The 42,194-nt window shown below is 28.9% G+C and carries 39 protein-coding genes; 27 read left to right on the top strand and 12 right to left on the bottom strand.

Going from position 1 to position 42,194, the window contains the following annotated elements:
- The first annotated feature begins 155 nt into the window (after positions 1 to 155).
- A complete protein-coding gene (hisB, locus tag R4K56_RS07785) occupies positions 156 to 749 on the top strand; it encodes an imidazoleglycerol-phosphate dehydratase HisB (RefSeq protein ID WP_335786898.1) in 594 nt (197 codons plus the stop codon).
- Between the two features lie 319 nt (positions 750 to 1,068).
- Complete coding sequence (hisH, locus tag R4K56_RS07780) at positions 1,069 to 1,698, top strand: imidazole glycerol phosphate synthase subunit HisH (RefSeq protein WP_297297727.1); 630 nt, start codon at positions 1,069 to 1,071, stop codon at positions 1,696 to 1,698.
- 378 nt (positions 1,699 to 2,076) lie between these two features.
- Here hisH and R4K56_RS07775 read toward each other — a convergent pair whose 3' ends face one another.
- The 4 genes from R4K56_RS07775 to R4K56_RS07760 all read right to left on the bottom strand — a co-directional run bounded on the left by R4K56_RS07775 (position 2,077) and on the right by R4K56_RS07760 (position 6,536).
- Positions 2,077 to 3,633: an FAD-dependent oxidoreductase gene (locus R4K56_RS07775; RefSeq protein WP_335772310.1), complete on the bottom strand. Its 1,557-nt coding sequence runs from the start codon at positions 3,631 to 3,633 to the stop codon at positions 2,077 to 2,079.
- A 75-nt stretch (positions 3,634 to 3,708) separates the two neighbouring features.
- Positions 3,709 to 5,091 (bottom strand): 2Fe-2S iron-sulfur cluster-binding protein, encoded by a 1,383-nt coding sequence (locus tag R4K56_RS07770; RefSeq protein WP_335772309.1) that lies wholly within the window; start codon positions 5,089 to 5,091, stop codon positions 3,709 to 3,711.
- Between the two features lie 15 nt (positions 5,092 to 5,106).
- A complete protein-coding gene (locus R4K56_RS07765; RefSeq protein ID WP_335772308.1) occupies positions 5,107 to 6,270 on the bottom strand; it encodes an NADH-ubiquinone oxidoreductase-F iron-sulfur binding region domain-containing protein in 1,164 nt (387 codons plus the stop codon).
- Positions 6,267 to 6,536, bottom strand: coding sequence for an NAD(P)H-dependent oxidoreductase subunit E (locus R4K56_RS07760; RefSeq protein ID WP_335756354.1), 270 nt, complete (start codon positions 6,534 to 6,536; stop codon positions 6,267 to 6,269). The genes R4K56_RS07765 and R4K56_RS07760 overlap by 4 nt, the downstream gene beginning before the upstream one ends.
- Positions 6,537 to 6,839: 303 nt before the next feature.
- On the opposite strand from R4K56_RS07760, the gene R4K56_RS07755 reads away from it, so the two are divergent.
- Entirely contained in the window at positions 6,840 to 7,433 is a 594-nt protein-coding gene (locus tag R4K56_RS07755; protein ID WP_335772307.1) for a sugar O-acetyltransferase, read from the top strand.
- 95 nt (positions 7,434 to 7,528) lie between these two features.
- Here the strand turns inward: R4K56_RS07755 and R4K56_RS07750 are convergent, their stop codons facing one another.
- Positions 7,529 to 9,004: a leucyl aminopeptidase family protein gene (locus R4K56_RS07750; RefSeq protein ID WP_335772306.1), complete on the bottom strand. Its 1,476-nt coding sequence runs from the start codon at positions 9,002 to 9,004 to the stop codon at positions 7,529 to 7,531.
- A gap of 176 nt (positions 9,005 to 9,180) precedes the next feature.
- Between R4K56_RS07750 and R4K56_RS07745 the strand changes: the two genes are divergently transcribed.
- The 10 genes from R4K56_RS07745 (at position 9,181) to R4K56_RS07700 (ending at position 20,805) form a co-directional block, all read left to right on the top strand.
- Positions 9,181 to 9,669: a hypothetical protein gene (locus tag R4K56_RS07745; protein WP_335772305.1), complete on the top strand. Its 489-nt coding sequence runs from the start codon at positions 9,181 to 9,183 to the stop codon at positions 9,667 to 9,669.
- A 262-nt stretch (positions 9,670 to 9,931) separates the two neighbouring features.
- A complete protein-coding gene (locus R4K56_RS07740) occupies positions 9,932 to 10,426 on the top strand; it encodes a hypothetical protein (protein ID WP_297297743.1) in 495 nt (164 codons plus the stop codon).
- 293 nt (positions 10,427 to 10,719) lie between these two features.
- Positions 10,720 to 11,496, top strand: a complete 777-nt coding sequence (locus R4K56_RS07735) for an SDR family NAD(P)-dependent oxidoreductase (protein ID WP_335772304.1) — start codon at positions 10,720 to 10,722, stop codon at positions 11,494 to 11,496.
- Between the two features lie 30 nt (positions 11,497 to 11,526).
- Complete coding sequence (locus R4K56_RS07730) at positions 11,527 to 13,515, top strand: hypothetical protein (RefSeq protein WP_335772303.1); 1,989 nt, start codon at positions 11,527 to 11,529, stop codon at positions 13,513 to 13,515.
- Positions 13,516 to 13,517: 2 nt separating this feature from the next.
- Complete coding sequence (locus tag R4K56_RS07725) at positions 13,518 to 14,450, top strand: lysophospholipid acyltransferase family protein (protein WP_335772302.1); 933 nt, start codon at positions 13,518 to 13,520, stop codon at positions 14,448 to 14,450.
- A gap of 217 nt (positions 14,451 to 14,667) precedes the next feature.
- Positions 14,668 to 16,179, top strand: coding sequence for a DegQ family serine endoprotease (locus tag R4K56_RS07720; RefSeq protein WP_335768944.1), 1,512 nt, complete (start codon positions 14,668 to 14,670; stop codon positions 16,177 to 16,179).
- Positions 16,180 to 16,449: 270 nt separating this feature from the next.
- The gene (gene alaS / locus R4K56_RS07715; RefSeq protein ID WP_335772301.1) at positions 16,450 to 19,023 is read left to right on the top strand and encodes an alanine--tRNA ligase; all 2,574 of its coding nucleotides are present in this window, start codon (positions 16,450 to 16,452) and stop codon (positions 19,021 to 19,023) included.
- Positions 19,024 to 19,030: 7 nt separating this feature from the next.
- Positions 19,031 to 19,711 (top strand): HEAT repeat domain-containing protein, encoded by a 681-nt coding sequence (locus tag R4K56_RS07710; RefSeq protein WP_335772300.1) that lies wholly within the window; start codon positions 19,031 to 19,033, stop codon positions 19,709 to 19,711.
- A gap of 59 nt (positions 19,712 to 19,770) precedes the next feature.
- On the top strand, positions 19,771 to 20,514 hold the full coding sequence (locus R4K56_RS07705; RefSeq protein ID WP_335756371.1) for a hypothetical protein: 744 nt from the start codon (positions 19,771 to 19,773) through the stop codon (positions 20,512 to 20,514).
- Positions 20,515 to 20,805: a hypothetical protein gene (locus R4K56_RS07700; protein ID WP_297297758.1), complete on the top strand. Its 291-nt coding sequence runs from the start codon at positions 20,515 to 20,517 to the stop codon at positions 20,803 to 20,805.
- 68 nt (positions 20,806 to 20,873) lie between these two features.
- Here R4K56_RS07700 and R4K56_RS07695 read toward each other — a convergent pair whose 3' ends face one another.
- The 5 genes from R4K56_RS07695 to R4K56_RS07675 form a co-directional block, all read right to left on the bottom strand.
- The gene (locus R4K56_RS07695) at positions 20,874 to 21,293 is read right to left on the bottom strand and encodes a C-GCAxxG-C-C family (seleno)protein (RefSeq protein WP_297297760.1); all 420 of its coding nucleotides are present in this window, start codon (positions 21,291 to 21,293) and stop codon (positions 20,874 to 20,876) included.
- Between the two features lie 21 nt (positions 21,294 to 21,314).
- Complete coding sequence (locus R4K56_RS07690; RefSeq protein WP_335756363.1) at positions 21,315 to 22,289, bottom strand: beta-ketoacyl-ACP synthase III; 975 nt, start codon at positions 22,287 to 22,289, stop codon at positions 21,315 to 21,317.
- Between the two features lie 86 nt (positions 22,290 to 22,375).
- Positions 22,376 to 23,002, bottom strand: coding sequence for a queuosine precursor transporter (locus tag R4K56_RS07685; protein ID WP_335756364.1), 627 nt, complete (start codon positions 23,000 to 23,002; stop codon positions 22,376 to 22,378).
- 272 nt (positions 23,003 to 23,274) lie between these two features.
- The gene (locus R4K56_RS07680) at positions 23,275 to 23,607 is read right to left on the bottom strand and encodes a cell division protein ZapA (RefSeq protein WP_297297766.1); all 333 of its coding nucleotides are present in this window, start codon (positions 23,605 to 23,607) and stop codon (positions 23,275 to 23,277) included.
- A 19-nt stretch (positions 23,608 to 23,626) separates the two neighbouring features.
- Positions 23,627 to 24,682, bottom strand: coding sequence for a coiled-coil domain-containing protein (locus R4K56_RS07675; protein WP_335756365.1), 1,056 nt, complete (start codon positions 24,680 to 24,682; stop codon positions 23,627 to 23,629).
- Positions 24,683 to 24,797: 115 nt separating this feature from the next.
- On the opposite strand from R4K56_RS07675, the gene R4K56_RS07670 reads away from it, so the two are divergent.
- The 10 genes from R4K56_RS07670 (at position 24,798) to R4K56_RS07625 (ending at position 34,604) form a co-directional block, all read left to right on the top strand.
- Positions 24,798 to 25,955, top strand: coding sequence for a hypothetical protein (locus tag R4K56_RS07670; protein ID WP_335756366.1), 1,158 nt, complete (start codon positions 24,798 to 24,800; stop codon positions 25,953 to 25,955).
- 301 nt (positions 25,956 to 26,256) lie between these two features.
- Positions 26,257 to 27,066: an OXA-63 family oxacillin-hydrolyzing class D beta-lactamase OXA-1102 gene (locus R4K56_RS07665; RefSeq protein ID WP_242934115.1), complete on the top strand. Its 810-nt coding sequence runs from the start codon at positions 26,257 to 26,259 to the stop codon at positions 27,064 to 27,066.
- A 514-nt stretch (positions 27,067 to 27,580) separates the two neighbouring features.
- Positions 27,581 to 28,228 carry a tRNA (guanosine(46)-N7)-methyltransferase TrmB gene (trmB, locus tag R4K56_RS07660; protein WP_335759282.1) on the top strand — a complete coding sequence of 216 codons (648 nt, stop codon included), beginning with the start codon at positions 27,581 to 27,583 and terminating at the stop codon, positions 28,226 to 28,228.
- Positions 28,229 to 28,240: 12 nt separating this feature from the next.
- On the top strand, positions 28,241 to 29,245 hold the full coding sequence (locus tag R4K56_RS07655) for an ABC transporter substrate-binding protein (protein ID WP_335772299.1): 1,005 nt from the start codon (positions 28,241 to 28,243) through the stop codon (positions 29,243 to 29,245).
- Positions 29,246 to 29,383: 138 nt separating this feature from the next.
- The gene (rpmF, locus tag R4K56_RS07650; RefSeq protein ID WP_014489261.1) at positions 29,384 to 29,578 is read left to right on the top strand and encodes a 50S ribosomal protein L32; all 195 of its coding nucleotides are present in this window, start codon (positions 29,384 to 29,386) and stop codon (positions 29,576 to 29,578) included.
- 31 nt (positions 29,579 to 29,609) lie between these two features.
- Positions 29,610 to 30,629 (top strand): phosphate acyltransferase PlsX, encoded by a 1,020-nt coding sequence (plsX, locus tag R4K56_RS07645; RefSeq protein WP_335772298.1) that lies wholly within the window; start codon positions 29,610 to 29,612, stop codon positions 30,627 to 30,629.
- Between the two features lie 54 nt (positions 30,630 to 30,683).
- Positions 30,684 to 31,538: a 3-oxoacyl-ACP synthase III family protein gene (locus R4K56_RS07640; RefSeq protein ID WP_297297778.1), complete on the top strand. Its 855-nt coding sequence runs from the start codon at positions 30,684 to 30,686 to the stop codon at positions 31,536 to 31,538.
- Positions 31,539 to 31,602: 64 nt separating this feature from the next.
- On the top strand, positions 31,603 to 32,910 hold the full coding sequence (rsxC, locus tag R4K56_RS07635; RefSeq protein ID WP_335758240.1) for an electron transport complex subunit RsxC: 1,308 nt from the start codon (positions 31,603 to 31,605) through the stop codon (positions 32,908 to 32,910).
- 15 nt (positions 32,911 to 32,925) lie between these two features.
- A complete protein-coding gene (locus R4K56_RS07630) occupies positions 32,926 to 34,029 on the top strand; it encodes an RnfABCDGE type electron transport complex subunit D (protein WP_335772297.1) in 1,104 nt (367 codons plus the stop codon).
- Positions 34,029 to 34,604 (top strand): RnfABCDGE type electron transport complex subunit G, encoded by a 576-nt coding sequence (locus R4K56_RS07625; protein WP_335772296.1) that lies wholly within the window; start codon positions 34,029 to 34,031, stop codon positions 34,602 to 34,604. The genes R4K56_RS07630 and R4K56_RS07625 overlap by 1 nt, the downstream gene beginning before the upstream one ends.
- A gap of 497 nt (positions 34,605 to 35,101) precedes the next feature.
- Here R4K56_RS07625 and R4K56_RS07620 read toward each other — a convergent pair whose 3' ends face one another.
- Complete coding sequence (locus R4K56_RS07620; protein ID WP_335772295.1) at positions 35,102 to 37,522, bottom strand: tetratricopeptide repeat protein; 2,421 nt, start codon at positions 37,520 to 37,522, stop codon at positions 35,102 to 35,104.
- A 308-nt stretch (positions 37,523 to 37,830) separates the two neighbouring features.
- On the opposite strand from R4K56_RS07620, the gene R4K56_RS07615 reads away from it, so the two are divergent.
- The 4 genes from R4K56_RS07615 to R4K56_RS07600 are packed head-to-tail and all read left to right on the top strand — an operon-like array spanning position 37,831 to position 40,419.
- Entirely contained in the window at positions 37,831 to 38,064 is a 234-nt protein-coding gene (locus tag R4K56_RS07615) for a 4Fe-4S dicluster domain-containing protein (RefSeq protein WP_297297789.1), read from the top strand.
- Positions 38,064 to 39,119 (top strand): 3-methyl-2-oxobutanoate dehydrogenase subunit VorB, encoded by a 1,056-nt coding sequence (gene vorB, locus R4K56_RS07610; RefSeq protein ID WP_335772294.1) that lies wholly within the window; start codon positions 38,064 to 38,066, stop codon positions 39,117 to 39,119. Before R4K56_RS07615 ends, vorB begins: the two co-directional genes overlap by 1 nt.
- Complete coding sequence (locus R4K56_RS07605; protein ID WP_335758235.1) at positions 39,116 to 39,850, top strand: thiamine pyrophosphate-dependent enzyme; 735 nt, start codon at positions 39,116 to 39,118, stop codon at positions 39,848 to 39,850. The genes vorB and R4K56_RS07605 overlap by 4 nt, the downstream gene beginning before the upstream one ends.
- Before the next feature lie 14 nt (positions 39,851 to 39,864).
- The gene (locus tag R4K56_RS07600) at positions 39,865 to 40,419 is read left to right on the top strand and encodes a 2-oxoacid:acceptor oxidoreductase family protein (protein ID WP_335768933.1); all 555 of its coding nucleotides are present in this window, start codon (positions 39,865 to 39,867) and stop codon (positions 40,417 to 40,419) included.
- A 788-nt stretch (positions 40,420 to 41,207) separates the two neighbouring features.
- On the opposite strand, the gene R4K56_RS07595 is transcribed toward R4K56_RS07600, so the two are convergent.
- Positions 41,208 to 42,053 (bottom strand): Rpn family recombination-promoting nuclease/putative transposase, encoded by an 846-nt coding sequence (locus R4K56_RS07595; RefSeq protein WP_335769007.1) that lies wholly within the window; start codon positions 42,051 to 42,053, stop codon positions 41,208 to 41,210.
- Between the last annotated feature and the right edge of the window lie 141 nt (positions 42,054 to 42,194).

Raw genomic sequence — 42,194 nt, 5'->3', positions numbered from 1 at the left:
TAAAATATTCAAACCTTAAACACAAGTTGTATATGTAGCATAATATAATACTATTAACAATAAGATAAAAGTTGTAAAAAAACTATAAAACAGTTAAAATAAATTTTGACAAAATATAATTTTTCTAGTATTTATGAAATTAACTAGGAGTTTTTATGAGAATACATGAAATAGAAAGAAATACAGCAGAAACAAAAATAAAAATCAAGTTAAACATTGATGGAAGCGGTAAATACAGTAATAATACAGGCGTAGGATTTTTGAATCACATGCTAGATTTATTTGCCCGTCATGGAAGATTTGATTTAGATGTTATATGCAACGGCGATACAGATGTAGATTATCACCATTCGGTTGAAGATATAGGAATAGTACTTGGAAAATGTTTTAAGGAAGCCTTAGGCGATTTGAAAGGGATTAAAAGATATGGAAACTTTTATATGCCTATGTGCGAAACTTTAACATTGGTTGCTGTTGATATATGCGGAAGAAGTCATTTAGTTTTTGACAGTGATTTGCTTCATGAAAAAGTAGGTGATTTTGATACTGAGCTTGTAAAAGAGTTTTTTGTTGCTTTTACTAATTCAATGAATATAACTTTGCATATAAAAACTTTTTACGGAGAGAATACTCATCATATAATAGAATCTATTTTTAAAGGCGTTGCCAGAGCTTTATCACAAGCATGCGAAATAGATGAAAAATATAAAAATGAGGTATTATCAACAAAAGGTATGTTAGAAAAATAATATTTAAATTATGAGCGTCTGGTAAGTTTACTTGGCAGACTCTACCGGCGAATAATTTTTTATTTTTAAAAATTTATATATAAAAAATTATGAGCGTCTGACAAGTTTACTTGGCAGACTCTACCGGCGAATAATTTTTTATTTTTAAAAAATTTATATATAAAAAATTATGAGCGTCTGACAAGTTTACTTGGCAGACTCTATTAGCGAATAATTTTTTATTTTTAAAAATTTATATATAAAAAATTATGAGCGTCTGACAAGTTTACTTGGCAGACTCTATTAGCGAATAATTTTTTATTTAAAAAAGGAACGAATTATGATAGCTATAATCGATTATGGAGTTGGAAATTTATTTTCACTTATGTCATCACTTGATTATGTGGGTATAGAAAATAAATTGACAGATGATGAAAATATAATAAAAAATGCTGATGCAATTATACTTCCTGGAGTTGGTGCTTTCAGAGATGCCATTGATAAATTAGAAAAAAGAAATGAAGGCATATTGAAACATACTATAATTGAAGAAGCTAAAAAAGGTAAATTAATTTTAGGTATATGTTTAGGTATGCAGATGTTTTTTGATAAAAGCTATGAATACGGCGAATATAATGGTCTTGGACTTATAAAGGGAAGTATATGCCCTATAGAAAAAGATTTGAAAAATAAAGAATTAAAAATCCCTCACATGGGTTGGAATAATTTAAATATCAGAAAAGAAGATAAATTATTTAAATATATTAATAATATGGAATATGTATATTTTGTACATTCATATTATGGAAAGTACTGCGATGAAAGTATAATAGCTGACAGTGAATATGATGTTACTATACCAGCAGTTGTAAAATCGAATAATGTATATGGAATACAGTTTCACCCAGAAAAAAGCGGAAATACTGGTCTTAATATACTTAAAGGTTTTAAAGAATTAATATACAGCTAAAGAATATATACTGAAAATTTTTAAGTTTGTCAATGTTTTTGTTGTTCTTTTTCCCGCCGCATACGCTCTGCGGACTTTGTCAAAGAACCAAAAAGTGCAATTATAAAATTAGTACTAAATCATACTAAAATTGTTTTACATGTAATATAAATTATCAATTTAAGTTAAAATATAGCCCTTTTGCTTCTTTGTGGCAACAAAAGAAGTGGGGTGCTGCACGCTGTGTACTTCGTAAGGGCAAAGCCCTGCAGATATTTAAAATTTAAAAAAATTATTTTTGACAAAATATAGTTGTTTAGGTATATTATTATAATAATAATTACTTTATATATTATCAACTTTATTACTGCACAAAAAAGTTGATAATATATTTCATAATTAAAATAATGCTATTCTGGCACGTTTAATTTCTGTTCTGTATCTCTTTATTTCCCATTGTGTCTTTTCTTTATTCCAATTTAAAATATCAGCCATTGTTTCTGCTATATGTTCAGCAATTAAAGTACCGCAATCATTTTCTGTTAAAATAAATCTTAATCTTCTCATCATAATATCATCTAAATGACAAGCATGTTCCACTTCAATAAAGTATCTTATCAATCCCCTATTTATTCTATAATCAAGACCAACTTCAACTAAAAGAGAAGAATCATTCTGGCACATTTCATTTAATTTCATAATCATTTTTACAGATCCGAAATAGTCTATTAAAAACTTAACCATTTCTTTATTAAGCACTAATTGAACATTCTTCTCTATTTTATTATTTATAACCTTCTCATTACTGAACCATTTATAAGGCTTACCATACATTTTTACTAAAGTTTTTATAGCAACAGCTGAAGAAGTTGTAAAATCTCCGCCTTCTACTGTAAATAATCTATATTGAGGATGAGAATGTATTTTCACATTTAAAGGATTTAAAGGCATCATTCCTGCCTGAGTTGTAACAATATGATTCTTATTTACAATAGAACTAAAGTAAGTATTGTATATATCAAGCAAATATTCTGCCTCATCGCTTGTAGCATATACACAGTCAAAATCTGTATGATGCTTTTTTATTGTAGGGCCTATAATAGTAGAATTTTTCCAACGTGTTAAAAATACATTAGGTCTATTCTTTATTTTAGGAAGTACAACTGATTTATTTATATGTATCAAATCACTGTCTATAACTAAATGTGTTCCTTTTACATAAGATACACCATCTTCAAAACTTCCATTAGGAACTAAAGAACTTATACTCTGTCCCCAAGCTCCTGCAGCAATCAATATAGTTTTACCTGAAGCCACATAAACACGCCTATCAACATTATCAGTAAATACTACTGAATTTATTTCTTTTTGATTATATTCAAAGCCTTTTACTTCAGCATAATTCAATATATCAGCACCATATTCCTCTGCTTTTAAAAGAAGTTCTATAACATATCTTGAATCATCTACATAACCTTCATAATATTCTATTGCTGCTATTACATCATTATTAACTAAATCCGGCAAAATATCTAAGGCTGAATTTCGGCTATGAGATACATGCTTCTTAGTCTTTCCAAATATAGAAAATAAATCATATAAAAATGCCCTCATCTCCTCTCTGAAAAGACCTCTGCGACTATGTTCATATATAGGCTTCATGATACCAAAAGGAGAAGAAGAATTTTTATACATCAAATTGTTTCTTTCTTTTACCTGATTAATAACAGATATAAGATTCTTACTGTTCATATCATTGAATCTTCCAGTAAGCATTTTTGAAGTACGTGATGAAGCTCCGTAGGAGAAGTCATGTTTTTCTAATAGAAGTGTAGAAAATCCCACTCTTGAAGTCTTTAATGCTATAGTAGCACCTATAACACCGCCGCCTATAATTATGATATCATAATTTTTTTTACTTTTACTATGGAGTATCTCAGCTCTAGTTTTTGCCATAAATACCTCTCCTCTTATTTTATAAGAACATAATAAAACCAATATCTATATATTATATAGTATAGAACAAAATTATTATAAATACAAATATTTTAATAATTCAACTAAACTTAATCTGTTTTTATTTTTCTCAGTAAAGGATAACATCTCCTTAGTTTTTCCATGATTATCTATATAATGTCCCTCAAATTCTCCAAGATACTGAATAGGAAAAGATAAATAGGAATTATAAGCTAATACAGAAAAAGTCGGAGTAAATAATATATAATTTCCTTTATTTCTTTTAGCAAAATCTATAATTTCATCATTATCATCTAAAGCATCACCAAGTATAATATACTTACTGAATTTATTGCTGTTAATATCATTTTCAAATCTTGAAATTCTCAAATCCTTAACAGAATAATCATTAATATTTGTATAATTATCTCTTATATTATTAGAATTAGTTGCCATTCTATTTTTTTTGAAAGTTAAATGAGATATTCCCAAAGAATAAATAAAATCATCAAATGCCTTAATATCTTCTATAGGATACATACTTGAACTTATAGCCAAAGTACTGTCAATATCAATTTCACCTATAAATTTATGATAAAGTTCTTTAGCCTTCCTAAAATCAAATTGCATGCCATTATAAAAAGGAGTTTCTAATAAATTATTGGAATAGTAAGACATTTTTCTTCCATAATCGCATAATCCGTATTTTTTGCCTTTAGGAGAAGAAATATCCTTTATACTAATATCTATATAACTATAATCTACTTCGCATAAATGATTACAGCCTATACAAAAACTTCTGATTTTCTTTACAGTGCTTATATCCTCATATAATTTATTGTCTATGTCCCTTTCTACCTCAAATACATGAGTAGGACATAAATCTGTTATCATAGAATTATATCCGTCTACAACTTTATAATCTCTGCATATTCCGCAATTAATACATCTTTCATAATTAGTTTTTATATAATTAGGAAGATTCATTTCTTCAACAATTTTTTTTACTTCTTTTAAATTAATATCATCTTCATTTGAAGCATTATCAGAGGCTAATATTGAAATTTTATAAAAATCCAAATATTTTTTTAATTGACAAACATAATCAACTTTACAGCTTTCGCATATAGGCTTATGCATGTATAGTATAGACTGAAGCAATGATATTCTATATTTTATAATATCTTCATCTTCAGTTAAAACACTCATAGAATTTTCTACTATTTCATTGCATGCAAATTTATAAGAATAATTAATTTCATTCCTGCGTTTTACTTTAACCACACATAATCTGCAGCATGCTATTGTATTTTTAGGTTCAAAAGTATTCGTAGATGGGTTTATTTTGTAAGAGCATAAATGAGGTATATCAACATTAATGTATGATAGTGCTTGAAGTATAGTATATCCCTTTTGAGCAGATACCATTTTTCCATCAACATTAAATTTTACTATCATTAAAATAAAACCTCATTAATCTTTTATAAAACTATACAATGTAACCTTATTCTCTATCAAATATAAAAACTCATCTCTGAACATTTCTATTGTAGATGATATGCAATTAGCCAGATTCCTAATATATGAGCAGGAAGCCCCTAACTTTATCATATCAACAGCTTCTTTCAAACTTGCATAATCACTGTAAATAGAATTGGCCAAAAGCATTTTATTGATATAATATTCGCATAAATCAAAACCATAATGACAAGGCATACATCTGCCGCAGGATATACTCCTTCCAAACTGAACTATTTTTAATACTACCCTAACCATACATCTGTCTTCACGTATGAAACATATTCCCCCATTGCCAATTTTCATTTTAAGACTGTCAAAACATTCATAATCTAAAGTCATTTTCTGAAATGTTTCAAAATCTATAGGAGGATTCAAAAAACCATTAGTAAATACACATTTTGCAGTATACTCTTTATTAAGTCCTCCAGCTGATTTGCTAAGATTTTTTAAAGGGGTATCTATTTCAAACTCATATAAATTCGGATTAATTATATCTCCAGTAACGGAAAATATATATGTTCCTTTATTCTTACCGGTACCATAATTTTTGAAGCTATATTCCCCAATATGTGCTAAATATGTAAGCTGAGTTATAGTATCTAAATCGAATATATATTTTTTACTTTCTAAATATGAAGGAGTAATTCTTTGACTGCATTCTTGATAATATGTGTCCTCAGTATATATGTTCACTTTTACATCATATATAAATCTTGCATCTTCAGCTTCTGCTACAGCCTTTATAATAATATCTTTTTCTTCCAAATAATAATTTTTTAATACAATATCTATTCTTTTTACATTAAGAATTTTTGCAAGAAATGAGGAACCGTCTAATATAAGATGCGGATTATTTTTTATAAGAAATTTATCTTTAAAAACAAGATAATCAAAAGATGCTGCATTAACGATTAAAAAATCTTCTTTTATATTTTTATCAGTCAGAATACTATACAATGATCTTTGAAAAGCATCGCGTGAAAGTACAGAAAAACTCTGCAAATCTCTTATAAAGGTTTGCTCTAATGATTGTACTACTAAATAATCACCAAAATGATCTTTATAGGTTCCAATATTAGTTATATTACTTTCACTATGCAGTAAAAATTTCTTCATCTTTTTCTTACATGTATAGCTTCTATATACTTGATAATACTTTTAAAAGACGATTTTGTACATTCCATACCATTAATAAGGACAGGTACAGCATTACGGCAATTATGCATACACTCCATCTCTTTGAGGAGCATACCATCTGCTGATGGTACGCCTATTTGCAAGTCATAATGCGAACGAATAGATTCCAAAAGAGCATAAGCTCCTTTTGTAGAACAATGAAGTCCCACGCATACCTCTATGACAGTTCTCACATCGGTTGACATACTATTATTTCCCATTAATAAACTTTAACATTCAAGAGATGAAAAAAACATTAATATGTATAATGTTAGTTTATATTACTTTTTCTTATGCCTATTTTTGCGTAAACGTTTTTTGCGTTTATGCGTAGCCATCTTTTGACGAAGTCTTTTTCTTCCTGAAGGCATATACACTCCCATTTTTATCTAATTTGAATACTTATTATACCATGTTATGTAAATAATTTCAAGTTAAACCCAGAAAAACTATACTTTATTTTTTTTGTATTTTATTATAATATTTATATTTGATAAAAGGAGTCAATTATGAATGAATTAGAAAAAATGATTAATGGTCTTGAATATTGCAGCGGAGATAAAGATTTAGAAATGATGAGGGATAAAGCTAAAGACTTGTGCTTGGAATATAATTTATTAAAATCAAATCAGACAAAAGAAAAAGAAGATATAATAAAAAAACTATTCGGAAAAATAGGAAAAGATTTTGGAATTACTGCTCCGTTTTATTGTGATTATGGATTCAATATAGAAGCTGGAGATAATTTTTATGTTAATTATAATTGCATAATATTAGACTGTGCCAAAGTTAAATTCGGAGATAATGTATTTATAGCACCAAACTGCGGATTCTATACTGCAGGACACCCAATAGATATAGAAAGAAGAAACCAATATATAGAATATGCTTATCCTATAACAGTTGGAAATAATGTATGGTTTGGAGCAAATACTATAGTTGTGCCGGGAGTAACAATAGGAAATGGTGTTGTTATAGGTGCTGGAAGCGTTATTGTAAAAGATATACCTGACAATGTTGTTGCTTTTGGAAATCCTTGCAAAGTAATTAGAGAAATAACCGATGAAGATAAAAAGAAATGCTTAAATTGGAATAAAAAATAAATTTTAGTATATTATTTTTAATAAAAAATAATCATAGCATATATCAAATATATACTATGATTATTCTCACATATATTTAAATTAAAAACCCATTATTAAACTTTTTGAACATCGACAAGTTTTTCTACAGTTTTAGCAAGTAAATATACACCTACTCCAGTAGCACCTTTAGATAAATACTTATTATCAGATTCACTAATAGAAGTACATGCTATATCCAAATGTGCCCATTTAGCTCCTTCTGTAAAACATGATAGGAATTGAGCAGCTGTTATAGTACCTGCAAGTCTTCCGCCAGTATTTTTTATATCAGCTATATCGGATTTTATTTGTTCTTTATACTCATCAAACATAGGAAGTTCCCATACTCTTTCATAAGTATCATTTCCGGCATCTACTAAAGCTTTTGTTAATACTTCATCATTTGACATTAATCCAGTAGCATTTCTTCCTAAAGCTATAGAACAAGCACCAGTTAAAGTAGCAATATCTATAGCAAAATCCGGATTGAATTTTTTTATACCATAAGCCAAAGCATCAGCAAGTATCAATCTTCCTTCAGCATCTGTATTAACTACCTCTACTGTAACACCATTGCACATTTTTAATACATCGCCAGGGTTAATAGCAGCACTTCCAGTTTTATTATCAGTTAAAGGACATAATACTGTAACATTAGCATCTAAATTCATATCAGATATTAAAAATAATGCTCCGCAAACTGCAGCAGCTCCTGCCATATCATCTTTCATACCTAACATACTATCAGCAGGCTTCAAAGACATTCCGCCTGTATCAAATGTTATACCTTTACCTACTAATAATATATGTTTTTTAGCTCTTGCTTTTTTATATTGTGCTATGAATAATCTAGGAGGATTCTTACTTCCAGCATTAACTCCTAATAAACCATTCATATTTGCAGCTTTTAATTCTTTTTCTGTTAATACAGTAGTTGTTATTTTTCTGCTTTCAGCCTGTTTTTTAGCTCTATCAACAAATGTTAATGAGTTAATAACATTGCTTGGTTCATTAACCATATCTCTAGCCCAAAATATACAATTTGCTATTTGATTTGCTTTAGCTATAGCATTTTCAGTGTCTTTTTTATCACCTGAAACTAAAAGAATATTCTTTATAACTGTTTTTTCTTTTAATCTTTTATCGCCTAAATAATTATCAAAGCTATAAGAAGAAAGTATCATACCCAAACAGAATTGAATATAAGATTCTTCAGAAGCTATTTCAGCAAATAATTCAGCCATATCAACTTCTATATCATCAATATGTAAATCTTTCATTATTTTTATTAATGAAGCTCCGGCATTTTTCCAAGTTTCATACATATAATTTTTCATTTCTCTATATGTAATAAAAATAACTCTAGTATTGCTTGCAAATCCAAAAGCAAAAGGCGTAGAAGGTGTATAATATTTATCTTTCACTAAACTATTGAATAATTTTATATACTCTTCATTAAATGTACATACTTTAGGTTCTTCTTTTTCAACTTTTACAAAAATTGCTACTGTATGTTTTTTTATAAAATTGACTGTATGTTTAAGTTTCATTTTATATCCTTAAATTTATAAGTTAATATTAACTAACAATTATATATAATGTTTATTTTATGTCAATTAAAATAGAAAAAAAACTAAAAATAGCTATTGCAATATACTATAAAAAATATACAATCACATAATAGTACATATACAAATTTATTTTATACAATAGAGGAATAATATTTATGAAAAAATTGTATATTATTTTAATAGTAATTACCATTATAATATTATCATGCTCAAAAGGTGTAAGCAGAAATAACCCGGAAGGTTGGGTAAACGATAACACATTTAGAGTACTAGGTTTAGGCTCCCCTTCTGATGATACAAGAGATAAATTCAGAAGAGAAGTAGAGGCAAAACAAGCAGCAGAATTGGACGGTAAAAATAAAATAGTAGCAAAAATAGTAGGATCATATATAGAATCATTAAGCTCTACAGAAAAAGGCATGATAGATGAATATACTATACAAGAAAGAGTTGCTGGAAGGGTTAGAGGTCTTTCTGTTATAGAAAGTAAATGGGATTCAAGTCAAAACTGTACTGTTGTAATGGAATTGTATGGTAAAAATTTAAAGCAGAGAATCGATGAATTGGTAGTTCAATATCTTAATGAAGTTGGTTTGCAATACACAGCTCAGGATATTGCCGGAATGGTTAGAACTTATGAATAATTATTGATAAATTATTTGTTAAAAACAATATATTAATGATTGCATAATATCACAAATATATTGTATATTATTACAATAATAATCATTTTTTGTTTAAAACAAATAAAATTAATAATCGATAATTAATAAAAGATATTTTACTTAATATGTATTTTATTTATTATATTTAAAGTATTAATATAATATTATGTGAATATTTTTTACAGCTATTGCAATATATATTTTAAAAATATATAATATCCTAATAGGAGGAATAAAACATATGAAAAAAATTTTTATTATATTGATGATATCAGCAGCATTTGCTGTTTCATGCGGTACTGGCATCAGCAAAAGCAGACCAGAAGGCTGGATTAACGATGATACATTCAGAGTTATGGGTATGGGATTGCCTTCAGAGGATATAGATCCTACAGATAAATTTAGAAGAGAATTAGCTTCTAAACAAGCTGCTGAATTAGACGCTAAAAACAAAATCGTTGCTAAAGTAGTAGGTTCATATATAGAATCTTTAAGTTCTACAGAAAAAGGTATGATAGATGAATATGTTATACAAGAAAGAGTAGCTGGAAGATTAAGAGGTGCTTCTGTAGTAGAAACTAAATGGGATTCTAAACAAAACTGTACTGTAGTTATGGAGTTATATTCTAAAGGCTTAAAAAAACAAGTTGATGCTTTAATAACTAAATACCTTAATGAAGTTGGTATGCAGTATACAGCTCAAGATGTTGCCGGAATGGTTAGAACTTATGAGTAAATAATTTCTTATTTTGTAAAATATGGGGGGCTATTTTCATAATAGCCCCTTTTTTGTTACTAAAAGTATTATTTTCTACCAGCATAATTTCCATTATTGGTAAAAAATCGGACATTTTTTCGAGTTTAATTACATTTTGTTGTTTTATTTTTTTAATAAAATTAATTAAAAATATTTTTTATATACTATTGCAATATAGTATTCAAAATATATAATAAAAATATATTGTTGCATAAATACTAGAAATAGTATATTTTTATTTTTACATAATAAAATAGTATTAGGAGTTACTAATGTATACAGAAAATATTAGCGGAAGATTAGCATTTGTTTCCGGAGCTAGTGCAGGTATTGGAGAAGCTGTTGCTAAAATGCTTGCTTCTAATGGAGTTAATCTTATATTGGCTGCTAGAAGAATAGAAAAACTTGAAAGTTTAAAATCTCAATTAGAAAAAGAATATAATGTAAAAGTAGATGTTATAAAGTTAGATTTTTCTAAAACTGAAGATATAATAAAAGCAATTGATAATATTGAAAACAAGAATATAGATATTTTAATAAACAATGCTGGTTTAGCTTTAGGCAAAGATTTATACTATAATAATAGTATGGAAGATGCTTTACAAATGGTAAGAGTAAATTGTGAAGGTTTAATAGTATTAACAAGACTTTTGCTCCCTTATATCTTGAAAAGCAAGTATGGACATATAGTAAATTTATCTTCTACAGCTGCTGATGAAGCTTATAGCGGAGGTGCTATATATTGTGCTACTAAATCTTTTGTAGAAATGTTCGGAGACAGTCTTAGGGTTGAATTAATAGATAAACCAGTAAAAATAACAAATATTAAGCCTGGTGCTGTTAATACAGAGTTTTCTACAGTAAGATTTAAAGGGAATAAAGAAAAAGCAGATAATGTATATAAGGGATTTATTCCTTTATATGCTGAAGATATAGCCGATAATATAGAATATGCATTAACTAGAAAAAGCCATGTTCAAATATCAAGCATGACTATTATGGCAGAAAATCAAGGCAGTGCTACCATAATACATAGAGATAATAAATAAACAATTCATTTTTTAAGGGAGTTATTTTCTATGGGTGATATAGATAACACTAGAGATAGACTAAAATTAGATGAACTAAACAAAGATGCTAGAAAAGATTTATTCAATAAATTCGTAGATGCTGGCGGTGAGGTTGTAACAGATAAGAAGAAGGTTAATACTGGAGTTGTTGGCGGTTCATCAAGAAGAAATGCAAACACTTTAGTTGGAAACGATTCTAAAGGTTCAAAAGGTGCAAATACTTCAGGCGGAGCTAAACCAGATAGTAATTCTGCTAACAATAGCAATTCTACTGCTGTTGCTGTTAAGCAAAAAAATAGCGGATTATTATCTAATTTAAAACTCTGGTTTGATGCTGTAGGTGCTGGAGTTATTACATTTATGGGAGGAAATGTTAACCCTAAATTCTTGAACTTTATAGATAAAAATATCATATCAGCATTCTTAGAAATGGACACCTTAATATTTAATGCTTTAAATCCTACAGAAGCTACAGATATAGATGCTAAAACTAAACATCAAAAAATCATAGCTCAATTTTCAAAAGACCTTGATGATTTAGAGCTTTTGGAAAGAATTAAAGACCAATATGATGAAAAAATTTATAAAGATTTCTTAAGACCATTCAAAGAATTAAATACTAATGTTATGGCTGAAAGTTATACAAGAGAATTAAAATCTATGTTCAAGCCATTATATGTTCTTCATGCCTATTCTTCAAGAATAAAATTGGCTGGAGAAAAAGCTATGCTTGCCTATGCTATGGTTGATAATATTAGTAAAGGTATAGTAAACTCAAGAATATCAGCATTCAAAAGAGCTGTTGATCTTGTATACTCAAAATATTATCCTAAATTGTTAATATTAGTTCAATATGCTTGTAAAGAGAAATTAGAAACTATAAATGATTTTAACCGTTTCTTGAATATTTCAGATGAGGATATATTAGGATATTATACAAAATTAAGAAAAGAAAAAGAAAAATTACAAGAAACTAAAATAGAACAGGCAAAAGAAAATATAGGCAAGAAAAAAGATGCTGAAGAAGAAAAACTAAGCAAAGTTGAATCTATAGGCGTCAAACTAATAAATAAATGCGTATCATTCAAAAAAGAAGATAATAATATAGCTTATGAAGCAGATCCTTTCTTTGTTGTATCTACAAAAGATAAGATATACAGAATAAAGGTATTAATAGACTTCTTAGACAGAGAATATTCAGCTGTATTTGTATCTAATAAGGTAAGATATAATTTAGTTTATGACAATCAAGTTAGAACAGATTATAAAAATGATTTTAATAATATATTCTTATCATTATCAGATACTCATTCAAGATTAAATGAATACAGCGAGCTTTGCAGAAATATTCTTAAAGTAGAAGAAGATAAAACTATGCGTTTTGAACAAAGAGTTTCTATGTTATCTGATAAAAATGGTCAGCGTTCTTATTTGGCTAAAAACTTGAGAAACACTTTTGTATCAATAATTTCACCATTTAAGAAGAAGTTAGATAAATTATTATTAGATAAAGAAGAAAGAGAAAGAATCATAGAAAACCCTAATGATATATTAACTTTTTCTTCAGAACTAGGTAAAGGCAAAAAAAGAATACAAGGTTATAATGTAATGAAAGCTTTAACAGAAGCATATTACTTTATTTCTGGATTCAATTATTTAATCACACAAGGTGAATTATCTGGAGCTGGAATATTGATAGAAGGCGAAGATGAAGAAGAAACACTCACTACAGAACAAACTTCTTCTCAAGATGCAGTACTACAAGAAACAGCAGAAGAAGTTGCTAATACTGAAGGACAAACTGAGGAACAGTCTTCAATGATGGAAGGAAATGAAGATATATCAGAAGAAGGTTCTAGCAATGCAGAAAATCCTGATGCTGTAACAGTTAATGGCAATGAATTTGATGAATCTATAGAAGATAAAGATTTATTTGAAGAACCAATTGATAATAATAATGATAATGACAATAAAGAAGAAGAAACTAAAGAGGTATAATCTTGGCTTATAAATCCCCAAAAGTTATTATGCTTGAATATATTCCATTACGTATATTGATGGAGTTAATGGCAATTACACCATATATTATTGTTGTATTATTTGCCAAATTGGTTGGTACTTTAATGTACTATTTAGTACCTAGTGCCAGACGTGTAGCATTAATTAATTTGAAACAAGCCTTTCCTGAAAAAAGTTTTCATGAAAGGAAAAGAATAGCAAAGCGTTCTATGAAATCTATGATAATGACTTTTGCCGAGTTTATCAAATCATCAAGAATGTCAAATGAACAGATATTGAAAAGAATCAAAATAGAAGGTCAGGAGATGTTTGATGAAGCTATGCATAAAAAAAACAGAGGTATAGTAGCTGTTACTGGTCACTTAGGAAACTGGGAATATATAGCTTTTTATTTTGCTATAAAAGGATATCACCCTAGTGTTATAGTAAGACCTCTTGATAATCCGAAATTAGATGCTTATATGAAATCTTGGAGAGAAAAAAGAGGTATGAAATGTATATCAAGATGGGGAAATTTAAGAGAAATATTTTATGCCTTAAATGAAAATAGTCCTGTTGCCTTCTTATCAGATCAAAACTATTTAGATGGTATTTTCGTAGATTTCTTCGGATATCCTTGTGCTACAGCTACCGGTCCAGTGGCAATAGCAATGAAAACAGGATCTCCTATAGCAATACTTTATAGCGTTCCGGATAGATATGGACATCATAAAATTGTAGTATCAGAGATAATGTACATAGAAGAAAAAGAAACAAAAGAAGAAACTATAAGACATAATACACAAAGATACACTAAAAAGCTTGAAGAAATTATAGCCAAATACCCTGAAAATTGGCTTTGGGTACATCCAAGATGGAATACCAGACCTAATGGGGAACCTGAAATATTTTATAAAAATAAGAATTATAAATAATTTTTTTACTTTGTTTTTTTTTCGTAGGTTTATAATATGTACTAAAACACTATGATTATCAAAAAAACAATTTTATTTATAATACAAATAATCTTATTTTCTAATATAATGATGTAGAAACATTCATATAATATATTCAATTTTATTTTTTATAAAGTATAAAATCAATAGGTTTTAGTAAAAAAATAAACTATTAATACAATAGGAGGTTATATATATGGAGCAAAAAAAACGTTCATTTATGTTCTTTTTAAACCTTGGACTTACTTTTACCTTAGTTGGTATTATAATTTCCTTTTTCATTTTTTCATATGAAAAAAATTATAAAAGAGATGAGTTTTTAGTTCATGCTCAAGCAGCACCTGAAAAAACTGCTTTTTCTGGTTCATTAGATGGGGCTTTAGAAGTTGAAAGTGCTATAAGAGATGTAGTTGATAGAAATATGCCTGCTGTAGTTAATATATCTACAGAGATAGAAGCTGGTCAAACAGAAGAAGATAGATATGCTGATGAATTCTTTAGATTCTTTTTCGGCGATCAAATGCCTAGACAGAGAAGAAGTCAAAAATCATTAGGAAGCGGTTTCATAATTAATGAAGATGGTTATGTACTTTCTAATTACCATGTAGTTAAAGGTGCTACTAAAATAATGATTACTCTTTATGGAGAAGACGGCGAATTACCAGCTCAATTAGTAGGATATGATGAAGCTTATGATTTAGCTCTATTAAAAATAGAAGCTAATAACAGAACTTTCCCTTATGTTGCTTTAGGCGACAGTGATGCTATAGAGCCGGGAGAATTTGCTATTGCTATAGGTAACCCTTACGGACTTAATAATACAGTAACTTTCGGTATTGTAAGTGCTAAAGGTAGAAGCGATGTTGGTGCTAATAAATATCAAAGATATATACAAACTGATGTTGCTATAAACCCTGGTAACTCAGGAGGCCCTTTATTTAATATACATGGACAAGTAATAGGTATAAATACTTTAATATACTCTACTTCAGGCGGAAGCATAGGTATAGGTTTTGCTACTCCTATCAATCTTGCTACTTCTGTTATGACTGAATTAAAAGAAAACGGAAAAGTAACTAGAGGATATTTAGGAATATACTTACAAGACATTGATGAAAATTTATCAAGAGGTCTTAATGTTAAACAAAACAGCGGTGTTTATGTAAGTGAAGTTATACCAGATTCACCTGCTTCTAAAGGCGGATTACAAGACGGCGATATCATCATAGAATTTGATGGTGAAAAAATGACTAAATCTGGAGACTTATTTAATAAAGTTGCTACTACAAAAGTAGGTAAAGAAGTTACCGTAAAATATTTGAGAAACGGCAGAGAAAAAAGCACAAAAATCACTATAGAAGCTAGAGTTGAAGATGAAAATGTTGTTCCTAGCAGACAATCACAGAACAATTCTCAGGGATCTGCACGTTCTTGGATGGGATTAGATGTTTCTAATATTACACCAGAAATATCTCAAAGACTTCAAATAAGAAGCAATGAAAGAGGTGTTGTTGTGCTTAATATGAGTCAGAACTCTCAAGCATATCAAGCAGGACTTAGACCTGGAGACGTTATTAAAGCTATTAATGGCATCACTATTTCAAATACTGATGACTATAATAACTTTGTAAAATCTTATGGTAACGACAAATCTTTCACTATTACAATAAAACGTGCTAGAATGACTTATGTTATCATTATAGAATAGTGCTTATAATTTAAAATGTTATAGAGGGCTTTTGGTATTTCCAATAGTCCTCTTTTTTTATTTGCTATTTAAATAATTTTAATCACTATATTTTATAAATATATAAAGTTGTATTTGTTTTAATATAAAGAAATTATTAGTCATTATTATGTAAACTATTTTTTAATTTGTACTTGCATTCATAACTAATTTAATATATTATTAATAAACTATATAATTTTGAAATAAATATAAAGTATTCATATATAATGTTCTTAAATAGGAGCTATCATGACACATTTAGAATTGAGAGAAAAATTTAAAGAGTTTTTTAAAAGTAAAAACCATTTTATAGAAAAATCATCTTCACTTATACCTATAGATGACCCTAGCCTATTATTCACAACTGCCGGAATGCTTCAGTTCAAACCATATTATGCTGGAATAAAAAAAGCACCATATACAAGAGCTGCAAGCATACAAAAATGTTTCAGACTTTCAGATTTAGAAAATATAGGTAAAACTGCAAGACACCATACATTCTTTGAAATGTTTGGTAATTTCTGTTTTATGGGAGATTATTTCAAGAAAGAAGCTATTGAATTTGCTTGGGAATTTTCTACTCAGGTAATTAAACTTCCTATAGAAAGAATATATGTTTCTATTTATGAAAAAGATGATGATGCTTTCAAGATTTGGAACGAGCATATAGGAATACCAAAAGAGAAAATAGTAAGACTTGGAAAGAAAGATAATTTCTGGGGACCTGCTGGAGATTCAGGAGCTTGCGGCCCTTGCAGTGAGCTTTATATAGATATGGGAGAAGAAAAAGGCTGCGGTAAACCTGATTGTTTCGTTGGCTGCGATTGTGAAAGATATTTGGAATTCTGGAATTTAGTATTCAATGAATTTTTCCAAGATGTTGAAGGTAATTTATCACCACTAAAAAATGTAGGTATAGATACTGGAATGGGACTTGAAAGATTATGCTACATTATACAAGGTGTTGAAAGCAATTATCAAACTGATGTAATGAAGCCTATTGTTGATGCTATAATAAAAAAATTAAATGTAAAATATGAAGATAAAAATAAAACAAAAATCAATTTAATAGCTGACCATTTAAGAGCATTAGTATTTGTTCTTGCAGAAGGCTGCGTACCATCTAATGAAGGCAGAGGATATGTATTAAGAAGACTTTTAAGAAGAGCTTTAAAAACTGCAAATGATTTAGGACATAAAGGTGCTTTCTTAAATGAGCTTACTGGTGCCGTAATAAATGTTTATAAAGATATATATGATTATTTGCCAAAAGAAGAAGAAAATATAAAAAGAATATTAAAAGATGAAGAAAATAAATTCATAAGCACAATATCTGCAGGTATGAATAAACTTTACAGTGTAATGGAAGAAAACAAAGAAAGTAAAGTTATATCAGGCAAAGATGCATTTATGTTATTCGATACTTACGGACTTCCTCTTGATATCACAGAAGAAGAAGCTGCTGATCATGGATTTACAGTTGATAAAGCTGGTTTTGAAGAAGCTATGGAAGAACAGAAGAAAAGAAGCAGAGGAACTGGAGAAGATAAAAAATCTAAATTCGGTTATGTTGAAAATTATGAAACTAAATATGTAGGCGAAGAAAGAGACAATTTAGTTAATGGAGTAAAAGCAAAAATAGTTGCTGTATATAAAGAAAATACTGTTATAGTAACAGATGTATCTCCTTTCTATGGTGAAATGGGCGGACAAGTTGGAGACAATGGACATTTAGAAACAAGCTCAAAAGAAACTATAAAAGTAATAGATACTCAAAAGAAAGAGAGTACTATTATACATATATTAGAAAACAATAATCATTCATTCAATGCAGGCGAAGAAGTAACATTATTCGTTAATGCTGACAGAAGAAATGCTATAAGAAAAAATCATACAGCTACACATATACTTCAAAGAGTTTTAGAACTTACATTAGGAAGCCATGTTAATCAGTCTGGTAGTTTTGTATGCGAAGATTATTTAAGATTTGACTTCACTCACCCAGATTCAATTCCTGAAGAAACTTTGATTAATGTAGAAAATCAAGTTAATGAAGTGGTGTTCAAATCAATGCCTGCTGTAATAAAATATATGCCTAAAGAAGAAGCTATTGCAGCTGGAGCTAAAGCATTATTCGGAGAGAAATATCCTGATACAGTAAGAATACTTGATATAGGAAATGGTTTTTCTGTGGAACTTTGCGGAGGCAGCCATTTGACAAATACATCTGAAGTTGGTTATTTCCATATAGTAAGCGAAGGTTCCGTTGCTAGCGGTGTAAGACGTATAGAAGCTATTACTGGCTTAAAAGCTGCTAAAGAAGCTACTGTATTATTCAATAAAGTTAAGAATTTAAGCAGTATATTAAATGCCAATAAAATAGATGAACTTACTGTAAAAGCTGAAAATTTACAAAATGAAGTAAAAAAATTGCAAAAAGATATTAAACAATTAAAAACTTCAGGAGCTTCAGCAAATTCATTTATAGATAAGTTTGAAGATTTAAACGGAATTAGATTCTATAATTTAGAGTTTAATGAGGATATAAAAGAAGTAAGACTATACGCTGATACTATAAAAGAAAGAGTAAAAGACAGTATTGCTATAATGATAAGTAAAACTGATACTTCAAACTCTATACTTGTACAGATAACAGGAAATGCTTTGAAAGAAAAGAAATTATCTGCTAATAACATCATAAAAGATATTATAGCAGTAAGTGGCGGACGCGGAGGCGGAAAAGATACTTTTGCTCAAGGATCTATAGAAAATACTGAAAAGGCAAAAGAAGAAATTAATAAATTAAAGAGTAAATGGTTATAATATTGATATGAAAAAAAATATAATAGCTTTTATATTTACTGCAATCTCTATGCTTTTATTATCTTGTTCTGAAAAAGATGTTACTTTACGCAGACTTGAAGATGTGCATAAAGCAGAAAAGAAATTGGAAAAAGATCCAAATAATGAAGAAATAATATTAGAAGTTCTAAATGCAGCACAAAACGGAGGAAGAGAAGTTCGTGCTGAAGCTGTATGGCTTTTAGGAAAGATAGAAGCTGATATAGCCTATAGTGATTTTCTTCGTGCCAGTGTTGAAGACCCTGACTTTAATGTACGCTGTTTAGCTGTTTTAGGGCTTGGAAAATTGGAAGCTAATAACCCGGAAGCTATTGACAGAGTAAAAAGAGCAATATCTGATACAGATTTGCAAGTTCAAATAGAAGGTTTGAAAGTAGCTGGAACTATGAGGGCAAAAGCTCTTTTAAACTCTATACTTGAAAGTTTATCCAGTAAAAATAAATGGGTAAGAATGGCAGCTGTTGAGGCTTTAAAAGACTATGATGATGCCAGAGTTGATAGGTCTTTGAATTTACTTGCTTCTACTGACAAAGACTATGCTGTAAGATCAACTATAAAACAGGTTGTAGAATACAGAGAAAATAAAAAACCTGAAGCTGTTGAAGAAACTAAAGAAGTTAAAGAAACTACAGTAGAAAAAACAGAATAAAAAGATTAGGATATATTATTGTGAGTAAAACGACTATTAAATTATTTATATTTATAATAATGTCTTTATTTATTATGATATCTTGTGCTTCAAGATATTCCTATGTAAGAGTAGATGATATCATAGAGAAAAATAGAACCATTGCTATAGCCTCTTTTACATTTCCTAAAAATATGACTAATCAATATACTGACAAATTAAAATATTTAAATACAGAAATATACACTGATTTTGTATTAAACAGTTTTATTAGTAATTTTAATTCTCAAAATGAAATGGTTAGACTAATAACCTTGCAAGAGGCATTAGGAAATGAAGAATTTGCCAAACTGCCTAATCACTCAATATTAGGTGCTGATTATGTTGCTGCTACCGGAACACTTGCAACTAATAGACTAAGCGAAGAAACTTTATCACTTCTTACTGATAAAGTTGACGGTGTAATGTATGCAAATTCTGCTATGTCTTTTTGGGCTCAAAAGGTTAGTATAAATTTTGAGATTTATGATATTACAGGCGATTATTTGTGGATAGATACTTTAGATGGTGCTTCTTATCATATCATAGGCGATACTGGTGCTCCTACTAGACAAACTGCTTATGAGATAGTTATTGCCGATGTTATGAAGTATCAAAAAAAACATGCTGAAGAATTGTATGTAGTTATTGATCAGGCTATATCAAATGGCGTGGCTGGGTTGAAAGGTAAAGCTCCTTATGCATTCAATACTAATGATATTATATTCACACAAAAAACATTTAGTCTAACCAATGAAGATTATGCAAGAAAGGCGGGTATATAAATGGCACAGAAACAAAAAGTAGAATTAAATTTTAGTGATGTAGATGATTTTCATTTCAAAAAATCTTTAAGAGGTTATATAATGAAAATTGCTGAAGATCATTATGTTATAGGTAATGATGATTTAGCTATAAAGGGAAGCGGTAAAACTCCCAAAGAGGCCGCTGAAATGCTTAAAGAACAATTTATAGTACTTGCAAATGATATAATGTATAAATCTAAATATGCTCCTTTAAGCGAAAGAGAAAGAAAAAAAGTTAATATTATAAAATCTATATGTGATATTTTATAATACCGAATTTAAAAAATAAAAAAGTGAGGATTTTTAAGTCCTCACTTTTTATTATATAAAAACTTTTATTATATTTTTCTATAAGTTTTATATTCTTCCATTAAATCATCAAATATTTTTGCTGCCTCAAATATTAAATAATCGCATCCATTTTCCGGATCTCTATATTTCTCTACTAAACAGCCGCAATTTAATGAACCTGTTCTTTTTTCAAATCTTGATAGATATTCTGCCTCAATTTCTTTCAAAAGCATACCTTCATGACCTCTCTCAGCTATAAAAGCCTTAGAAAGTGCCATTATGCCTCCAGTCAATACACCGCAAGTAATACCCATAGCCATACCGCCGCCGAAGCCTGCTGCTAATTTTAAATCATCTTTATTGATTCCTAAATTATATACCTTATTTGCACCATAAAGCATTTTTTCAGCACAGTTCAAATCCTCTGCCTTTCCAAAACCTGAAGATAAATATTTATATAATGTCATATTTTCTAAACCTTGTAATTATTAAAATTTTATTAAAGTAGAACCCCAAGTTAAACCCGCACCAAATGCTGTTAAAAGTACATAATCGCCTTCTTTTATAACATTAGAATCAAAAGCCTCTGTAAATGCTATTCCTACACTTGCTGCAGAAGTATTGCCGTATTTTTGTATATTGATATAGAACTTATCATCTGATAAACCTAAATTTTTAGCAACGGCATTCATTATTCTTGTGTTTGCCTGATGCGTGATTATAAGAGATAAATCTGTTAATTCTAAACCAGCATCTTTTACAGTCTTTCTGATTGTATTATCAAAAGTTGTTACTGCTTTTTTAAATACTTCAGTTCCTGCCATTTTTATAGTATTGGTTTTGTCTTCAACATTTTCCTCTGTTATAGGAGAAACACTTCCCCCACCCTTTACTATAAGTATTTCCTCATTAGCTTCAGCACCTATATCTGTTGATATGATTCCTTTATCCTCGTCTGATGCTTCTAATAATGCACTGCTTACACCATCGCCGAATAATATAGCTGTAGTTCTGTCTTCCCAATTAAGTATATCAGAACATTTTTCAGCTGCTATAATCAATACTTTTTTGCATTCTCCGCTTTCTATTAATGAAGAAGCTGTATTCAAAGCATATATATATCCTGAACAAGCGGCTGATATATCAAAAGCAAGGCAAGAATTTTTTATATTAAAAGCCTTTTGAACAAGTCCTGCTGTTGAAGGAAAAGTATATGATTTTGTAGAAGTAGCAACTATTACTGCATCACAGTCCTCTACTACTGCACCTTTATTTTTAAGATTTTCTACTGCTTTAATTGCCATATCGCCTGAACTTTCATTATCATTTGCTATTCTTCTTTCTTCTATTCCTGTTCTTGTAACTATCCAATCATTGTTCGTATCTAATGTCTTTTCCAAATCATAATTTGTAACAACATTTTCAGGCAAATATGATGATAAATATTTTATAATAGCTTTCATATTATTTTCTCTCTAATTTCCTATATGTATAATTCTTAAATTAAGTTGCAAAAATATAACAATTAAATAATTATATGTCAAATTTTTTAATTTTTTTCTTTAACTAAATATATCATAGGAACACTTATTATTGTAACTGCATATTTTACTATAAAATTAAATATAAATATTCCAACCAAAGCATCGAATGGCAAAGCACCCCAGAATGCTACAGCAACAAAAACTAAATTATCAACTGGAATACTAAAAGCATTGCTCACTAATACTCTTAACCATTGATGTTTTTTAGTAATTTTTGTAACAAATAAATGATATATTTCTGTATCTACTAATTCTGATAAAGTTGAACCTATTATAGAAGCTAATGCTATTCTAAGTACTGGGCTTAATGTTAATTGAAAAGCTTCATTGAATTCCCAGCTTGCATCTGCTGGTATATGAGAAATTATATAAAAATAAATAGGAGAAAAAATATTTATAATAGCTGATACTATTATAAGTTTTTGAGTATTTTTTTTACCTATAGTTTTATGAGCCATATCTCTAATTGTAAATGCTAAAGGATATAAAAATGTTCCTCCGTCTACTGCTAAACTTAAAACATTAGCTATCTTTACACTTGCTATATTTGATATCATTTGACAAGCGATATAAGAACAAATTACTAATATAGTAACAAATGAAATTTTGTATTCTTCTGCGTTTGTATTCATAATCTTCAATCCATAATTTTTTTAAGTATATAAGATGCTATATAATATATTAAAAAAAGATTTTAGTCCATATTTATTAAATCAATATTTCTGAAATGATGATTCAATTGTATAATAAAAATATTTCTTAATTATAATTTTTTCGTTATATTAAAACATATTTTACAAGAATAATAAAAAAGAATATTTATTGTTGTATATTTAGGTTTTGACAAAAGTAAAAAGAATACTATTATTTTGACAAAAATAATTTATTTTAATATATTTAATAATTATTCTTGAGTCTCTTTAATAGTTTCTTTTCTTTCGTCCATAAGTTTAATTAATTTATTTGATCTTGAAGCTATACTTTCTTTCAAAGCTAATAAAGTATCCTTACCTGCCTTACTGTTAGCGATTTCTCTTTTCAATAAGTCTGCTATATTAAGACAGGCAAGTATAGCTATAGTGTCTCTAGGATAGTTCGGCCCATAATGTTCTGCAATATCATTCATACTTTCATCAACAAAATCTGCAACTTCTTTCAAATACTCAGCATTTTCTTCGCTGGATTTGATGCTGAGAGTTCTGCCGTATATAGTTACCTCTAAAGTATTATTATCCATTTCATTAACCTGCAGTCAATTATTTTGATTCATTATCAAAGAAGAATTCTTCCTCATCATCATCGCCGAACATATATTGATCGTCTTCGTTTATATCAAATTCATAATTATCTTCTTTATTTTCATTACTGTTATTTTCTTTAACTTCTTCTTCTACAGCTGGAGCTTTAGCTTCTTCTGTTTTTATATCTTCGTCCCAGCTTGCATCTGAAGCATTAGAGAATGGGTCTTCGTCTTCAGTAACTTTTACATTTGAAGCTGATTTTATTTCCTTATTTTCAACAACCTCAACAACTTCTTTAGTTTCATGACTTTCATTAGTATTTTGAACTTCATTTACTTCTATTTTATTAGTTTCTTCTGCATTTTTATATTCTTCATATTCTGAATCAAATGCATCATCTTGAGTGCTGAAAGGATCTTCTTCATCTTGTATTTCTGCTTCAACTTTAGTAACTTCTTCTTCAATATGTTTAACTTCTTCTTTTACTTCTTTTATATCCTCTTTTATTGACTCAACTTCCTCAGCTTGTGAAGGTTCTTGATTATTATTAGTTACTGGTGCTGATTGTGCCGCATGATAAGATTTTTTTGAATCAAAATTTCCTTTTCTTACGCTGTCTATTTTTTCTATAAGAATGCTCAATTTTTCTTGTAAGTCTTCATTTTCTTTTTTCAATGCTTCTATAGTTCTATGAGCTTTTTCTAATTCTTTTTTTGTATGATCATTTTCTTCCAAAAGGCTTACAGAATCTTTTTCTATATTTTCAAAATTAGATTTTAAATTATCTCTTTCTATTCTAGTAGCTTCTAATTGCTTTATAAGAGTATCTTTTTCTTCTTTTATAGTATTATAAATATCATTAGCATTTCTTTTATCAGCTTCTAAAATAGTTTTTTCTTCTTTTAGAGCATTATAATTGTCTTTAATTTGATTTAGGGTATTGATTAATTGTTCTTTTTCACCCTTTAATTGCTCTATAGTTTGTAATAATTCCTTATTATCGTAGGATATAACCTGATATTCATCTAAAAAATCTTTGATTTTTTCTTCTAAAATATTAAATTCTTTCAATTTTTTACTCCCCCAAAAGACTATTAAAAATTATATCACATATAAATTCAATTGTCAATTTTTTATTTATATGATAGAATTATAACATATAAATAAAACAATTAAAAACAATTATATGAAAAATATTTTAACACTAATTATATTAAGCTTAATTATAAGCTTGCAGGCTGTATATGCACAATCACCATATACAGAGAAGGAACAAAGACTATTAAAAGGAATAGTTGATGTGTGGCCATATATTGGAATAGAACCTATAAGACCTACTGAAAGTTACATGCCTTTTGACTTCATACATGAAAGTCATAAGAGAGAAGCTCCTTTACAAACTTCTTATTCTTCAAGACTTTTATATGAACTTTCTACAATAGAACTTCATATGAATACATTAATCGGTGTGGATTTAAAAAACGGTCATTTCAGCATGCCTAATATGTATCTATCTCTAGGTAAAAGTTTCCATTTCGATTGGATGTTCTCAGCTACCCCATTCGTTACTATGACTTCCAAATTCGATGTATTCAATAAAGACAATGCAACTGGAAGTATAGGTTTATATGATGCTGGTATAGAAACTGTTACATTAACTAGGATATTATTATCTTTCAGAATGAAGGCTGTTAATGATATAAACGGAAATACATTTATGCTTCTTCCTTCTGTGATAGACAGTGAAGCTTCAAGTTTCGCACCTCATTGGTATTTGCCTAGAGTTGATAATGAGATGGGTTTTAGAGCAGGATTAATTGGTTACTATTATGAATTGACTTACTCTCAAGGTTTTTCTAAAGATTCAAAACCTTTAGGTGTTAATTTCAAAATAAATGGAGATTACTTTAGAGCTCAAATTCTATATCAATATAATAACAAAACTTCTTTATCACCATCTAAATTCCAAAACTATTATGATGATAATGATAGATATGATGATGATAGAACTCATCATTTAGTACAATTATCTGGTATGGGTAAAATTCCTTTCCTTGATAAACAATTATGGCTTAATTTATTGGGCGAATACACTTGGAGAGATAATGATGCTCATTATTTAAGGTTTGAATTAGGTCTTGAATGGAAAATGTTAAATATTGCTATAAGACCATTATTCTATATACCTGTTGATTATGATGATGACAATAAAAATAATTTTGATATGAGTAAAGATTTATTCTGTTTAGAGTATAGTGCTTATATCAAATTTGATCCTTTCTACTTTGGTTTCCAAGGTTCAACAGATGGAAGATATTATATTGCTATGAAAGCAGTATTTTAATTAAAAATATTAGTAATCACAACGCACGGTGAACAAAATTTTATTATTAAATCAATTATCAATACAAATTCATTAAATGATAAAATGCATTAACCGTGCGTTAATTTAAATTTTAAACCTAATAAAAACTTGGGCGGGCGTTATAATTTCTAATTAAGGCAATAAAGATAATGCAAATAAAAATTTCAAAAATACACCATAAAGAATAAAGGGCGGGATTTCTAAATAATTTATTAATTTTGACAAACTTATAAATTAAGTATATACTCCGCAAAAAATACATTAAAACAAAGGATTATAAATGTATAAAAAAATTTCTATATTAATATTAATTTTTGTTATTTTAATATCTTGTAAAAATACAGAAAAAACATCAGATGAAACTACATTGATAGATAACATATTCACTAACAGCAATACAGAAGGAACATTAGTTATATACGATTTAAATGAGAATAAATATATAATTCATAACAAAGAAAGAGCTGAACAAAGATTTTATCCTGCCTCAACATTTAAAATTTATAATAGTTTAATAGGCTTATATGAGAAAGCAGTTAAAGATGTAGACGAAGTATTTTATAAATATAATGGTGAAAAAGTTTTCCTTGAATCTTGGGCTAAGGACTCTAATTTAAGATATGCAATTAAAAATTCACAAGTACCAGCATATAAAGAATTAGCAAGAAGAATAGGCCTTGAAAAAATGAAAGAAAACATAGAAAAACTAGATTTTGGTAATAAAAATATAGGTGACTGTGTAGATACTTTTTGGCTTGAGGGCCCTTTGGAAATAAGTGCAATGGAACAAGTTAAATTATTAACTAAATTAGCTCAAAATGAATTGCCATATCCTATAGAAATACAAGAAGCTGTTTCTGATATTACTATACTAGAACAAACAGATAATTATACATTTCATGGAAAAACTGGATTAGCTGATTCCGACAACATGACAACTAACCCTATTGGCTGGTTTGTAGGCTGGCTTGAAGAAAATAATAATATATACGTCTTTGCTTTAAATATTGACAATGTCAATTCTGATGATCTTGAAAAAAGAATAAGCATAGTAAAGGAAAGTTTGAAATCACTAAATTTACTAAAATAAAATATAGTTTCAATTACGCACGGTGAACAAAATTTTATTATTAAATCAATTATCAATACAAATTCATTAAATGATAAAATGCATTAACCGTGCGTTAATTTAAATTTTAAACCTAATAAAAACTTGGGCGGGCGTTAACATTTCTAATTAAGCAATAAAGATAATTTAAATTAAATTTTTACAAACACCTATAAAGAATAAAGGGCGGGATTTCTAAATAAGTTTTTAAATTTTATTTTAACTGCCCACCCTCTTTCTTTAATAATTAAATATGAGTTCTTAGTTTTATTTTTCCTAAATATTTTAAACAGATTTTTTAACACCCACCCAAGATATGTTTAAATTTGTTATCTGCATACCGCACGAATAACTTAATTAAAATATATAATTAAATATAAATACAATTTTAATTATATTTAGAATTTCTTTCACCGTGCGTTAAAAAATATCTATGATGTATTGACATAAATACTAAGTAATATATCATTCAAACAAAATACTAGGAGAATAAATATTGAGAAGTATAAATCTTAGCGACGAAATATTAAAAGAATATCTATTAGATGAATTTAATACAGAAGATAAAACAATAATAAAAGATGAATTATCAAAAAGATTATCAGAATACAATGTAAGAGAATTAGAAATAGGATGCGGAAACGGAAAGTTTATAGTAGAACTTGCTATGAATAATAAAGATAAATATTTTATAGGAATTGAGTATTCATATAAAGCCGCCAAAAAAGCTGTATCAAAAGCATATAAAAGAAATATAAAAAATCTTACTATTATATTCGGTGAAGCTAATAATGTAATAGATGAATATTTAAATGGAAAATATTATTTTGATAAAATATATTTAAACTTCCCAGACCCTTGGCCAAAGAAAAAACATGCCCATAGAAGAATATTCACAAAAGACTTTTTAAATAAAATGTATCCTTTACTTAAAGATGATGGCATATTCTATTCTGTTACTGATGATGATACTTATGCTTTGGAAATAATGAATCCTATTTATAAAGAAGCAAAGAACTTTAAAAATATTTTGGATAATGACTATGTTCATAAATTGGAAGGTTATGGAGTTACTTTGTATGAAGAAAAAATGAGAGCTGTAGGACATAATATATATTTCTTTGCACATAGTAAAAATATATAATTAGGTGATTTTATGAACCCCATTAAATATTTTTTATTGCTGTTGCTACTATTAGTTATATCCTGCAGTGACGAAGAATCTTCAAATAAAACCTTTATCATAAGTCTAATAAAAGAAGAAAATGATAAAAAATTTAATTCATTAGAAAAAGGCTTGCTTGATCAAATATCATTAGATAAATTAAATGTAAAAATAAACTTCTACACTTCTAATGGAGATGATTCTTCAATAATACAAATAGCTAATAATGTAAGAGATGATAATTCCACAATAGCTATAGTTTTGGGAGAAAATGCCACTTTATTATCAATGAATATAATAGTACCACAATCTATAGTATTTGCAGGTTCTTTCAACCATATATCCTTATCATCTATAGAAAAAAATAAGATACAAAATAATAATATCACAGGAGTATATGTAGATTTAGATATAACTGAATATTTAAAAATAATATCAGATAAAGAAATAAAATCTTTAGGATATTTACATACAGGAGAATCCAGAATATCAAGCCATATATCAGAAGATTTACAGAAGTATTGCAGCAATGAAAATATATCCTATTATCCTATGTTAGTAAATGAGACATATACTATTAATGATATAGAAAAAGTTATCACTTCTGCGAAAATAGACTATTTATTCATAGCCAAAGAAAATTATATAGATGACAATATTTATAATATAGACTATGTATGCGACAAATATTCAATACCAATAATAAATACAGATATAGAGAATGCTTTAAACTCGGATATACTATTCTCACTTGACTGTAACTATTACTATTTGGGCAGAAAATTAGCATTATTACTTAAGTATGTTATGGATAATGATGGCAAAACAGATAGCATAGACTTTGTACAAGTTATGGATTCTTATGAAATACTTCTCAATAAAGATACATCTAAAACGTACCAAATCAATTTTAGCGATGAAATAATAGAAAAAAGCTCTATAATAATAAGCAATAGAAATGTAATAAAAAATAATATAGGCGGATTTATGAGATAAGAAATTAATGTTATGTTAATTTTACTTGACAAAATTGATACTTCATAGTATTATATTTAATATTTTATATTGTAAAATAGTGACAGTTATCTAGTTTTGATAAAAGTCTATAATAAATATTTTTTAAGGAGATATAAAATGGCAGTACCAAAGCATAGAAAATCGAAAGCAAAAAAAAGATCAAGACAAGCAGCTAATGATAAAAGATTCTTAGGTTCTTTATCAATTTGCCCACAATGCGGAGCGGAAAGAATGCCGCATAGAATTTGTCCTGAATGTGGTTTCTATAAAGACAGAGTAGTAAAAGCTCCAAAAACACAAAATGCAGGATGATAATAAAAAAATAAATTAATTAGGAAGTACTATGATTTTAGCCATTGATGTAGCCAGTGGAGAGAAGCCTCTCGAAGAATTGGTATCAGGTGCCATTAGTGCATTACCAGAAAACGATAAAATTAATTTAATTTTGGTAGGTAATGAAAAAAGTATAAGTCAAGTCCTATCTAAAAAGAAATATGATCATAATCGTGTAGATATTAGACATACTGATGAGATTATTAGTATGGACGAAAGTCCTGCTAATGCAATAAAACATAAGAAAAATGCTTCTGTTTTATTGGCTGCTCGTTTGGTTAAAGATAAAGAAGCAGATGGTTTCTTTTCTCCAGGTAATACAGGTGCTACTCTGGCAGCAGCACTTACTGAAATAGGACGTTTAAAAGGTGTTATGCGTCCTCCTCTTATATCCACACTTCCTAAATTAGGCGGAGAATTCTGTATGTTGGATATGGGAGCTAATGTGGATTGTACGCCAGATTATATGGCACAATTCGCTGTTATGGGCAGAGTATTCGCCAAAAGATATTTAAAAATAGAAAATCCTAGAGTTGGACTTCTTAATATAGGTGAAGAAGATTCCAAAGGTAATGCTGATACCAAAAAAGTCTTTGAACGCCTTCAAAAAATGAAAAAAATTAATTTCATTGGTAATGTTGAGCCTAATGATATGCTAAAATCTGATGCGGCTGATGTAGTTGTAGCAGACGGATTCGATGGAAATATAGTATTAAAAACTATAGAAGGTACAGCTTCTTTAGTAGTTAATATGCTAAAAACAGAGGTAAAAAAGAATCCTGTTAGCGTTATGGGCGGGCTTATGATGAAACCTGTATTTAACAGCTTAAAATCTCAATTAAGCTCTGATTCTTATGGTTCTGCTATACTATTAGGTTTAAATGGGGGAGCATTTGTAGGTCATGGAAAAACTAGCGGTGTTGGTGTAAAAAATGCTGTGCTTAATATGTATAAGTTCTTAGAAAATAAAGTTAATGAAAAAATAGCTAAAGAACTCTTTGACTCTGGAGCTAAGAGAAGAATATTTTAATTATATCAAAATTAGATAAATAAAAACATTCAATTTTTATAAAGGAATTCTATAATGGTATACATAAAATCTTGTAAAGGCACTTATAAAAATCAAAAAACTAATATGGCAGCTTCAGATTTGGCTATGCTTTCTATCAATGAGGTATTAAAAGATATATCACCAGATAAAATAGATGCTATAATTTGTGCCACTGTTACTAAAGATTATGTTTATCCTTCTACTGCTTGTATATTAGCAGGAAAAATTAAAGCCAGCAATGCTTTTTGTTTTGATATAGAAAGTGATTTCACTGGATTTTTATCTGCTTTGAGATTAGCTTATGCTTTTGTTAAAAGTAATAGATACAAAAACATTTTAGTAGTAGCAACTGAATCTTTCTATATATGTGATGATGAAAATAGATTTGATGATGCTAGTGTTGCCGCACTTGTTACTAATGAACAATCAGATATTCAAATTGATTTTATAGATTCTGTAACTGATGGAAGTGCTTTAGAAAATTGTTATATACCTATGGGCGGAACTGCTAAACCTTATACAAAAGAAGGTGTATTAAATAAAGAACATTTTATCTCTATAAAAAATAGTAATATTTTTGAGGAAGAAGCTAAAAAAGCAGCTTTATATGTAAAAGAAGTATTATCTTCCAATCATATAGAGCCTAATTTTTATATACCTTCCTATTCTAGTAAAGCCGCTTATGATAATTTTGTTGATACATTATCAGTAAGTAAAGATATAGTATATTCAAAAATGGAAAATGCTAATCCTTCTTTAAGTGCTTCTTCTGGTGTAGCATTATCTATGGCTTTAGAAGATGGATTTATAAAGAAAAATAGTAAAGTTGCTGTATGCGGCTATGGAAGCGGTTATACAAAATCTGTAGCTGTGATTTCTATAAATTAAATAAACAATAATTAAATTAATAATAGTGTTTTACATTAATTTGATTAAATGAAGGATTGATAATATGAAGTTGGGTAAATTTCGTTTTGGTGGAGTGCATCCAAATGACAGCAAAGACACTGCTGATATAGCTTCATCAACTCTATCTAACTTGCCTAAAAGCGTTTTAATATCTATGGCACAACATATTGGTGCTCCTGCCAAAATATTAAAAAATAAAGGGGATAAAGTTAATAGAGGTGAACTTATTGGAGAAGCTAGCGGTTATGTTTCTGGTAATGTTTATTCATCTGTAACTGGTACAGTTGCTTCTGTGGAAATAGCTGCTAATCCTCTTGGACGCGGAGCTAATGCTTTACTTATAAATACAGACAGCAGTGCTGATAATTTGGCATATTTTGAACACTCTAATTATATGTCTCTATCTGCTGAAGAAATGTCTAAAAAAATACAGCAGGCTGGAATCGTAGGTATGGGCGGTGCTACTTTCCCTACTAATGTTAAAGTTGATGGTGCTGCTAAGGGCGGATGCGATACATTAGTTATTAATGGTGTTGAATGCGAGCCTTATATCACCAGCGATTACAGACTTATGATAGAATATACCCAAGATTTATTTAAGGGTATTGAAATATTAAGAAAAATTATACCTTCTGTTAAAAGAACTGTTATTGGTATAGAAAATAATAAACCTAAAGCAATTGAAGAAATGACTAAAATAGGAAAAGAGCATAATGTTGAAGTTATGCCTTTAAGACTTCGTTATCCTCAAGGTGCTGAAAAAATGCTTATAGATGCTACTACTGGCAGAGTGGTTCCTGTAAGTAAATTACCTATGGACGTTGGCGTTTTAGTTGTTAATATAGCTACTCTTTATGCTATATATGAAGCGGTTGCTAAAGATAAACCTCTTATAGAAAGACTTGTTACCATTTCCGGTGATGCTATAAAAGAACATAAAAATGTTTGGCTTCCTCTTGGTACTCCTATTTCGCATGTTGTTGAGGAATGCGGCGGAATTACTGCTGAAAATGTACTTATACTTGCAGGCGGTCCTATGATGGGAGCAAGCGTACCTAATTTAGAACAATGTGTTAATAAAGGTACTAACTCTTTACTTTTCTTAGATAAAGATAAAATGCCTAAAGAAATAGAATATCCATGTATTAAATGCGGAAGATGTGCTAATGCATGTCCGCTTAGATTATCTCCTACCGAGATTGCTCATACTGCTAAAGCTAAAGTTAAAGATAAATTGAATGATTTAGATATAGCAACCTGTTTTGAATGCGGCTGCTGTTCTTATGTTTGTCCTTCTAAAATTCCTTTGACTCAGTGGATTAGATTTGGTAAAGATTTGTTAAGAAGATGATTTAAGGAGATAATTATGAAATTTTATACAGAATCGTCTCCACATATAAAAGCTGGAGATACTACCAATAAAATAATGCTAAGAGTTATTATAGCTCTTTTGCCTGCTATTATATATAGTATAGTATTATTCGGGGCTAAAGTTATAGTTCTATATTTAACTGCTATTATCACTTGTATACTTTCTACTGTAATAGTTAAAAAAGTAAGAAAAAGACCTTTACTTCCTGATTATGCTGTTATAGTTACTGCTGTGCTTCTTGTTATGACATTGCCTCCATCTGCTACTGTTACTATGGTGGTAATTGGAAGTGTTATAGCTATAGTATTTGCTAAAGAAGTATTCGGCGGTTTAGGTTCTAACATATTCAACCCAGCTTTAGTTGGAAGAGCTTTCTTACAAGTTGCTTTCCCTGCTCAAATGACTATGTATCCTGCTCCTGTGAGAGTTCCTTTCCTAGATTTATTTGCTCCAGGACTTCATAATTTAGTAAATACTGTTACTGGCGGTACTCAGTCTATAGACATGATGAATGCTTTGACTCAGTCTACTCCTTTAACTTTCATGAAATTCACATACAATGCTAATTTAAGTACATCTTTAATAGAACAAATAAAATTTGAAGCTCATTATTATCTTCAAATGTTATTAGGAAGTACAGGCGGTGCTATAGGTGAAACTTCTTTCCTATTGCTTTTAATAGGAGGTATATACTTACTTGCTACTAAAACTATAGATTGGAGAGTACCTTTAGGAATGTTTATATCTTTATTCTTAGTAACTCTTATATTATGGTTATCTATGCCTGGAAAAATTGCTTCTCCTATATATCATGTATTGGCAGGCGGTTTTGGTTTAGGTGCTTTCTTTATGGCTACTGATATGGTTACTTCTCCTTCAAGTCATTTAGGTGCTTGGATATATGCTCTTTTAATAGGTACTGTACTTGCTATATTAAGAACTTTTGGTTCTTCTCCGGAATATATGATGTATTCTATACTTATAGGTAATATGTTTATGCCTTTAATTGCTATGCTTACTCGTCCTTTGCCTTTCGGTAAAAAAGAGCTGCTTGCTATAAATAAAGCTAATCTCCAAAAAGAAGGAGGAAATAAATAATGAAAAAAGAAGTTGGTTATTCTGCTGTTATTTCTGTTACTCTTACAGCATTGCTTGCAGGCTTTTTACTTTCATTTGTATATTCTTCTTTTGAAAAGGATATTCTTGCAAACAATGAAAAAACTGTATTAAATGGTGTTAAAGCTGTTATTGATGGTGCTGATGAATTAGAAGGGCCTTTAACTGAAAATTCTTCATATCTATATTATATAGGCAAAAAATCTGACGGTACTGTGGTTGGTTATGCTATACTTTCTTCTGCCGGCGGATACAATGGGGAAAATAAAGTACTTGTTGGTTTCGATGCTAATGTAGAAAGTATTACTGCAATAGTTGTTACTGAGCAGGCTGAAACTCCAGGACTTGGTGCTAAAATTACTGAGCCTAGCTTTAGAGATCAATTTAAAGGACAGAGTTCTATAGTTCCTTTATCTGTTGTTAAGGGTATTAAACCAGAGGAAGCACAAGAAGCACAAATAGCTGCTATAAGCGGTGCTACAATATCTTCTGCTTCTGTTGTTAATGCTGTTAATAGTGCTAAAGATGAGGCTGTTAATTTATTTAAAACTGAATAATTAAGTTACACACATTTTCATATACGGGCTTATAAGATGTTTTCATTTTATAAGCCTTTTTTATTTATACAACGCACGGTAAAATCGCCAAATAATATAATTTCAATTCATTTTATTTACCCTACCCTATTTTACAAACTTCATTAAACGTGCGGTAAATACATACCAAACCTAAAACCAATTTGGGTGGGTGTTAAATTTTTCTATTTATACAATAAAGAAATAAAAACTACAATTCACAAATTAAAATAAAAAATATAGAGGGTGGGTTTTTAAAATAAACTTTAAAGAATTACTAAGACTGCCCACCCTTTATACTTATAGCTTGATTTAAATTATTTATTTTAATTATATTTAAAGCCAATAATAAAAAAGCATGCCCCACCCAAGCGGAGATTAGATTTTTTAATTTAAACACCGCACGGTTTATCTGTTTTGATATATAGAAAAATTTGAATTCTAAATTAATTTATATTTTTTATTTCGTTTACCGTGCGTTAATTAAAACCTATATTGTTTCTATTACAAAACTCTACAGCTGTTTTTATATTCTCTTTTGCAAGTGAAGTAATACATTTTAATATAAGCTTCTTATCTTCTTTATTTGCAAACTTATAAGCTTTTTCAAAATTTTTATAAGCCTGTTCATTTAACTTATCAAAAATATTATTCATCTTGTCAAACTGTATATCAATATAAGCCAAACTATTATGAGCTAATGCATGTTTATTATTTAGTTCTATACACTTATTGAAATATGATAAAGCTTCATTATAATATTTAATTGCTTTTTCTTTATCATTAGTAAATAAATATATATTAGCTAACTTTGTAACAGTATACCCAATACTGTCATATACTGAAGCAGTTGTTAAACTATCATCTATATTTAATTCCAAACCTTTATTATAATAAATTAAAGCATCAGATATTAATTCTATAGCCTTAGAAATATTTCCTTTTCTAAATTCATTATTAGACTGTTTTGTTTTAGAAAATCCTATACCATTATAAGCAGTTAAATAATTAGGATCTATTTCTAACGCTTTTTTATAATCTTCCAAAGCCTCATCATAAAGCTGAATACCAACTTTACTCAAACCTCTATTATAATATGCCTCAATAGATGAAGGCTCCTTTTCAATAACTTTATCATAACATTTAATAGATTCTTCAAGATTATTCAATGAATCATAACATATAGCTATATTAAAATAAGCATCAACGCTATCATTATCAATTTCTATTACTCTATTAAAATCTTCTATAGCTTCATTATATAAATCAAGCTCCATTTCTGATAATGCTCTGTTATAATAAGATTCTATATGCTGATTATCAATATCTATAACTTTAGTATAATATTTAACAGCCTTTTCATAATCTTCTATTGCCTCATAACATAAAGCAGAATTATAATAAGCATATATATTTTCATCATCAATTTCTATTACCTTATTAAAATCTCTAAGAGCCAAATCATAATCATTCATTCTATAATAAGTAAGACCTCTTTCATTATAGGCATTAATATAATAATCATCTAATTCTATTGCTTTAGTGAAATACTCTATAGCCTCATCATATTCATTCAAGTAGAAATTAGTAAGACCTCTGAAATAATAAAACTCACTATCGCAATTATGCAATTCTATAGCTTTATCAAAATCTTCTAAAGCCTCTCTATATAATTGCATTTTTCCTTTAAGCAAGGCTCTGTTATTGTATAAATAAGCATCATTTTTTTCTAACTCTATAGCTTTGTTATAATCTTCTAATGCCTCATCATACATTTTAAGCTCATTCTTTATAAGACCTCTATTATTATATGAATAAACATCATTTGGATTTAATTCTATAGTTTTACTATAATCTTTGATAGCATCTTCATACAAATCCAATGCTTCTTCAGCTAATGCTCTATTATAGTAGGCGTAAAATATATTTTCATCTATTTCTATTATATTTGTATAATATTTTATTGAATCTTTATAATTTCCTAGCTTGTATTCAAGAAGCCCCATATCATTATAAATGTTTACTGTGTTTTCAGTACCTAATTCTAAAGCCTTCTTATAATCATTCATAGCTTCCTGATACAATTCCAAATTATTTTTTGCAAGCCCTCTAAAATAGTATGCATTTGAAAAAGTAGAATCTAATTTTATGGAAGTATCAAAGTCTTTTACAGCTTCTTCATATAAGCCTAAATAAAACTCGCTTAACCCTTTAGAATAATACGCCTCATTATCATCTTCTCTAAGCTCTATAAGTTTATTGAAATCAGATAAAGCTTCCTCATACATTTTTAAATAACACTTTGAATGTCCTCTATAATAATATATATCATCAATTTCTGCTTCCCCAGATTTTTCCAACAAAGATAAAGACAAGTCAAAATGCTTTATAGCTTCCTCATAGTTTGATAAATAAAAATATCCAAGTCCCACATAATACATTGCCTCATAATCATCTTCATTAAACTCTAATACCTTTTTAAAATCTTCGATACCTTCCTCATATCTTCTCAAATATGATTTTGAATGTCCTCTATTGTAATATGCATCTGATTTGTCAGGAGATAATTCAATAACTTTATCAAAATCTTTTATGGCTTCTTCATAATTTCTCATATTATATTTTGATATAGCTCTATTATAGTAAGCATCTACTAAAATATTATGAGTGCTGTTTATATCCTCATCATTAACATTTATTCCTTCTTCCTCATCTTCATTATCATACGATGAATCACTATATATAATAAATTCCCCATCAGAGTATGCTATAATATCTTTATTGTAAATATTTATAATTTCGTCTAAATACTCAATAGCCTTTTCATAATCTTTATTTACAAAAGCCTCATGTCCTAAATCAAATAATCTTTCAATATTCTTTTTATCATCATTATTCATATTATAGTCTCTCATAAAATTATTAATTATTTTTTATTATATATAAAAATTACAATAATTACTATATGTAAGATAAATTTTGTAATTAAAGAACAAAAAAAATTACTTTAATTAATAATTTTAGATAGTTATTACTATATATAATAGTTAGTATTATTCATTGAAGTTTTTATATTTTCACTTTATATATTAAAAATATAATTTAATTTGTCTAAATTTTGACAAAGCGTTTTTTTTAAATATAATATTATTATATTAGTATATATTTTTAATATACTAAAAAAATCAATAAATATAGAGGAGGAAATATGGCTAAAGGTAGAGTTACTATTGATAGTGAGCAATGCAAAGGCTGCTCTAATTGTATATCTGTTTGCCCTACTAAGATATTATACTTAGATAAAGAAAATATGAATTCTTGGGGATATTATCCTGCTGCAGTTACTGATATGGAAAAATGTGTAGGCTGTGCTAATTGTGCTATGATGTGTCCTGATATATGTATAAAAGTAGAAAGACTGGATAAAGAGGAGGATAAATAATGGCTAGAACATTAATGAAAGGAAACGAAGCTATGGCTACTGCTGCCATTGCTGCTGGATGCAAATGTTTTTTTGGTTACCCTATAACACCGCAAAATGAAATACCGGAATTCATGTCTAAAGCTATGTATGAATCCGGCGGAGCTTTTGTGCAGGCAGAAAGCGAAATAGCCGCTATTAATATGGTTTACGGTGCTGGCGGTGCTGGTGTCAGAGCTATGACTTCTTCTTCTTCACCTGGAATAGCATTGAAACAGGAAGGCATATCATATCTTGCCGGTGCTGAAGTACCTGCTGTTATACTTAATGTTATGAGAGGCGGTCCAGGACTTGGAAGTATACAGCCTGCTCAAAGCGATTATAATATGATGACTAGAGGCGGAGGCGACGGAGATTATAATTGTCCTATATTAGCTCCTGCCAATTTACAAGAAGCTGCTGATATGATAATGGAAGCCTTCGATTTAGCTGATCATTATAGAACTCCTGTTTATGTTGCTGCTGACGGTTTTATCGGTCAAATGATGGAGCCTGTAGAAATAATATATAAACCTAAATATGAATTAAAAGAGAAAACTTGGGCTACTAATGGAACTAGAGGAAAAAGAGAAAAAAACATAGTAAACTCTCTTTATTTAGAGCCTGAATTATTATACAAACATAATATACATCTTCAAGAAAAATATGCAGAAATAAAAGAGAAAGAAGCCAGAGCTGAAAAATATAAGGCAGATGATGCTGAACTTTTATTTGTGTCTTATGGCACTATGTCAAGAGTAGTAAGAGGAGTAGTTGATAAACTTAGAGAAGAAGGCAAAAAGGTAGGTATGATTCGTCCTCAAACATTATGGCCTTTCCCTGTAAAAGCATTCGATAATCCTAATTGCAAAATGTATGTAAGTATAGAAATGAGTATGGGACAGATGGTAGATGATATAAAATTGGCATGTGAATGTAAGGTTCCTGTTAAATTCTATGGTAAAGCTGGAGGATTAGTTCCTACTTCTTATGAGATAATAGATAATGTTAGAGGTTTTGCTGGAGGTATTATATGATAGTATTTGAAAAGTCAAAAGGATTAACTAATGATAGGACACATTATTGTCCTGGCTGTATGCATGGAACATCACAAAGAATAATAGCTGAATGTTTAGAAGAACTTAATGTACTTGATAGAACTGTAGGAATAGCTTCTGTAGGTTGTTCTGTACTAGCTTATAAATATTTTAATTGTGATATGCAGCAGGCAGCACATGGCAGAGCCCCTGCACTTGCTACTGGAGTAAAAAGAGCTGTTCCAGATTCAGTAGTATTTACACTTCAAGGCGATGGAGATTTAGCCGCTATTGGTACTGCTGAAATAGTACATGCTGCAGCACGCGGAGAAAATATCACTGTTATTTTCTTGAACAATGCTATTTATGGTATGACAGGCGGACAAATGGCGCCTACTACTTTGGAAGGACAGAAAACAACTACAACTCAAGCTGGAAGAGATTTCCATAGAGCTGGTAAACCTATAAGAGTATGTGAAATGCTTGCTACTTTGGAAGGAGCTACTTTTGTTGAGAGAGTTGCTTTAGATAGCCCTGCTAATATAAGAAAAGCTAAAGTGGCTGTTAAAAAGGCTTTTGAAAATCAAATAGCAGGAAAAGGATTCTCTATAGTAGAAATGCTTACAAGCTGTACTACTAACTGGGGTATATCTCCAACAGAATCACATAAATGGATAAGAGAATATATGATTCCTCATTATCCTCTTGGCAATTTTAGAAATGACGGTTAATTTAAGGAGGAAATATGAGTACAAATAGAATAATTTTTGCTGGTTTCGGCGGTCAAGGTGTTATGTCTATGGGACAGATGATTGCTTATGCTGGTATGATAGAAGATAAACATGTTACTTGGTGTCCTTCTTATGGCCCTGAAATGAGAGGCGGTACAGCTAACTGTTCCGTTGTTGTAAGCGATGAACTTGTAGGCTCCCCTCTTATATCACATGATGCTACTGCTGCTGTTATTATGAATCTTCCTTCTCTTACTAAATTTGAAAAAGATGTTTTGCCTAACGGCATACTATTAATCAATTCATCTTTAATAGAAAAGAAAGCTTCAAGAAATGATATAAAAGTGGCTTATGTTGAAGCAAATAAAATTGCCGGCGATATAGGTAATCCAAAATCCGCTAATATGGTAATGCTTGGTGCTTTGCTTACACTTCATAACATAGTATCATTTGACAGTGTTCAGCAGGCATTTTTGAAAGTATTCGGAGAACGCAAGAAAGAATTTTTACCATCTAATGAGAAAGCTTTGAATGCTGGACGTGATGCTGTTAAAAATTTAGTATCTTAATAGAAAAAAGTATTTAATAAATAAAAAAGTTTGAGCCTCTGTACTCGTAAGAGTGCAGAGTTTCTTGAGCGAAAACTTTTTTATATATAAATAAAAAAGGCATTAAATGCTGGAAGAGATGCTGTTAAAAATTTAGTATCTTAATAGAAAAAGTATTTAATAAATAAAAAAGTTTGAGCCTCTGTACTCGTAAGAGTACAGAGTTCTTTTGGCGAAAACTTTTTTATATATGAATAAAAGCCTGCTATTTGAAAAATGGCAGGCTCTTTTTAACGAGTAATTTTTTATATATAAATAAAGGTTTTTTAGCGAAAACTTTTTATATATAAATAAAAAAAGCTTTGAATGCTGGAAGAGATACTGTTAAAAATTTAGTTTCCTGATTTATATATACCTAGACAACTATATTTTGTCAATTTTAGTTTTTCAATTTTATTGTTTGTGGTGGCTTTGCCCCCACACCCCCACTTCTTTTGCGACCGAAGGAAGTGCCTGTGGTATTGCCACAAAGAAGCAAAAAGGCTATATTTTAGTTTAAATTAATAATCTATCTTACATGTAAAACAATTTTAGTATGATTTAATACTAATTTTATACTTGCACTTTTTGTAACTTTGACGAAGTCCGCAGAGCGTGTGCGGTGGGAAAAAGTTGAATAAAAAATTGACAAACTTAAAAAATTTTCAGCATATACTAAAAATAAATCTATAAAAAGGCATACATATATAAATGCTTGAAAAAAATAGTAAGATATTACAAAAATACATATAAATAAATTTACTAGATGCTCACAAATTTTTTATTTCTTCTATACTTAGTCCCGTATTATCACTGATTATTTTTAAATCTATACCTGTTTTTTTTAAATTTCTAGCTATAGATATTTGCTGTTCTTTTTTCCCTTCTTCCCTGCCTAATCTTCTTTCTTCTTCAAGCATTATCTGATTACCATATAAATATGCTTGTCTTTTATCATACTCATTCATCATTAATCTATCTTTTATAAAATTATTATATTTTTTTTGCACTTCTTCCATTATAGTCTTTTCCTTAACTAACTCAGACATAATTGCCTCCTTGTCATCTTTATCTTTCATAGTAAAAAACTTTAACCAACAGTTTAAATCTGGCTTTAATAAATCATATTTAAACTTTTTTAATTCTAGTATATGTATCTGCAAATGGTCTGTTAACAATTTCTTATTATTTGTTTCATAAAGCATATAACAAGAGTGAATATTCTCTGTAGCATCTAAATTAAAATCTAACATATTAATGCTTATTACTGGAGTTAAAGCATCATACTTTTCACCATGCCTTAATAACTTACTATAATTTGATGCCCAATAATATAATATTCTTTCTGGAAATCTTGAATTGCCTTGTAATTGTATTTCTATAATGACTACAGCACCATTTTGAGTTATACACTTTACATCAACAATAGTTTCTTTATCTTCATTATTTGCTTTATAATTAAAAGGTGTCAAAATCTCTACTGAACGAAAAATTTTCATGCCAGAATCAAGCATCGTAGAATTTATAAAATCCAATAATAAAGCATTACTATCAGAAGATGCAAATAAATATCTAACAAAATAATCATTCAAAACATTAATATTTTTATTACTCATAATATCATTATACAATTTATTTCCTTTATTACAAATGAAAAAGCTTTCCATATTATAAAATATAGGTTCTTTTAACAAGTAGTTTTTAATATAACAATAATACAAACTTTTTTCACAGCTTCATTGAAGTTGCATTCATAT

This window comes from Brachyspira pulli (assembly GCF_036997785.1).
GTDB classification, from domain to species: Bacteria; Spirochaetota; Brachyspiria; order Brachyspirales; family Brachyspiraceae; genus Brachyspira; species Brachyspira pulli.
Note: the sequence above shows the minus strand (reverse complement) of the source record. Positions and strands in the feature narration are given on the sequence as shown.

Bases quoted from the DNA above. Each gene is read 5' to 3' on its own strand.
- hisB (WP_335786898.1), top strand. From the start codon at position 156: ATGAGAATACATGAAATAGAAAGAAATACAGCAGAAACAAAAATAAAA.
- hisH (WP_297297727.1), top strand. From the start codon at position 1,069: ATGATAGCTATAATCGATTATGGAGTTGGAAATTTATTTTCACTTATG.
- R4K56_RS07775 (WP_335772310.1), bottom strand. From the start codon at position 3,633: ATGGCAAAAACTAGAGCTGAGATACTCCATAGTAAAAGTAAAAAAAAT.
- R4K56_RS07770 (WP_335772309.1), bottom strand. From the start codon at position 5,091: ATGATAGTAAAATTTAATGTTGATGGAAAAATGGTATCTGCTCAAAAG.
- R4K56_RS07765 (WP_335772308.1), bottom strand. From the start codon at position 6,270: ATGAAGAAATTTTTACTGCATAGTGAAAGTAATATAACTAATATTGGA.
- R4K56_RS07760 (WP_335756354.1), bottom strand. From the start codon at position 6,536: ATGTCAACCGATGTGAGAACTGTCATAGAGGTATGCGTGGGACTTCAT.
- R4K56_RS07755 (WP_335772307.1), top strand. From the start codon at position 6,840: ATGAATGAATTAGAAAAAATGATTAATGGTCTTGAATATTGCAGCGGA.
- R4K56_RS07750 (WP_335772306.1), bottom strand. From the start codon at position 9,004: ATGAAACTTAAACATACAGTCAATTTTATAAAAAAACATACAGTAGCA.
- R4K56_RS07745 (WP_335772305.1), top strand. From the start codon at position 9,181: ATGAAAAAATTGTATATTATTTTAATAGTAATTACCATTATAATATTA.
- R4K56_RS07740 (WP_297297743.1), top strand. From the start codon at position 9,932: ATGAAAAAAATTTTTATTATATTGATGATATCAGCAGCATTTGCTGTT.
- R4K56_RS07735 (WP_335772304.1), top strand. From the start codon at position 10,720: ATGTATACAGAAAATATTAGCGGAAGATTAGCATTTGTTTCCGGAGCT.
- R4K56_RS07730 (WP_335772303.1), top strand. From the start codon at position 11,527: ATGGGTGATATAGATAACACTAGAGATAGACTAAAATTAGATGAACTA.
- R4K56_RS07720 (WP_335768944.1), top strand. From the start codon at position 14,668: ATGGAGCAAAAAAAACGTTCATTTATGTTCTTTTTAAACCTTGGACTT.
- alaS (WP_335772301.1), top strand. From the start codon at position 16,450: ATGACACATTTAGAATTGAGAGAAAAATTTAAAGAGTTTTTTAAAAGT.
- R4K56_RS07710 (WP_335772300.1), top strand. From the start codon at position 19,031: ATGAAAAAAAATATAATAGCTTTTATATTTACTGCAATCTCTATGCTT.
- R4K56_RS07705 (WP_335756371.1), top strand. From the start codon at position 19,771: ATGTCTTTATTTATTATGATATCTTGTGCTTCAAGATATTCCTATGTA.
- R4K56_RS07700 (WP_297297758.1), top strand. From the start codon at position 20,515: ATGGCACAGAAACAAAAAGTAGAATTAAATTTTAGTGATGTAGATGAT.
- R4K56_RS07695 (WP_297297760.1), bottom strand. From the start codon at position 21,293: ATGACATTATATAAATATTTATCTTCAGGTTTTGGAAAGGCAGAGGAT.
- R4K56_RS07690 (WP_335756363.1), bottom strand. From the start codon at position 22,289: ATGAAAGCTATTATAAAATATTTATCATCATATTTGCCTGAAAATGTT.
- R4K56_RS07685 (WP_335756364.1), bottom strand. From the start codon at position 23,002: ATGAATACAAACGCAGAAGAATACAAAATTTCATTTGTTACTATATTA.
- R4K56_RS07680 (WP_297297766.1), bottom strand. From the start codon at position 23,607: ATGGATAATAATACTTTAGAGGTAACTATATACGGCAGAACTCTCAGC.
- R4K56_RS07670 (WP_335756366.1), top strand. From the start codon at position 24,798: ATGAAAAATATTTTAACACTAATTATATTAAGCTTAATTATAAGCTTG.
- R4K56_RS07665 (WP_242934115.1), top strand. From the start codon at position 26,257: ATGTATAAAAAAATTTCTATATTAATATTAATTTTTGTTATTTTAATA.
- R4K56_RS07655 (WP_335772299.1), top strand. From the start codon at position 28,241: ATGAACCCCATTAAATATTTTTTATTGCTGTTGCTACTATTAGTTATA.
- rpmF (WP_014489261.1), top strand. From the start codon at position 29,384: ATGGCAGTACCAAAGCATAGAAAATCGAAAGCAAAAAAAAGATCAAGA.
- plsX (WP_335772298.1), top strand. From the start codon at position 29,610: ATGATTTTAGCCATTGATGTAGCCAGTGGAGAGAAGCCTCTCGAAGAA.
- R4K56_RS07640 (WP_297297778.1), top strand. From the start codon at position 30,684: ATGGTATACATAAAATCTTGTAAAGGCACTTATAAAAATCAAAAAACT.
- rsxC (WP_335758240.1), top strand. From the start codon at position 31,603: ATGAAGTTGGGTAAATTTCGTTTTGGTGGAGTGCATCCAAATGACAGC.
- R4K56_RS07630 (WP_335772297.1), top strand. From the start codon at position 32,926: ATGAAATTTTATACAGAATCGTCTCCACATATAAAAGCTGGAGATACT.
- R4K56_RS07625 (WP_335772296.1), top strand. From the start codon at position 34,029: ATGAAAAAAGAAGTTGGTTATTCTGCTGTTATTTCTGTTACTCTTACA.
- R4K56_RS07620 (WP_335772295.1), bottom strand. From the start codon at position 37,522: ATGAATAATGATGATAAAAAGAATATTGAAAGATTATTTGATTTAGGA.
- R4K56_RS07615 (WP_297297789.1), top strand. From the start codon at position 37,831: ATGGCTAAAGGTAGAGTTACTATTGATAGTGAGCAATGCAAAGGCTGC.
- vorB (WP_335772294.1), top strand. From the start codon at position 38,064: ATGGCTAGAACATTAATGAAAGGAAACGAAGCTATGGCTACTGCTGCC.
- R4K56_RS07605 (WP_335758235.1), top strand. From the start codon at position 39,116: ATGATAGTATTTGAAAAGTCAAAAGGATTAACTAATGATAGGACACAT.
- R4K56_RS07600 (WP_335768933.1), top strand. From the start codon at position 39,865: ATGAGTACAAATAGAATAATTTTTGCTGGTTTCGGCGGTCAAGGTGTT.
- R4K56_RS07595 (WP_335769007.1), bottom strand. From the start codon at position 42,053: ATGAGTAATAAAAATATTAATGTTTTGAATGATTATTTTGTTAGATAT.